At 69.5% G+C, this 56799-nt stretch carries 53 protein-coding genes (1 of these 53 only partly in view); 35 read left to right on the top strand and 18 right to left on the bottom strand.

Annotated elements, in window-relative coordinates; all coding sequences use genetic code 11:
• Together IT306_10925 and IT306_10920 are read right to left on the bottom strand one after the other, a co-directional pair.
• Positions 1–156: the start of a tRNA (adenine-N1)-methyltransferase gene (locus IT306_10925; protein ID MCC7368928.1), read on the bottom strand. The gene continues 855 nt to the left of window position 1, outside the view; the window shows 156 of its 1011 coding nt (coding positions 1–156); the start codon lies at positions 154–156; its stop codon lies off the left edge, out of view.
• A 75-nt stretch (positions 157–231) separates the two neighbouring features.
• Entirely contained in the window at positions 232–1038 is an 807-nt protein-coding gene (locus IT306_10920) for an SCO1664 family protein (protein ID MCC7368927.1), read from the bottom strand.
• Between the two features lie 234 nt (positions 1039–1272).
• On the opposite strand from IT306_10920, the gene IT306_10915 reads away from it, so the two are divergent.
• The 3 genes from IT306_10915 (at position 1273) to IT306_10905 (ending at position 4060) form a co-directional block, all read left to right on the top strand.
• Positions 1273–1644: a hypothetical protein gene (locus IT306_10915; protein ID MCC7368926.1), complete on the top strand. Its 372-nt coding sequence runs from the start codon at positions 1273–1275 to the stop codon at positions 1642–1644.
• A gap of 243 nt (positions 1645–1887) precedes the next feature.
• Complete coding sequence (locus IT306_10910) at positions 1888–2382, top strand: hypothetical protein (GenBank protein ID MCC7368925.1); 495 nt, start codon at positions 1888–1890, stop codon at positions 2380–2382.
• Between the two features lie 133 nt (positions 2383–2515).
• Entirely contained in the window at positions 2516–4060 is a 1545-nt protein-coding gene (locus IT306_10905; protein MCC7368924.1) for a hypothetical protein, read from the top strand.
• Here the strand turns inward: IT306_10905 and IT306_10900 are convergent.
• The gene (locus tag IT306_10900; protein ID MCC7368923.1) at positions 4057–4791 is read right to left on the bottom strand and encodes a prepilin peptidase; all 735 of its coding nucleotides are present in this window, start codon (positions 4789–4791) and stop codon (positions 4057–4059) included. The two genes, IT306_10905 and IT306_10900, sit on opposite strands and share 4 nt — an antisense overlap.
• Positions 4792–4812: 21 nt before the next feature.
• The gene (locus IT306_10895; GenBank protein MCC7368922.1) at positions 4813–5565 is read right to left on the bottom strand and encodes a DUF1295 domain-containing protein; all 753 of its coding nucleotides are present in this window, start codon (positions 5563–5565) and stop codon (positions 4813–4815) included.
• 243 nt (positions 5566–5808) lie between these two features.
• On the opposite strand from IT306_10895, the gene IT306_10890 reads away from it, so the two are divergent.
• Together IT306_10890 and IT306_10885 are read left to right on the top strand one after the other, a co-directional pair.
• Positions 5809–7011, top strand: a complete 1203-nt coding sequence (locus IT306_10890; protein MCC7368921.1) for a trypsin-like peptidase domain-containing protein — start codon at positions 5809–5811, stop codon at positions 7009–7011.
• Positions 7012–7072: 61 nt separating this feature from the next.
• Positions 7073–7300: a hypothetical protein gene (locus IT306_10885; GenBank protein ID MCC7368920.1), complete on the top strand. Its 228-nt coding sequence runs from the start codon at positions 7073–7075 to the stop codon at positions 7298–7300.
• A gap of 44 nt (positions 7301–7344) precedes the next feature.
• On the opposite strand, the gene IT306_10880 is transcribed toward IT306_10885, so the two are convergent.
• Positions 7345–8787: a nodulation protein NfeD gene (locus tag IT306_10880; GenBank protein ID MCC7368919.1), complete on the bottom strand. Its 1443-nt coding sequence runs from the start codon at positions 8785–8787 to the stop codon at positions 7345–7347.
• Positions 8788–9245: 458 nt separating this feature from the next.
• Here IT306_10880 and IT306_10875 point away from each other — a divergent pair, with 458 nt between their 5' ends.
• From IT306_10875 to IT306_10860, 4 genes are all read left to right on the top strand, one after another.
• On the top strand, positions 9246–9872 hold the full coding sequence (locus IT306_10875) for a flavin reductase family protein (protein MCC7368918.1): 627 nt from the start codon (positions 9246–9248) through the stop codon (positions 9870–9872).
• Positions 9873–10099: 227 nt separating this feature from the next.
• Positions 10100–11530 (top strand): 3-isopropylmalate dehydratase large subunit, encoded by a 1431-nt coding sequence (leuC, locus tag IT306_10870; protein ID MCC7368917.1) that lies wholly within the window; start codon positions 10100–10102, stop codon positions 11528–11530.
• Positions 11531–11537: 7 nt separating this feature from the next.
• Positions 11538–12167 carry a 3-isopropylmalate dehydratase small subunit gene (leuD, locus tag IT306_10865; protein MCC7368916.1) on the top strand — a complete coding sequence of 210 codons (630 nt, stop codon included), beginning with the start codon at positions 11538–11540 and terminating at the stop codon, positions 12165–12167.
• A gap of 341 nt (positions 12168–12508) precedes the next feature.
• On the top strand, positions 12509–13687 hold the full coding sequence (locus tag IT306_10860; GenBank protein MCC7368915.1) for a branched-chain amino acid ABC transporter substrate-binding protein: 1179 nt from the start codon (positions 12509–12511) through the stop codon (positions 13685–13687).
• Between the two features lie 39 nt (positions 13688–13726).
• Here the strand turns inward: IT306_10860 and IT306_10855 are convergent, their stop codons facing one another.
• Positions 13727–14095: a hypothetical protein gene (locus IT306_10855; GenBank protein MCC7368914.1), complete on the bottom strand. Its 369-nt coding sequence runs from the start codon at positions 14093–14095 to the stop codon at positions 13727–13729.
• 316 nt (positions 14096–14411) lie between these two features.
• Here IT306_10855 and IT306_10850 point away from each other — a divergent pair, with 316 nt between their 5' ends.
• From IT306_10850 to IT306_10830, 5 genes are all read left to right on the top strand, one after another.
• Positions 14412–15827, top strand: a complete 1416-nt coding sequence (locus IT306_10850) for a hypothetical protein (protein MCC7368913.1) — start codon at positions 14412–14414, stop codon at positions 15825–15827.
• Between the two features lie 81 nt (positions 15828–15908).
• Positions 15909–16835 (top strand): sugar ABC transporter permease, encoded by a 927-nt coding sequence (locus tag IT306_10845; GenBank protein MCC7368912.1) that lies wholly within the window; start codon positions 15909–15911, stop codon positions 16833–16835.
• Positions 16832–17734 carry a carbohydrate ABC transporter permease gene (locus IT306_10840; GenBank protein MCC7368911.1) on the top strand — a complete coding sequence of 301 codons (903 nt, stop codon included), beginning with the start codon at positions 16832–16834 and terminating at the stop codon, positions 17732–17734. The genes IT306_10845 and IT306_10840 overlap by 4 nt, the downstream gene beginning before the upstream one ends.
• Positions 17735–17847: 113 nt before the next feature.
• Positions 17848–18396 (top strand): Uma2 family endonuclease, encoded by a 549-nt coding sequence (locus IT306_10835; GenBank protein MCC7368910.1) that lies wholly within the window; start codon positions 17848–17850, stop codon positions 18394–18396.
• 70 nt (positions 18397–18466) lie between these two features.
• On the top strand, positions 18467–18943 hold the full coding sequence (locus tag IT306_10830; protein MCC7368909.1) for a DUF86 domain-containing protein: 477 nt from the start codon (positions 18467–18469) through the stop codon (positions 18941–18943).
• Here IT306_10830 and tsaD read toward each other — a convergent pair.
• Together tsaD and IT306_10820 are read right to left on the bottom strand one after the other, a co-directional pair.
• Positions 18940–19941 (bottom strand): tRNA (adenosine(37)-N6)-threonylcarbamoyltransferase complex transferase subunit TsaD, encoded by a 1002-nt coding sequence (gene tsaD / locus IT306_10825; GenBank protein ID MCC7368908.1) that lies wholly within the window; start codon positions 19939–19941, stop codon positions 18940–18942. The two genes, IT306_10830 and tsaD, sit on opposite strands and share 4 nt — an antisense overlap.
• Before the next feature lie 72 nt (positions 19942–20013).
• Positions 20014–20538, bottom strand: a complete 525-nt coding sequence (locus tag IT306_10820; protein ID MCC7368907.1) for a hypothetical protein — start codon at positions 20536–20538, stop codon at positions 20014–20016.
• Between IT306_10820 and IT306_10815 the strand changes: the two genes are divergently transcribed.
• The gene (locus IT306_10815; protein ID MCC7368906.1) at positions 20537–20821 is read left to right on the top strand and encodes a hypothetical protein; all 285 of its coding nucleotides are present in this window, start codon (positions 20537–20539) and stop codon (positions 20819–20821) included. The genes IT306_10820 and IT306_10815 overlap by 2 nt on opposite strands.
• A 136-nt stretch (positions 20822–20957) precedes the next feature.
• On the opposite strand, the gene IT306_10810 is transcribed toward IT306_10815, so the two are convergent.
• Positions 20958–22055, bottom strand: coding sequence for a hypothetical protein (locus IT306_10810; protein ID MCC7368905.1), 1098 nt, complete (start codon positions 22053–22055; stop codon positions 20958–20960).
• A 215-nt stretch (positions 22056–22270) separates the two neighbouring features.
• Here IT306_10810 and IT306_10805 point away from each other — a divergent pair, with 215 nt between their 5' ends.
• Both IT306_10805 and IT306_10800 read left to right on the top strand, forming a co-directional pair.
• A complete protein-coding gene (locus IT306_10805; protein MCC7368904.1) occupies positions 22271–23104 on the top strand; it encodes a hypothetical protein in 834 nt (277 codons plus the stop codon).
• 161 nt (positions 23105–23265) lie between these two features.
• On the top strand, positions 23266–24552 hold the full coding sequence (locus IT306_10800; protein MCC7368903.1) for an ammonium transporter: 1287 nt from the start codon (positions 23266–23268) through the stop codon (positions 24550–24552).
• Positions 24553–24898: 346 nt separating this feature from the next.
• Here IT306_10800 and IT306_10795 read toward each other — a convergent pair whose 3' ends face one another.
• Complete coding sequence (locus IT306_10795) at positions 24899–26143, bottom strand: homoserine O-acetyltransferase (protein ID MCC7368902.1); 1245 nt, start codon at positions 26141–26143, stop codon at positions 24899–24901.
• Positions 26144–26590: 447 nt separating this feature from the next.
• Between IT306_10795 and IT306_10790 the strand changes: the two genes are divergently transcribed.
• A complete protein-coding gene (locus tag IT306_10790) occupies positions 26591–27655 on the top strand; it encodes an EAL domain-containing protein (GenBank protein ID MCC7368901.1) in 1065 nt (354 codons plus the stop codon).
• A gap of 12 nt (positions 27656–27667) precedes the next feature.
• Here the strand turns inward: IT306_10790 and IT306_10785 are convergent, their stop codons facing one another.
• The 3 genes from IT306_10785 to IT306_10775 all read right to left on the bottom strand — a co-directional run bounded on the left by IT306_10785 (position 27668) and on the right by IT306_10775 (position 30384).
• Positions 27668–28342 (bottom strand): hypothetical protein, encoded by a 675-nt coding sequence (locus tag IT306_10785; GenBank protein MCC7368900.1) that lies wholly within the window; start codon positions 28340–28342, stop codon positions 27668–27670.
• Positions 28343–28356: 14 nt separating this feature from the next.
• A complete protein-coding gene (locus IT306_10780) occupies positions 28357–29289 on the bottom strand; it encodes an aldo/keto reductase (GenBank protein ID MCC7368899.1) in 933 nt (310 codons plus the stop codon).
• A 168-nt stretch (positions 29290–29457) separates the two neighbouring features.
• Positions 29458–30384, bottom strand: coding sequence for an aldo/keto reductase (locus IT306_10775; GenBank protein ID MCC7368898.1), 927 nt, complete (start codon positions 30382–30384; stop codon positions 29458–29460).
• A 141-nt stretch (positions 30385–30525) separates the two neighbouring features.
• Between IT306_10775 and IT306_10770 the strand changes: the two genes are divergently transcribed.
• Both IT306_10770 and IT306_10765 read left to right on the top strand, forming a co-directional pair.
• Positions 30526–30744 carry a Uma2 family endonuclease gene (locus IT306_10770; protein ID MCC7368897.1) on the top strand — a complete coding sequence of 73 codons (219 nt, stop codon included), beginning with the start codon at positions 30526–30528 and terminating at the stop codon, positions 30742–30744.
• Positions 30741–32216 carry an aldo/keto reductase gene (locus IT306_10765; GenBank protein ID MCC7368896.1) on the top strand — a complete coding sequence of 492 codons (1476 nt, stop codon included), beginning with the start codon at positions 30741–30743 and terminating at the stop codon, positions 32214–32216. Before IT306_10770 ends, IT306_10765 begins: the two co-directional genes overlap by 4 nt.
• Before the next feature lie 75 nt (positions 32217–32291).
• On the opposite strand, the gene IT306_10760 is transcribed toward IT306_10765, so the two are convergent.
• Positions 32292–32807 carry a hypothetical protein gene (locus tag IT306_10760; protein ID MCC7368895.1) on the bottom strand — a complete coding sequence of 172 codons (516 nt, stop codon included), beginning with the start codon at positions 32805–32807 and terminating at the stop codon, positions 32292–32294.
• A gap of 297 nt (positions 32808–33104) precedes the next feature.
• Between IT306_10760 and lexA the strand changes: the two genes are divergently transcribed.
• From lexA to IT306_10730, 6 genes are all read left to right on the top strand, one after another.
• On the top strand, positions 33105–33746 hold the full coding sequence (gene lexA, locus IT306_10755; protein MCC7368894.1) for a transcriptional repressor LexA: 642 nt from the start codon (positions 33105–33107) through the stop codon (positions 33744–33746).
• Between the two features lie 837 nt (positions 33747–34583).
• A complete protein-coding gene (locus tag IT306_10750) occupies positions 34584–35438 on the top strand; it encodes a class I SAM-dependent methyltransferase (protein ID MCC7368893.1) in 855 nt (284 codons plus the stop codon).
• 108 nt (positions 35439–35546) lie between these two features.
• Positions 35547–38318 (top strand): hypothetical protein, encoded by a 2772-nt coding sequence (locus IT306_10745; GenBank protein ID MCC7368892.1) that lies wholly within the window; start codon positions 35547–35549, stop codon positions 38316–38318.
• A gap of 97 nt (positions 38319–38415) precedes the next feature.
• A complete protein-coding gene (locus tag IT306_10740; protein ID MCC7368891.1) occupies positions 38416–39567 on the top strand; it encodes a DegT/DnrJ/EryC1/StrS family aminotransferase in 1152 nt (383 codons plus the stop codon).
• Between the two features lie 164 nt (positions 39568–39731).
• The gene (locus IT306_10735; GenBank protein MCC7368890.1) at positions 39732–40256 is read left to right on the top strand and encodes a hypothetical protein; all 525 of its coding nucleotides are present in this window, start codon (positions 39732–39734) and stop codon (positions 40254–40256) included.
• 5 nt (positions 40257–40261) lie between these two features.
• Positions 40262–40747 carry a hypothetical protein gene (locus tag IT306_10730; GenBank protein ID MCC7368889.1) on the top strand — a complete coding sequence of 162 codons (486 nt, stop codon included), beginning with the start codon at positions 40262–40264 and terminating at the stop codon, positions 40745–40747.
• 81 nt (positions 40748–40828) lie between these two features.
• Here IT306_10730 and IT306_10725 read toward each other — a convergent pair whose 3' ends face one another.
• Positions 40829–42856, bottom strand: a complete 2028-nt coding sequence (locus IT306_10725; protein ID MCC7368888.1) for a PDZ domain-containing protein — start codon at positions 42854–42856, stop codon at positions 40829–40831.
• A 205-nt stretch (positions 42857–43061) separates the two neighbouring features.
• On the opposite strand from IT306_10725, the gene IT306_10720 reads away from it, so the two are divergent.
• Genes IT306_10720 through IT306_10700 form a run of 5 tightly spaced genes read left to right on the top strand, consistent with a single transcriptional unit; the run spans position 43062 to position 50427 of the window.
• Complete coding sequence (locus tag IT306_10720) at positions 43062–44153, top strand: glycosyltransferase family 2 protein (protein ID MCC7368887.1); 1092 nt, start codon at positions 43062–43064, stop codon at positions 44151–44153.
• Positions 44154–44177: 24 nt separating this feature from the next.
• Positions 44178–45701 carry a glycosyltransferase family 39 protein gene (locus IT306_10715; protein ID MCC7368886.1) on the top strand — a complete coding sequence of 508 codons (1524 nt, stop codon included), beginning with the start codon at positions 44178–44180 and terminating at the stop codon, positions 45699–45701.
• Positions 45702–45704: 3 nt separating this feature from the next.
• Positions 45705–47249, top strand: coding sequence for a glycosyltransferase family 39 protein (locus IT306_10710; protein ID MCC7368885.1), 1545 nt, complete (start codon positions 45705–45707; stop codon positions 47247–47249).
• Positions 47246–48955 (top strand): glycosyltransferase family 39 protein, encoded by a 1710-nt coding sequence (locus tag IT306_10705; protein ID MCC7368884.1) that lies wholly within the window; start codon positions 47246–47248, stop codon positions 48953–48955. The genes IT306_10710 and IT306_10705 overlap by 4 nt, the downstream gene beginning before the upstream one ends.
• Positions 48952–50427 carry a glycosyltransferase family 39 protein gene (locus tag IT306_10700; protein MCC7368883.1) on the top strand — a complete coding sequence of 492 codons (1476 nt, stop codon included), beginning with the start codon at positions 48952–48954 and terminating at the stop codon, positions 50425–50427. Before IT306_10705 ends, IT306_10700 begins: the two co-directional genes overlap by 4 nt.
• A gap of 98 nt (positions 50428–50525) precedes the next feature.
• Here the strand turns inward: IT306_10700 and ureB are convergent, their stop codons facing one another.
• Together ureB and IT306_10690 are read right to left on the bottom strand one after the other, a co-directional pair.
• Complete coding sequence (gene ureB / locus IT306_10695; protein ID MCC7368882.1) at positions 50526–50912, bottom strand: urease subunit beta; 387 nt, start codon at positions 50910–50912, stop codon at positions 50526–50528.
• A 107-nt stretch (positions 50913–51019) separates the two neighbouring features.
• Positions 51020–51322, bottom strand: coding sequence for an urease subunit gamma (locus IT306_10690; protein MCC7368881.1), 303 nt, complete (start codon positions 51320–51322; stop codon positions 51020–51022).
• 186 nt (positions 51323–51508) lie between these two features.
• Between IT306_10690 and IT306_10685 the strand changes: the two genes are divergently transcribed.
• From IT306_10685 to dgoD (IT306_10675), 3 genes are read left to right on the top strand one after another with little or no spacing between them, the layout of a single operon-like run.
• Positions 51509–52654, top strand: a complete 1146-nt coding sequence (locus tag IT306_10685; GenBank protein MCC7368880.1) for a LacI family DNA-binding transcriptional regulator — start codon at positions 51509–51511, stop codon at positions 52652–52654.
• Positions 52655–52666: 12 nt separating this feature from the next.
• Positions 52667–53836: a galactonate dehydratase gene (gene dgoD, locus IT306_10680; GenBank protein MCC7368879.1), complete on the top strand. Its 1170-nt coding sequence runs from the start codon at positions 52667–52669 to the stop codon at positions 53834–53836.
• Positions 53837–53856: 20 nt separating this feature from the next.
• On the top strand, positions 53857–55008 hold the full coding sequence (gene dgoD, locus IT306_10675) for a galactonate dehydratase (protein MCC7368878.1): 1152 nt from the start codon (positions 53857–53859) through the stop codon (positions 55006–55008).
• 69 nt (positions 55009–55077) lie between these two features.
• On the opposite strand, the gene IT306_10670 is transcribed toward dgoD (IT306_10675), so the two are convergent.
• Positions 55078–55485 (bottom strand): GNAT family N-acetyltransferase, encoded by a 408-nt coding sequence (locus IT306_10670; GenBank protein ID MCC7368877.1) that lies wholly within the window; start codon positions 55483–55485, stop codon positions 55078–55080.
• A 240-nt stretch (positions 55486–55725) separates the two neighbouring features.
• Between IT306_10670 and IT306_10665 the strand changes: the two genes are divergently transcribed.
• Positions 55726–56613 (top strand): arylamine N-acetyltransferase, encoded by an 888-nt coding sequence (locus tag IT306_10665; protein ID MCC7368876.1) that lies wholly within the window; start codon positions 55726–55728, stop codon positions 56611–56613.
• The last annotated feature ends 186 nt before the right edge of the window (positions 56614–56799 follow it).

Here is a 56799-nt window from a genome sequence, read left to right as displayed (position 1 = left end):
CAGCACGCCCTCGCGCTGCCCGATGATCCGGTCATGCTCCAGGTAGCCCCGGTGTCCGTGGGCCTTTGCGCCGGCGCGCAGGCGCACCAGTCGGCGATTCTCGCTCTTGTCGAGCAGCAGGACGGTCTCGCCCTCGGTCAACAGATCGGCAGTCACGCGGTAACCCTAGCAGGCGCCAGCGCGCGGCAGCCACCAGCGGCAAGCCGCACAGTGCGCCTCCTGGTTCCCGGGTCAGTACCAGGGCCAGGGCACCGCCCGCCGCGAGTGCATCGGCGGATACTGCCCGCGCGTGGCTATCACCTCGATCCGCTTGAAGAACAGATCGACTTCGGCCGGCGTCAGCAGCTCCAGCAGCTGGGTTCGCAGCGTCGAGACGCGCTTCGGATCGCGGCGAAAGGCCTCAAGCTGGTGTTTGAGCGGCCCGGGGATCGACTCGCCCTGCCAGTCCCAGATGACCGTCCGCAGCTTGTGGTCCGTGTTGAAGGTCAGGCCATGGTCGATGCCCCAGAGCTTGCCGCGCCGGTCCTTCAGGATGTGGCCGGCCTTGCGGTCGGCGTTGTTCGCCACGACGTCGAACAGGCCGATGCACTGGACCTCGGAGACGTGCTGATCCTTGTACTTGAAGTAGTCGGCGCGCGGATCGACGTCCACCAGCAACTGATACGACCCGACCCCGTGCGGACCGTCGCGGATGACCGTCGGTGGGATGAAGTCCCAGCCCAGCGCGACGCAGGCGAGGTAGGCGGCGCGCTCGCGCTTGTAGAGCGTGCCGTCTGGAAAGTCGTAGAGGGGGATCTCGCCGCGCCGAGGCTTGTAGACGGCGTAGAACTGGGGATACTCCTCGATCCGCAGGTGGGCGACGAACGTGTAGTTCGAGCTCCAGGGGATCGACTCCAGCGTCTCGACCTCGGCACTCTCCAGGAGCGTGTGGACCTCGTCGCGGGTGACCCAGGCGCATGCGTCGCCGTTGCGCTCGCCGTCACGTCCGCCTGCCGCACCAATGCCGATCCCGCCGATCTCGAATCCACGCTCGGTCATCGTCCGTGGCGCCCCCGGTGTCCTGAGGCGACGCTGCCCCTTCGCCATTCTACCGTCCAGCCCCGGTGGCGTCACGCGTTCTCGAAGGGCGCCTGCTCCAGCACTCGTGCTCCAGCGCCCCCGCTGCTCGATGTAATGCCGGCGTGGCGAGGCCGTGTAGCGCCCGTAACGGGCCGGCGCGCGCAGCGGTGCTACGGTGTTGTGGGCGCGCCACTACTGACTTTTGGACGACGAATGGCGATTCTCGACGACACCCTGGCTGGCCTCGTGGCTGGCCTCAAGAGTGACCTGAGCGAGGCCGGATTGAAGCGACAGCGCGGCGGTCTGGCGCGGGGCGTCGCCTGGGCGGAAGCGTCCGGACGCGGCTCGGACGGGGCGTGGCTCGAACTTCGCCTGCACCATCGGCCAGCCGAGCGCCGGCTCCAGGCCGGTCTGCTGGCGTACCAGCCGCTCTCCCGTGGCGGGCGAACGCTGGTTGTCGGTGAACAGTCGCTGAGCTACACCTACGATCCAGACGAGGTCTCGCACTACATCGCGGACGATGTCGCGCGGTGGTTGCAGCAGATCATCTCGCAGAAGAACGCCGAGACGATCGGGGCAGCCTGACGCCTCCCACCCCACCGCCCGCCGGCTCCGGTTCGGGCGCTTCAGGAGGCCCGCTGGAATGGCTCTTGCATGCATGGCCGTCCGCCACGCAAAACGGGCGTGGTGGCCGGCTATGTGGCGTCCGGAGCACGGAGGGCGCTATCACCATGCAGCTTGACCGAACGCACCGCTCAGGACGTATCCTCGCGGGCAGATTCTGGTCTGACGATGTATGAGAGCGGCCGGGTGTCGGAGGGAGTGGGGATGCGGCGACCGAACTGGCGATGGTGGCAGCGCGGGCACGAGTCGTCGGTGGCCCAGATGGCCCAGGTAGCCGACGTGACGGCCACGCCGGTGGCCGCTGATGCGCCCGACCTGGCCCTGCCGCGGCCGGCCGTCGCCGACGGCGATGCTCACCCGACGCTCGAACAGCCCGTGCTCCTGACAGCCTCGGGGGCCGTGCGCCCGGTCCGCATCGGCGAGGTGCTGCCGGCCCGGCAGCATCGGTGGCCGCTCTCGGTGGTGCGGCTGCCGGTGGTGCCGAAACGGGCGATCCTGGCGGCCGGCGTGTGCGCCGGACTGGCCGCTCCGCAGATCGTGAAGCACCTGGCAACCCGCCTGCTGCTCGGCAACGCCGGCCCGGCCGCGCACGCCGGCGTGCAGGGCGCGCTCGAGATCACGCGGATCGTCTACAACGGCCCGCTGACGCCGGCCGTCACCGAGGCCATCGGGAAGGCCCTGGCGGCCGGCCGCCGCTGACGAGTCCGGACGGCGCGCGGTCCGTTTCGGTAGATGACCGCGTGTACCCTCGGCATTCAGGATCGGGGGCGCGGACTGGCGCGCGCCTCGCCGCGACTCCTGCGCCCCTGGGATCTCCTTGAGCCGATCTTCTGTGCTCGTCGCCGTTGGGCGGCCGCTGGCGTTCTCCCTGCTGCGGATGCCGACGGCGGTGCGCCAGCTCGCGGACACCCGCCTGCAGCTCACCGGCGCGGCCCTCGCGCTGACGCTCCTGGCCTTCCTGGGGATCGTGCGCGCGCCCGCCTTCGTGGACGAGGCCGACAACGTCCTGACCGCCTGCCAGATCGTGCGCGGCGACCTCCCGTACCGGGACATTTTCTCGCATCACTTCCCGGCGCCGTACTACGCGCTGGCGGCGTTCGGCGAGGGCGCGGCCTGCTCGATGCTGGCCGGACGCGTCCTGGGCGCGCTGCTGCTGACGGCGGCGGGCGCACTCTTCGCCTGGACGGCCCGCAGCGCGCTGGCGTCGGTCGGCCTGCTGGTGATGGCGCTGGCCGCCCCGCTCTACTACCTGCACCTCTACCTGGCTGAGACGTTCATCTGCGCCGGCCTGATCGTGACCCTGGCGCTCCTGACCGAGCGCGGGCGGCAGCTTCGGGGGCTTCCTGGTATCGCCGTGCGGGTGACGGCGTTGACGGTCCTCTCGTCGTCAAGTCCGCTCGGGCTGATGATGGCCGTGGTGCTGACGCCGCTGGTGGTGCTGGCCGCCGGCCGACCGTCTACGCCAGTCATCGGGGCGTGCGCGGCGGGCCTGCTCGGCTGGCCGCTGGCGCTGGCGCTCCAGGGCACGCTGCCGGCGTTCGTGGAACAGGCCGTGGTCTTCAATACCCAGGTGTACGGCCCGTATCTGCCCGTCCACCTGACAGACCCGCTGGCCCTGCTCTGGGCGACGTTCTCTTTCGCACGGCACCGTTTCAGCTTCGGCATGGACTGGCTGATCGGCGAGGAGATGGCGGCCAGCACGGCGACCTTCGGCGCGGCCTTCGAGCTGTTGTCGCTGCTGCTGCTGGGCGCGCTGGTCTGGCTGCGGTCCGGCGCGCGGCTGTTTCGGCTGGCGCTGGTGCTGATCCTGCCGCTGGCCGTCTCACGGGATGGCTTCCATCTCTCGGCGTACCTGGCGCTCGCAGCGATCGGCTGCGGGTACTTGCTCGGCGGGCTGACACGCTGGCGATTCGTCCTGGCTGGCCTCGCGCTGGCGACGCTGCTGCTGGCGCTGCGGGTCTACTTCTTCGCGCTGCCGGTCGACCTCATGGCGCGCGACGAGCTGGCGGCATCGCTCGAATCTGAGACGCTGGTGCAGCGCTACGCCGCGCCGGACGCGCCGGTCCTCTACTTGCCCATCGCGCCACAGGGCTACCTTGCCGAGGAGCGCCGGCCCGGCAGCTTCTACACCTACTTCCTGCCGTGGATCGCCGACGTGCCCGGGGCGCAGGAGCGCTTGATCGCCGACATCGAGCGGCAGCAGGTGGCGGTGATCGTACTGGACCAGGACTCGCGCATCTGGGACCGCTACCGCTTCCGCGAGTATGCGCCGGCCGTCTACGCCCATATCCAGGCGGCGTACCGCCCGGTGGACACGAATGACCGGCGCAAGGCCCGCGTCTTCGTGCGGAACGGCCCGGAGCTGGCGAGCCGCTAGCGGACGAGCATCACCCAGAGGCCGCCGACGCACAGCGCTGGCCCGTACGGCATGAACACCTTGCGGGAGCCGCCGAGCGTCAGGATGAGGACCGCGCCGACGCCGCCCGTGAGGATGCCGACCAGCAGCGCGGTCAGGATGCCGGGGAAACCGGCCATCGCGCCGAGCAGGGCGGCGATAGTGATGTCGCCCGTCCCGAGCGGCTCGCCGCCGCGGTAGATGACCCGGCCCAGCAGGTACAGGCCGCCGAAGGCCAGCCCGCCGACGATGCCCCCGACCGCCGCGCTGAGCAGGCCGCCGCTCATACTCATCGGGGCGACCAGCAGGGCCAGCAGGATGCCGCCGTACCCCATGATCAGGTAGACCTGCCGATGGCGCAGGTCGATGGCGAGGATCATCATCAGCAGGGTGGCGAAGACGGCGTTGATCGCCAGGGCAAAGCCCGTTGACGTCACCAGGGCCAGCGCGCCGAAGATGCCAGCCGTTGCCAGCTCCAGCAGGATGTCGCCGCGGGCCGGGCCGGCCCCGCAGGTCGGGCAGTCACGAGCCACGCCAGCGGCACGGAGGGCCTGACTGGCAGCGTGCCAATCCAGCGTGCAGCCCTGCTCCGCGCAGATTGGCCGACTGATGAACCGGTTGCGCTCGGGCAGGCTTCTGGCAATCATGGTTACCAGCGTGCCCGCCCCCAGCCCGGCCGCCAGCATCCCCAACAGCATCGCGATCTCGCCCACGGTCCCCCCTGACTCGAATGTCTAGTAAACGCCGGGCAGCAAGCGCGCGGTACGGGTGCAGTACTCAGCGTACACTGGGTACGCCTCGCTGAGCGTCCGCTCCTCGACCACCATCCTGTACACCTGGAGCGCCACGAACACGGCGTAGACGGTCACCGTGAGCGGGCTGACGGCCAGCACCAGCATGCCGCCGAAGGCCAGGAACTCGCCGAGGTAGATCGGGTGGCGAATCCAGCGGTACAGCCCGTGCTGGACGAGGCCGCGCGCTCGCGGCATGATCCCAAACGAGCGGCCGAGGCTGGCCAGCCCGATCACCATCACGACGAGGCCGACCGAGAGCAGCGCCTCGGCCGTCGCCAGCGCGTAGAGGTTGTCGACGGTGCGCGGGGCCATCCCGATGCCCATCGCCACGACGGTCCCGGCCACTGCCGCGATGTCCGAGATCCGCCCGCCGACGCCGCGTCCGGCCGTCGAGGGCCGGCGGATCAGGAAGAGCCAGCAGACCAGCAGCGCGAACGCTGTGCTCAGCAGCTGGTGCCCGAAGTGCAGCCAGCCGGCGGCCGGGCCGCGCGGGTCTTCCCCAGGGCCGGCCTGGGCCATGGCGATCAGGCCGAGCACGTTGAGGAGCCCCATCAAGCCGAAGAGGTAGGCCGGCATCAGGCTGGCAGCGCAGATCAGCAGCCCCTCGCGACTGGGCAGCGCCAGGACGCGTTTGACCGGCCGCGTTTGGGCGGCGGCTCCGTTGACGACCTCGTGCGGCATGTCGCTGGGCATCGAGCGTGGCTCCCGGTCGGCGGACATCTCTGCCTGATGCATTGTCGCGCCGATAAGCTTGGTATCGCAGCGGTTATGCGACCTCACTTGTCCCAACGATCTCTGCATTCTCGGAGTGATGGCCCGTCCGTCGTCCCTCTGAAAACGTCGGTTGTCGCCGGGGGCGGCCCCGTGAAACTGTGGCTCGGCGTCCGGCCGCGCCCCTATAGTCAGCGCATCCAACGTTGCGGACGGTGGTCTGGCGTGACCCTGCTCGGACGCTATCTGCTCGCCGTCAGCTTCGGGCTGGCGCTCGGCGTGGGACTGACGGTCGGAGCCGGCCTGCTGCTGGGGGTGCGCCCCGCCGCGCTGCAGCAGACGGCAGGGACACCGACACCCGCCGCCCCAGGCGCGCCAACGGCGACAGCGCCGACGCCCCGCGCCTCGGCCCAGGTTGCGCCGCCGGTCTCGACCAACCGCACCCTCGGGCCGCTCGGGCTGGATGAGGACGCTGTCGCCGACCTGTTCGAGCGGGTCGCGCCGTCGGTGGTGAACGTCTCGGTCCAGGTGCCCCGTGCGAGCGCATCGGCGCAGAACACCGGAGCGCGGCAGGGATCCGGCTCGGGCTTTCTGGTGGACGCCCAGGGCCACATCCTCACGAATGAGCACGTCATTCGGGACGCCTCGCGCATCGAGGTGACGCTGGCCGACGGGCTGAAGATGCCGGCCGAGGTGCGCGGGCGCGACACCCTGAACGACATCGCCCTGTTGAAGATCGAGGCGCCCTCCGAGCGGCTGCGGCCCGTGATGCTGGGCGACAGCACGGCGGTCCGCGTCGGACAGTTGGCGGTGGTGATCGGTAACCCGTACGGGTTCGCGCGGACGCTGACCGTCGGCGTGGTGAGCGGCGTGGGCCGGCCCATCGAGGACGCCGGCCGCCGCCCGCTGCTGGACATGATCCAGACGGACGCAGCCATCAACCCCGGCAACTCGGGTGGGCCGCTGCTCAACTCGCGCGGCGAGGTGGTCGGCATCACCACGCTGGTGGACCGTTCGCAACTGAGCGTCGGGTTCGCGGTGCCGATCAACACGGCCCTGCAGATCATGCCGAACCTGATCTCCGGGCAGAAGGTCGCGCGGCCCTGGCTGGGCATCGCGGGCGTGGCGCTCACGCCGGTCCTGGCCGAACAGCTGGCCGTGAAGATCGACCAGGGCATCCTGGTCCGCGAGGCGACGCCCGGCGGCCCGGCCGAGCGGGCCGGCATCCGGGGCGGCACGAACGAGAACCCGGCCAGCGGCGACGTGATCCTGGAGATCGAGCGGCGCGCCGTGACGCGGGTGGCAGACCTAGTGGCCAGCATCGACAGTCTGAACGTGGGCGACACGGTGTCGGTCACCCTGGTCCGCGACGGCTCGCAGCAGACCGTGCAGGTGACCCTGGGCGAGTACCCGGCCGAGTCACGGTAGCGCCCGGCGGCCCGTGAGAGGCGCTCGCCTGTCGTGACAGAATGCGTGGAGAGAGACGACGATGGCAACGCACGACGATCTATCGAAGGCTGACGCGGCAGCGACGACTGACGAGGGCTGTACGGTTGACTGGAGCTGGCTCGTGGGGCGGCAGATCGAGTCGGTGACCTCGGACCTCCAGCATTTCCGGGTCCGATTTGCCGACGGGCAGACGCTCTCGATCCGGGCGGCGACGTACCAGGGCAAGGCGTTCCTGGCGTTCGACCCGTGGAAGCCGCCGACGCCATAGCAAACTTTCTGGGATGTCCGCGCTCCCAGAGGGTGACGATGCGTTCAGGGGCGAGTCTTGACCCCGACCGATGCGGCGTTTGGCGACGGCGGCGAGACCGGCGCTTCCGTCGCTGTTTCGCGGACTGGCCGCACGCGCAGGAGCAAACCGTCGAGCGCCAGCACCTCGACGCGCGCGCCAGCGGGGATCGGGTCGCCTCCGCCCTCGGCGGTCGCCTCCCAGAGTGCGCCGTCCACGAACACCATGCCGGCCGGCGTCAGCGGCGAGCGCACCCTGCCGACCTGCCCGATGAGCGCCTCGGCGCCGGCGGCCGGCTTCAGGTGCTGCGAGCGTGACACCAGCCGCGCCACAACCAGGAAGAAGCCGGCCATCGTCGCGGTGACGCCGACTACGGTCCATGCCGACAGGGTGATCCACGGGGCGGCCTCTGGCACGTTGAACAGCATCAGCGAGCCGAACACGAACGCCACCAGTCCGCCCGCCGTCAGGACGCCGTGGCTCGGCGCGAACAGGTCGATGACGAAGAGGAGGAACGCGAACCCCATCAGCAGCAGCCCGGCGTAGTTTACGGGCAGGGTGCCCAGGGCGTAGAAGCCGAGCAGCAGGCAGATCCCGCCGACCACGCCCGGCAGGATGCTGCCGGGGTTCGACAGCTCGAAGAAGAGGCCCATGGTTCCGAGGCTGATCAGCAAGTAGGCGATGGTCGGATCGCTCAGCGCGTGCAGCAGCGCGTCCACCAGGTTCATGCTCACCGCCTGGGTGGACGCCTGTGCCGTCTGAAGCGCGACCGTGCCAGCGGCGGTCTCCACGGCGCGCCCATCGAGCTTGCGGAGCAGGTCGGGCACGTCGTTCGCCATCAGGTCGACGACGCCCAGGCTGAGCGCCTGCTGCGCTGAGACGTTCGCGCCCTCGCGGACGGCCTGCTCGGCCCAGGCGGCGTTGCGGTCGCGCTGCTCGGCCAGCGAGCGGATGTAGGCGATGGCGTCGTTGGTGACTTTCGCGCGCATCTCCGGCGACATCTGCTGCTCGCCGCTCTCGCCCATCGCCACGGGCGTGGCCGACCCGATGTTGGTGTTCGGGGCCATCGCCGCGACGTGCGCCGCGTAGGTGATGTAGACGCCGGCCGAGCCGGCCCGCGCGCCCGGCGGCCCGACGTAGACGATCACCGGGATGCGCGCGGCCAGGATGCGCTGGATGATCTGGCGCATCGACGAGTCGAGGCCGCCGGGCGTGTCGAGCTGGAGGACGACGGCCTGCGCGCCACTCTGTTCGGCGGCGTCGATGGAGCGGTTGACAAAGTGCGCGAGCGTCGGGTTGATGACGCCTCGGACGGTCACGACGGAGACCGGCGCGACCGTGTCCTGGGCCTGCGCGACGGGGGCATCGCTCGCGCCCTGGAGGCCGGGGCCGGCCAGCGAGAGCAGTCCGGCGGCCAGCAGCAGGGCGAAGGCGGTCAGGCGGAGTGCGCGCACGAGCGTCGGACGCATAACTGGCCCTCCCGGCGGGCGGCAGCACAACGTGCCACCTTTCAGAGATTGTACCGCCCAGTCAATCTGTGTCCGAAGAATGCAGCGCAATCTGTGCTGTGTTACCCCTCACCCTCTGCCCGAGCAGCACGCGTCACGAATGCGCTACGTCAAGCCACCTCTGCCCACTATCGACGGAACAATCGTTGCGACGGCCAGTGGTCGGTGGTACCGTGTCTCTACCGCGTTCGGATCGGTCACGACGGGTCCGGCTCCAGCGACAGCCGGCCGAGCCATTGGCGACGGGGCCAATAGGTGGGGTAGTGCGGTCCGCGTGATCGGAACGTCGGTGCGACAAGCCTCGGGGGTGGGACGGCGATTGCCCGGTCCCGCCCCCGACGAGCGGCCTGCTGGGTGACCGCCGTAGACGGTACCATGCCCTCCACACCATGCCTTGTTCGGCCGGCCTCGGAGGGTCTGTGTACCTCGACACCCGCGAGATCTCCCCGCGCGACGCGTACAAGCTGCTGATCGGGTCAGTCGTGCCACGGCCCATCGGTTGGGTCTCCACCGTCTCGGCCAACGACGTCGGCAACCTCGCGCCGTACAGCTTCTTCATGGCCGCGACCGGGAACCCGCCGACGGTCGTCGTCTCGACCGGGCTGCGTGACGGCAAGCCGAAGGACACCCTCCAGAACGTGCTGGAGGTGCCCGAGTTCGTGCTGAATCTTGTCAGCGAGGACGTGGGCGAGGCGATGAATGCCACCTCTGAGGAGTTCCCCTCGGATGTTGACGAGCTGGTGACGGCCGGCCTGACGCCGCTCCCGAGCAGCCGCGTCCGCCCGATGCGGGTGGCCGAAGCGCCGATCAACATGGAATGCAAAGTGGTCCAGACGGTGCCGGTCGGCGATCCCGTGACCGGCGCGGTGCTGATCATTGGGGAGATCGTGGCGTGGCACGTCCGCGACGACCTGTTTGACGCCGAGCGGTTCCGGATCCGGATGGATCAGCTGCGGGCAGTCGGGCGGATGGCCGGCGACGGCTACACCCGCACGAACGAGCAGTTCGAGATGATCCGGCCGAACCCGAACTACCAGGGCCGCTGACCACCGCCGTCGATATCATAGGTCGTGATGGCATGGGCAGGAAATCGGTCTTGCCCTTTTAGCTGATCTGCCGGTAGCATCGCTGCTAGAAGGATGCCTGCCACCAGATGCTGGCTGCCGCGCTCGCCGTCGAGCGCGGCAGGCAACATCCGCCAGGCCGCCTGCGCTTGTGCGAGCAGGGGCGATCCAGGCCGGGGGCGGGCATCGAGTCCACGAGGGGTGAAGGCATGGGCGCCAACGGTTCCAGTGCCCCGCGCACGCTGTTCGAGAAAGTCTGGCAAGACCACGTCGTCCGCGAAGAGCCCGGCGAGCCGGCGCTCATCTACATCGACCTGCATCTCGTACACGAGGTCACGTCGCCGCAGCCGTTCGAGAGCCTCCGCCTCAGCGGCCGGCAGGTTCGGCGGACCGACCTGACCATCGCCACGGCCGACCACAACGTCGCTACCACCGACCGCACGTTGCCCATCGAAGACCCGATCTCCAAGCAGCAGCTTGACGCGCTCGACCGCAACTGCGCGGAGTTCGGGCTGCGGCTGGAGGGCGCGCTCAGCCCGATGCAGGGCATCGTGCACGTCATCGGTCCCGAGCTGGGCCTGACCCTGCCGGGCATGACGGTGGTCTGCGGCGACAGCCACACCGCCACCCACGGTGCATTTGGCGCGGTGGCATTCGGCATCGGCACCTCCGAGGTCGAGCACGTCCTGGCGACGCAGACGCTGATCCAGGCCCGCCCGAAGCTGATGGAGATCCGGGTTGACGGCGAGCTGCCGGCCGGCGTGACGGCCAAGGACATCATCCTCGGGATCATCGGGCGCATCGGCATCGGCGGCGCGACCGGTCACGCCATCGAGTACACGGGCTCGGCGATCCGCAGCCTCTCGATGGAAGGACGGATGACCGTCTCGAACATGTCCATCGAGGGCGGCGGCCGGGTCGGCATCGTCGCCCCGGACGAGACGACGTTCCGGTACATCGAGGGCCGTCCGCACGCGCCGAAGGGGAAGCTCTGGGAACAGGCCCTCGACTACTGGCGCTCGCTCAAGACCGACGAGGGGGCGACCTACGACCGCGTCGAGATCTTCGATGCTGCCGAGCTTGCGCCGTTCGTGTCGTGGGGCACCAACCCGAGCATGGTGGTCCCGGTGACGGGCCGCGTGCCCGACCCGAACGCGATGGAGTCGGAGACGGCCCGCGAGGCCGCCGAGCGCGCCCTGGCCTACATGGACCTGAAGGCCGGCACGGCGATGGAGGACATCTCGCTGGACCGGGTATTCATCGGCTCGTGCACCAACTCGCGCATCGAGGATCTGACCATCGCGGCGCAGGTCGTGCGTGGGCACACCGTCAACCCGAAGGTGCGGGCGCTGGTCGTGCCCGGCTCGCAGCAGGTCAAGGTCCAGGCCGAGAAGATGGGGCTGGACAAGGTCTTCCTGGATGCCGGTTTCGAGTGGCGCGAGGCCGGCTGCTCGATGTGCCTGGGTATGAACCCCGACATCCTGGCGCCCGGCGAGCGCTGCGCCTCGACCTCGAACCGCAACTTCGAGGGGCGGCAGGGACGCGGCGGCCGGACCCACCTCGTCAGCCCGGCCATGGCGGCGGCGGCGGCCATCGCCGGCCATTTCGTGGACATCCGCGACTGGAAGATGGAAGGATAGAGTCGTCATGGAGAAGTTCACGACCCACGCGGGCAAGGTCGTCCCGCTGTACCGCACCAATGTTGACACCGACCAGATCATCCCGGCCGTGCACCTGAAGCGCATCGAGCGGACCGGCTGGGGCCAGTTCCTCTTCGAGCGCTGGCGCAGCGATCCGGACTTCGTCCTGAACCGGACAGAGTATGCAGACGGCTCGGTGCTGGTGGCCGGCGACAACTTCGGCTGCGGCTCCTCGCGTGAGCACGCGCCCTGGGCGCTCCAGCAGTACGGCTTCCGGGCCGTCATCGCGCCGTCGTTCGCGGACATCTTCTTCAACAACGCGGCCAAGAACGGCATCCTGCTGATCCGGCTGCCCGAGGAGCAGTGCAAGACGATCGCCGACTGGGCGAACGGCGAGCCGGGTTTCGGGCTGACCATCGACCTTGAGAACCAGACGATCTCGGACGGGCACGGCCTGGACTACACGTTTGAGATCGAGCCGTTCCGCAAGCACTGCCTGCTCAACGGCCTGGACGACATCGGGCTGACGCTGGCGCACGAGGACGCCATCTCGGAGTTCGAGACGCGGCGGCCGGCCTGGCTCCCGACGACCCCGCGCACGACCGTCGAGCTGCAGATGTTGTCCGGGACAGCTTGATCCGGAGCGGGCTCCGAACCCCCCACCCCCCAACCCCCTCCCCCGCACGCGGGAGAGGGGGAGTTGTTCGTCTGACGCGCCTCGTTCTGACAGCTCTGGCGCTGACGCTGCTGACGGCGTGCAGCAGCGGCGGCATCACGATCCCGCCGACGCGCGCGCCGTTGCCGCCCTCACCGGCCGCCGCGGAATCGCCCACCGTTGGTGCAGCCGCCTCACCTGCGAGCGTCGCCGCGAAGCCAACGGCCCCGCCGGCCGCTGCCGTGTCGCCGGCGACCGCGTCCGCGCCGCAGCCGTCCCCCAGGCCGGCCGGCGCGGCGAACGTGGTGGTGCCCGTCGCGCCGGTGGCCGCTGCCGCCTCACCCGGTGCACCGGGCCAGCTTGCCGGCCCGATCAAGATCGTGTCCTCGCTGCCCAGGATCGGGCCGGCGAAGACCCAGACCGACTCCATCGTCTTCGCCATCAAGCTGGCGCTTGACGAGGTATCCAGCCGGGTGGACGGCGCGCAGATCGTGTACGAAGACTGGGACGACGCCACGGCTGAGCGCAACGCCTGGGATGCGGGCAAGGAGGCCGAGAACGCGCAGAAGGCGGCGGCCGATCCGGATGCGATGGTCTACCTCGGGCCATACAACTCGGGCGCGGCGCGGGTGGCGATCCCGATCCTCAATGGGGCCGACCTGGTGGCGATCAGCCCCTCGGCCACGTACAGCGGGCTGACTCGGCCCGGCCGAGGTGACGGCGGCGAGCCGGAGAGCCTCTATCCCAACGGCAAGCGGAACTTCGCGCGGACGATCCCGGCCGACGAGGTCCAGGGCGCCGCGGCGGCGTTCTGGGCGAAGTCACTCGGCGCGAACAAGGTCTACGTGCTCCACGATACCGAGCTGTACGGTCGGACGCTGGCGGCGGCGTTCGCGGAGCAGGCGGGCAAGCTCGGCATGCAGGTGATCGGCCCGCCCGAGGCCGTCGATCCGCGCGCGCCGGACTTCTTCGGCATCGCCGGCAAGGTCAAGAGCGCCAGCCCCGATCTGGTCTACTACGGCGGCCTGACCGAGAACAGCGCGTCGCGTGTCTTCAAGGAGCTGCGCGCTTCGCTCGGGCCGAACGTCAGGCTGATGGGGCCGGACGGCCTCTACCAGCCGACCTTTGTCGAGGCGTTGGGCGACGCCTCCGAGGGCGTCCTGGTGACGTTCAGCGGCATCGCGCCGAGCAAGCTGACGGGGCGTGGTGGCGAGTGGTATCGCTCATTCAAGGTGCGGACCGGGGCCGAGCCGGAGGTGTACGCCGCCTACGCCTACGAGGCGACGAAGGTGGCGCTCGACGCCATCAAGCGGGCTGGCCGCAAGGACCGCGCGGCCATCCGCGACGCCGTGCTGGCGACCCGCGACTACGACGGCATCCTGGGGCGCTGGTCGTTCGATGCGAATGGCGACACCACCCTGAACCTCGTCTCTGGCCGCGAGGTCAAGGGCGCAAAGTTCGACGACACCGGCGCCGTGACGCTCTCAGCGACCGGCCAGTAGGCCCGCGTCGTCCCGCAGGCCTGCCTCATCAAGGTATCGTCACTCGTCGGCCAGCGAGACGACCAGGTGAACCCACGGCTCCGGCCCGATGGCCTCGGTTTCGTGGCCCTGGCCGGAGCGGTCCTCGCCGAGGTACATGCCGCCAGCCGTGAACCGGCGGGTGCTGCCATCGCCCACGCGAATCTCAACCTCCCCCGACAGCGTAATGCACAGGTGCCGGCGCGGCGAGGGGTGCCACGGCATCAGCATCCCGACCGGGGTGATCGCGACGTGCGCCTCGGTGGCGGCGCGCGGCGTGGTGCGCTCTGTGGGCATGCCGGGGACGTACTCGGCGAATGAGGATGGCTCGGCCATCTGCTCGAAGTGGGCGACGCCGTCCGCTGTAGACCAGATCCGTGTGATCTCCATGGTGCCTCCACGCCGTCGTGTGCGCGATTGATGGCAGGTTAGCCGCAGGATGATTGCATGATCGTTGGTGTTCCCAAAGCCCCGTCGGGGCTGCACGACGAGGCCATCATGGGATCGCCCTGGGCGCTCGTCTCGGTCACTCTTGCCCTTCGAGTGGCAGCGGAGTACCATGACGAGACTTCCGGGATGATGCACGACGCACCATCCCGGCGATCGCCAAACTGCATACGCGACCGCGCAACCGTCCGTGGATCGAGGTTCTGGCGCACCGGCGCGCCACATGCGTACCCACTGAGAGGTGTCGAGGATGACCAGCGTGCGGATTCAGCGACGTAGTTTCCTGCTTGGCCTGGGCCTGACCGCGAGCGCGGCGCTCTTGAGCGCCTGTACGGGCACAGTCCAGGCTCCTGGCGCGAAGCCGGCTGAGAGCAAGCCGGCCGAGACGAAGCCTGCAGCGGCGGCACCGGCCGGCCAGCCGGCCCAGCCGGCAGCAGCGGCTCAGCAAGCGCCAGCCAAGACCTCCGGCGCTGGCAAGGTCGTGACCTTCTGGGGTCGGCAGCAGTTCTTGCCCGAGTCGAACGCCTGGCTCTCGGACTCCGTCAAGATGGCGGCCCAGGAGAGCGGCTTCGAGGTCAAGATCGAGATGTTCAGCAACGACGACCACGTGCAGAAGGAAGTCGTGGCGATGGAGGCGAAGCAGCTTCCAGACGTGACGATGACCACCAGCGGGGCGCTCTGGTACCAGAACGGCTTTGGCCTGGAAGTGCCGGACCTGTACGACGAGGTCGGGAAGACCGGCGGCGGCTGGTTCGACGCGCCCGAGAAGTTCTCGCTGATGAACGGCAAGCGCATCGGCATCCCGATCAACGTCGAGCCGTGGCTGCTCCACCTGCGGAAGGATGTCTTCTCCGCCGCCGGCGTGACCGTCCCGTTCAAGACGTGGGAGGAGATGATCGAGGGGTTCAAGAAGGTCACCAAGGGGGCCATGTACGGCTTCGGTGGCCAGATGGCGAACGCGGACTTTGCCGGCAACCTGCTCTGCGCGATGATGGCGCACGGCGGCAGGATGTTCGACAAGGAGGCGAAAGCCACCCTCGACACGCCGAAGAACATCGCTGGTTTCAAGGCGTATACGGACATGTACACCACCCACAAGGTGATGCCGCAGGGCGTCCTTCAGTGGGACGCCGCTGGCAACAACAAGGCCTGGCTCAGCGGGCAGGTCGCCGCGATCTCGAACACCGGCAGCACCGTCCTTTCGATGCGGAAGGACGACATGAACATGCTCAAGAACTCGATCTTCACACCCTGGCCGGGCAGCGGCGGCAACCCGCCGGTCACCACGGCTGACGGGTTCATGTTCGTGATCAACAAGAACTCCCCGTACATCGAGGAGTCCAAGCGGATCATCATGAAGGCGCTCTCGAAGGAGCGGTACCCTGGCAACCTCGAGGCGGCCGGCTCCTACTGGTTCTCGGCGCTGAAGAACTACGCCAACATCGACTTCTTCACCAAGGACGAGTGGAACAAGCAGATCCAGCAGGAGATCATCCCGTACGCGCTGGCGCCGTTCGCCGACGGCGGGCGCAACCCCGTCTTCGACGACCTCGGCGTCTCGGCTATGGGCGAGGCGATGCAGATGGTCGGCGCGAACGGCAAGAGCCCCGAGGAGGCGATCAAGTTCCTGGACCAGAAGGCGAAGGAAGCCGAGGCGAAGTTCAAGAAGCCGTAGCCTGATCCCCTGGGAGCGAGCGGCCCGCTGATCCGTGGATCGTGGGCCGCTCGTGCCCGTTCCTGAGACACGGGAGTCACCATGGCGCTGAGAACTGCCGCCGTGCCCGTCTCGTCCGCGAGACGCTTCCGCCTGCCGCGCGACGCCACGCTCGGCTACCTGTTGCTCGCGCCAGCGGCGTTCCTGCTGCTCATGCTGGTCGGCTACCCGTTCCTGACCGCTGTGATCATGAGCCTCCAGAAGAAGCTGATCGGGCAGGCCGCCGCGCCGTTCATCGGGCTGGACAACTACATCACGCTGGTCACGGACTGGACGTTCTGGATCGTGGTCCGCAACGTCCTGGTCTTCGCCGGCAGCTCGGTGGCGCTGAAGCTGGTCATCGGCACGGCGGTCGCGCTGGCCCTGAACGAGTCGATGCCAGGGCGCGGCATCGTCCGCTCGATCATGATCCTGCCGTGGGCGCTGCCATCCCTGGTGGCGGTCCTGATCTGGATGTGGATGTACAGCGACGTGGCCGGCGTCTTCAACCATGTCCTCATGGGCACGGGGCTGGTCGAACGGCCGGTGCTGTTCCTGAGCGACCCGGTCCTGGCGATGATCTCGGTCATTGCCGTCAACGTCTGGAAGGGGTTCCCCTTCTTCAGCATGACCCTGCTGGCCGGCCTCCAGACGGTCGGCAGCGACCAGTACGACGCCGCCAAGGTCGATGGCGCGGGGATGGTCGCTCGGTTCCGCCACGTCACGCTGCCGGGGCTGGCGCCGGTGATGGCGGTGGTGACGCTGCTCTCGACCATTTTCACCCTGAACGACTTCGCGATCATCTGGCTGCTGACGAAGGGCGGACCCGGCAACGCGACGGACGTGCTGGCGACGCTGACCTACAAGGTGGCGATTCGCGGCCTGGAGCTTGGCAAGGGCGTGGCGATCTCGGTGCTGATGCTGCCGCTGCTGATCGTGTTGATCGTGCTGCTGACGCGCTTCTTGAACAAGCGGGAGGAAGCAGGATGAGCAACGCCGTTCAGACCATCAATGTGCAGGAGGCGCGCGGCTCGGGCGCGAGCCGGTCCGGGACGCTTCAGCAGGAGCGCATCGTCAAGCTGGTGCTCCAGTGGTCCGTGCTGGGGACTGCCCTGGTGATCGTGATCTTCCCGCTGTACTGGATGCTGCTGACGGCGTTCGATCCGCCGACGCTCTCGTACAGCGCGAAGATCAGCCTGCTGCCCAAGCGGATCACGCTGGACGCCTTCGCGCAGCTCATCCGCGAGTACCCGTTCATGCTCTGGATGTGGAACAGCGCGGCGGTCTCGATGATCACCACGCTGCTGGCGGTGGTCGTCGGGACGATGGCGGCCTACAGCCTGGCACGGCTGCGCTACCCAGGGCGGGGCTTCCTGGCGGGGACGTTCTTCCTGGCGTACATCTTCCCGGCCACGCTGCTCGTGGTGCCGGTCTTCGTGATCCTCAGCGTGCTCGGCCTGACCGACGACTATTTCGGGCTGGTGCTGAGCTACCTGATCTTCACGGTGCCGTTCTGCACCTGGATGCTGCGGGCGTACCTGACCAGCATCCCGCGCGAGCTTGAGGAAGCGGCGCTGGTGGACGGCGCGACGCGGGTGCAGGCGATGGTGCTGATCATCCTGCCGCTGGCCGCGCCGGGCGTGGCCGCCGCGACGATCTTCGCCTTCACGCTCTCCTGGAACGAGTACCTCTACGCCTTCATCTTGATGAACGACAGCACCAAGATGACGCTCTCGCCGGGCATGACGAAGCTGGTCTTCGGGGACATCTTCCTGTGGGGAATGATCATGGCCGGAGCCACGCTGATGAGCATGCCGGTGGTGCTGCTGTACTTCGTGGCGCAGCGGTTCGTGGTGAGCGGGCTGACGGCAGGGTCGGTCAAGGGGTAGGCGCTCGCTGGCTCCCGCCACTCCCACCCCCCCTTTCCCGCACACCGGGAGAGGGGGCCTTTCTTGTCCGTAGTCGGGCGTGGCGCGTGTACACTGGCTGTAGGAGGCTGGAGATGGCGGCACACGGCGTTCGCTTCCTGGCGTCGGACATCTGGGACGCACCGGACAACGGCAAAATCTACGAGGTAATCGATGGGGAGCTCTACGTGAGTCCAAGTCCGGCATGGAGGCACCAGCTACAACTCAATCGACTGAACAAGCGCGTCATCAACTGGGTTGATGACCATCATCTTGGCTATGTCGTGCCGGCCCCCACTGGCGTGGTACTGGATGATGAGAACGGCCTGGAGCCGGATATCATCTTCATCTCGCACGAGCGGGCGCACTACATCTCCGAGCGGGGCGTCGAGGGGCCGCCTGATCTGGTGGTCGAGGTGCTGTCGCCGAGTACCGAGGCCCGGGATCGGGGCATCAAGCTGCGCCGCTACGGTGCGGCCGGCGTGACGCACTACTGGATCCTCGATCCCGAAGGCCCACGCATCGAGGAACGGGTGCTCGGCGAGCGGGGCTACCAATTGGTCTGCACGGTTGACCCCGGCGAGGTCTTCCGCCCGACACTGTTCCCAGGGCTTGAGATCCCGCTGGACGAGCTGGCAGACTGACGCAAGCGCGAGCTGCAGGTGGCGTCGACGATACGGAGCGTCGTTGGAGCGTGAGCCAGGAGGGCGCTTGGTGAAGGATCCGCGCGGCACGCTCTACTGGATTCAGCGCCTGGACCGGCATGTCGCGCGCGTGCGTGAGACGCGCGGGTCACGCCACGATTTCCTGCTCCAGCGTGAGATCGACGATCTGGTCGAGCACAATATGCTGCGCGCCCTTGAATCGGCCATCGCCCTCGCCGAGACGATCATCCTCGATGCCGGCTGGGAGCACTGGGATCACCACATGGCGCTATTCCGGATGCTGGCCCGGCATGACGTGATCGACCCGGACCTGAGCGAGCGACTGGCTACGTCCACGCGGCTCGTGACGCTGGCGCATGAGGAGTTCGACCACCTGGACGACGACTACATCGAGCGCCACGCCGAGGTCTGGACCAACGATTTGACCCAGTTTGCCGATGGCGTGCTGGTGGCGTTCGGTCTGCGCCGCCCCGAGCCGGAGTGTCCCGACGATGGCGATCAGCCGGACCGTGAGGCGGTGAGCTAACTGGCGGCGCGCTCGGCGATCGGCAGGACCGGGATCACGTCGAGGTCGAGGGCCGAGCGCTCGCCGGCCGCGTAGCGGAAGTAGCCGACTGACGCGATCATCGCGCCGTTGTCGGTGCACAGCGAGACCGGCGGGATCAGCACCGGGCCGCCGCTCAACTGCTGGACTCGCTGACGCAGCGCCAGATTCGACGCGACGCCGCCCGCCAGCGCGATGGTGTTCGCGCCGTGCTCGCGGGCGGCCTCAACGGCCTTGGTGGCGAGGACGTCCACGACCGCTTCCTGAAACGAGGCCGCCAGATCAGGGACGTTCAGGCTGTCGCCAGCCTCGTGGACGGTTCGGTGGACGGCCGTCTTCAGGCCGCTGAAGCTGAAGTTCCAGGTCGGGCGCAGCCAGGCGCGCGGCAACGGGTAGCGGGTCGGGTCGCCGGTGGCGGCGGCTTTCTGGATCGACGGGCCGCCAGGATAGCGCAGGCCCATCATCCGCGCCGCCTTGTCGAACGCCTCGCCGGGCGCATCGTCAAGGGTCCAGCCGAGCCGCTCGTACTGACCGTGGCCGCGCATCAGCACGATGTCGGAGTGGCCGCCCGAGACGATCAGGCAGATGACGGGGAAGACCGGCTCGACGCCCTCCACCAGCCAGTTCGCGTAGACGTGCCCCTCCAGGTGGTTGACCCCCACCAGCGGCAGCCCGCGCGCGAACGCCAGCGCCTTGGCCGCGTTCACGCCCACCAGCAATGACCCGGCCAGACCCGGACCGCGCGTCACCGCGATCACGTCGATGTCGTCCCAGGTGCGGCCGGCCTCGGCGAAGGCCCGCTGGATGACCGGCCCGATGGCCCGCAAGTGCAGCCGCGACGCCGTCTCGGGGACCACGCCGCCGGTCTCGCGGTGGACATCCTCCTGCGAGGCGACCACGTTCGATTCGAGCAGACGCCCGTCCACCACGATGGCGGAGGCCGTCTCGTCGCAGGAGCTCTCGATACCCAGAACGCGCATGATCACAGAATTGTAGCGGCCCGGGAACAGACGGCCGCGGACCGACCGGTGTACAATAGAACACCAGTTCTATCACGATCCGGATCGTCTCCCGCCTGCGCCGAGGAGGGCGTCATGAAGCTCGGGCTCCTCTGGTACGATGCCAACCGCCGCCTGTCCCCGCAGGCCCGGCTCGCCGAGGCTGCCGAGCGCTTTGCCGCCCGGTTCGGCCGTCCGGCCAACTGCTGCCACGTCCACCCCGACGAGCTGTTTGCCGATACGACGCTGCTGGTCCGGCCAGACCCGTCGGTACTGAAGCATCATTTCTGGGTCGGGCGGGACGAGTCGCTGGAGCCAGCCCGCGCCCGCCGACGCAAGGCCGGGGCCGTGATGGAGTCGGCATCTGTCGCGGCTGTCGTGGTGGCCGACGAGCGTGCCGTGCTCGCCGAGAGCGGTCCGGCGCGGCCGGTCCGTGCCACCACCCGGCGTCGGCGCGAGCGCAAGCGGCAGGAGGGCGGCTGGCGTGCGGCCGAGGCGCAGATCGACGCGCCGCTCGGGCTGCCACCGGCGGTGCCGGGCGAGTCGGAGGCCGTAGCGCGGGAGGCCGCACTCGACCATGCTCCGGGCGCTGATCGCGCTGATCGCGCTGATCGCGCTGACGCTGTCGTGGCTGTCTCGCCTGCTGGACTGGATACCGACACTGCTGACGCGGACGCCCGGCCTGCCGCCGCTGGCCGCCCGGATCGGGATGCTGCGATGCTGCTCGAACCAGCCGCTCCGCCGGCTCGCGCGACGCGTGGCGCTCGGCGGAAGCGGGTTGGCTCGCCGTCGGGCGAGTCAGCCGCCGAGAGCGCAGCATTGGCTGATGGAGTCGCCGCCGAGGTCGAGCCGTCGGGCGTGAAGCGGCCGGCTCGCCGGCGTGACCGCCAGGCGGTCGAGGCGGCTGGAGTGCCGGCCGCATCCAGGTCGTTGGCCACGGCTCCCAAACCGGCGGCAACCGTGCCGTCAGGCTCGGCGCGATCCGCCCGGAAGGCCAGTCAGCCGGCCGAGCCGAACCCGGTCGTGGGGCCTTCTCCGAGCAAGCGCGCGACCGCCTCAACCTGCCGTTCCAGCTCCGACAAGACGGCCTCGCGGTCCACGCCGACCGGCGGGATGAGCGGTACCAGCGGCGCGTCGGACTCGGCGTCTCGCAGCAAGCGTGGGGGAATCTCGGACGCCAGCGCCCCCAGGCGCGCCTCGACGCCCCGTGCCGGGCGGCCATCGGCGTCGTAGACCAGCAGCCAGAAGGGCGTCTCGCGGAGCGCCGCCCACCGTGAGACGCTGAAGCAGACCACCAGCGAGACGCCCGAGAACCGCAGCCGATACCCGAGGTGGCCCGGCTCGGCATGACCGTCAGGCTCGGCGCTCAGGCACAGGCCGCTGCCCTGACAGTTCTGGGCCAATTGCTCGACCAGCCCGGCCAGCTGCGAGAGCCGCCGCGCCACCGTGCTCGACAGCTCGTCGATCCCGAGCGGCATGAACGCCTCCCCGTCGAGCTGCGCGCACAGGCCAGCCAGCTGCTCGATCTCGGCCAGAGTGTCAGCGTCGCCTGCCGCCTGGAGCCGTGTGCGCGCCCCGGCCAGCACGGCGCTCCAGCTCGTCAGGATGACAGTCTGTCGCTCGCCCACCCGCGTCCAACGGATCGGATCGCCGATAGCATGGTCGCCGTGGACCGGCAGGCCCGCCAGCCGGCAGCGGCGGCGAACCTCGGCCCAGAGCGCCGTAAACCGCTCCGGCGGCGCGAGGATCAGCAGGGCGCTCTCGACGTGTGGCGCGAGCTGCCGAAGCGCACTGACTGGCTGATCGGCTGGCAGGGCGGACCAGAAGCGGCCGTCCACGATGACGCGCGCCGCGCCGTGCCGGTCCAGGCCGACCGGCCCTGCCTGACGTCGCTCGTCAGCGTCCGGCCTGCTCCCGAACCGCAGCCCCTGGCTGACTGATGCAAGCTGTGGCGCAGCGATCGTGCAGAGGTCGCCGACGGCGGCGCGCACCGCGCCCGAGCCAGACAGCAGGAAGGCGAGGCTCTCGACGGCGAGCCGTTCGGGCTGCGCGCCGAAGCGCGCGGCAAGCTGGGCGAAGAGGGGCGGTCCGCTCATGGCGGCAGTGTACACTCGTGAAAGTCGGGCAGCATCCACCAGCCGCACGCGGCGCCGGGGTCCCGTACATGAACCGCGGCCCGACCGTCAGACTTGACCTGCGCTTGCTCCGGCGTTAGCAGGTCGTTAGCAATTCAACACTACGATTCAAGTGTCAGGAGCGCGCGGATGAAACGCCCCGAACGGCGACGCCGCCTGGCACTGGAGACTCCCACATGAACGCACGAACGACCAAGACCAGGATCGCGGCGGCGGGCGCCTCGCTGGCCCTGATCGCAGCGATCGCCGGCACCAGCATGGTGCTCCCGTCTGGCTCGGCCTGGGCCGCCACCGACGTGGCCGGGCTGACGCAGCTGCAGCAGGCAGCCACGCCGACGCCAGCCACGAAGCCAGGGCCGCGCGGTGGCCGGGGCATGCAGCAGGGCGACCAGCAGCAGCGCGAACAGATGCATCAGGCGTACCAGGACGCCCTGGCCGGGCGGCTGGGCGTCAGCTCGACACAGCTGCAGGAGGCGCAGAAGCAGGCCCGCATCGACCTGATCAACAAGGCCGTGGCGGATGGCAAGCTCGATCAGGACCGCGCCAACCAGCTGATCCAGGCGATCCAGAACGGCCAGGGTCCACGGCAGGGTATGGGCCCGCAGGGGATGGGTCCGCGCCAGGGCGGCCCCCAGCAGGGCATGGGTCCGCGCCAGGGACCGGGCCCGCGCCAGGGTCAGGGTCAGCAGGGCGGTCCGGGCATGCGGCAGGGCGGCCCGCAGGATATCGCCAACATCCTGGGGATGACTCCGCAGGAGCTTCGCACGGAGATGATGGCTGGCAAGAGCCTCGCGCAGGTGGCCGAGGCGAAGGGCATCAGCCGTGACACGCTCAAGGCGAAGCTGCTCGAAGCGCACCAGGCTCGGATCGACGAGGCGGTGGCCGCGGGCCGCCTGACGGCCGACCAGGCCAAGCAGATGACGGAGCGCATGACGGCGAACATTGACGCCATGTTGGACAGGACGCCCGGTCAGGGCGCCGGCCAGCGTGGCCCGCGAGGCCGTAACTAGCTGCTCCCTTCGAGAACGCCGACGAGTTTCGTCGGAGGCGACAACGGGCCTTGTGCGAAATGCACAAGGCCCGTTTTTCTTTTCTGTACGGGACGCCCGTTGGCGTGGGTTTGAAACAGGCCTACTCTTCACGTATCACCAGCGGGAGGGACTACGGCCCTATGAGCCCAGAAGAACTGGAAGCGGCAGTAAAGGCCGCCCAGTCGGCAGGAGACACTGCGTGGGTGCTGGCATCCGCCGCGCTCGTCATGCTGATGACTCCGGGCCTGGCGCTCTTCTACGGCGGACTGGTCCGCCCGAAGAACGTCCTGTCGACGCTCATGCACTCGTTCTTTATCCTCGGCCTTATCAGTGTCGAATGGGTTCTTTGGGGATACAGCCTGGCTTTCGGCCCGTCCATCGGCGGGTTCATCGGTGGGCTGCAGTGGGTTGGCCTGAATGGTGTCGGCGTTGAGCCCAACGCAGACTACGCGGCCACCATTCCGCACTACGCCTTCATGGCGTTCCAGATGATGTTCGCCATCATCACACCAGCGCTCATCACGGGCGCCTTCGCCGAGCGCAAGCGCTTCAAGGCGTTCGTGCTGTTCAGCCTCCTGTGGGCAACGTTCGTCTACGCGCCGCTCTGCCACTGGGTCTGGGCGGGCACCGATGTCGGCGGCCCGAACGAGAAGCTCGGCTGGATCCGGGCGCTCGGCGCGCTCGATTTTGCTGGCGGTCTCGTCGTCCACATCTCCTCGGGCGTCTCGGCCATCGTCGCCGCGACAGTCCTCGGCCACCGCGTTGGCCTGGGCAAGGAGAAGATGGAGCCGCACGATCTCACCATGACAGTGCTTGGCGCTGGCCTGCTCTGGTTCGGCTGGTTCGGGTTCAACGCTGGCAGCGCGCTCGGGGCGAACGGCCTCGCGGCGACGGCCTTCGTGACCACGAACACGGCGGCGGCGATGGGTGCGCTGGCCTGGGTGACGGTCGCCTGGGCGCACAAGGGCCACCCGAGCGTGCTCGGTGCAGCGGCGGGCGCTGTCGCGGGCCTGGTGGCGATCACCCCCGCGGCCGGATTCGTGACCCCGACCTCGGCCATCCTGATCGGCCTCGGTGGCGGCGTGGTCTGCTACTTCGCGATCCAGCTCCGCGAGCGGCTGCGGGTCGACGACGCGCTGGATGTCTGGGCGGTGCACGGCATCGGCGGCACCTGGGGCGCCATCGCGACGGGTATCTTCGCCTCGGCCGCCGTCAACCCGGCGGGCAAGGACGGCCTCCTGTACGGCAATCCCAGCCTGTTCGTCACGCAGTTGATCACGGTCGTGGTGGCCTGGGTCTTCTGCGGGGTGATGACCTTCATCATCCTCAAGCTTGTCGACGCGATCATCGGCCTCCGTGTCCCCGAGCAGGAAGAGGTCCTGGGCCTCGATCTCTCGCAGCACGGCGAGCCTGCCTACCAGCTCTAGTCTGAACCACAGACGTACAGAAAGCGCTCCGCTCGACGCCTTGCGCTCCGCGCGCACACCTTGATTGGGAGAGACCTTCAGATGGACAGCATCATCCTCGCCGCGTCGCTGATCTCCTTCTTCGCCCTGATCGCCAGCTGGGTTGCGCTGCCGGCGACGAACGAGGCTGGCGCGGTCGTGCCGCACGGAGCGCCGGTCCGGGTGTAGTCTGGCAGGGGCGGCGCTGGCACGCCGCTCCCCGTCGACGGCGGACCGTTTGTGAAGCGCGGGCCGTGAGGCCCGCGCTTCGGTATGTCTGGCGCCTGGGTCGGCCGTGGAGCGTATCGCTACGGAACCGGACGGGCGGTCAGCGGCGGGTCTGCTCCCGCAGGCGGGCCAGGAACGGCCGGATCAGGCTCGTCTGGCGGCCCTCTTCCAGCAGGAAGGCGTCGTGGCCGTACCCCGATTTGAGGTTGCGGTAGGTCACCTCGCGGCCGGCCTCTCGGAGCGCCTCGGCGATCCGCTGCGACTCATGCGGCGGATAGAGCCAGTCCGAGCTGAACGAGAGCGCCAGGAACGTCGCGCGCGCCCGCTCGAACGCCTTCGCCAGCGAGCCGTGCCCCCAGGCCGCCGCCAGATCGAACTCGTCGATGGCGCGGCTGATGGCGAGGTACGCGTTGGCGTCGAACCGGTCCACGAACCGCTGACCCTGGTAGTGCAGGTAGCTCTCCACCTCGAACGGGCCGAGCGTAGGATCCCCGTGGGCGGCCGTCGCGACGTGCTCCCGTGCGAGGTGCGACGGGTCTGGCAGGCGTCGCTCGCGCCCGAACTTCGCCATCATCGACTGCTCGCTCAGGTAGGTGACGTGCCCGATCATCCGCGCCACCGCCAGCCCGAGCGCCGGCTGCGGGCCGTCGTAGTAGTCGCCGCCCTTCCAGGCTGGATCGGCCACGATCGCCTGCCGCCCGATCTCGTTCCAGGCGATGCCCTGCGGGCTCAGGCTGGCGCAGGTGGCGATGGCGACGCACCCGCCGACCAGCTCCGGGAAGGCGATGGTCCACTCCAGCGCCTGGTTGCCGCCCAGCGAGCCGCCGGCGACCGCCAGCAGCCGTTCGACGCCGAGCTGCCGGAGCAGCTCGCGTTGGGCGCGGACCATATCGCCGACCGTGACCAGCGGAAAGCGTGAGCCGTAGGGCCGTCCGCTGGCCGGGTCGGTCGAGGCGGGGCCGGTTGAGCCACGGCAGCTTCCGATGACGTTCGAGCAGATCACGAAGTACTCGGTCGTGTCGAACGCCTTGCCGGGGCCGATCATGCCGTCCCACCAGCCCAGCCCGCCGCGTGCAACGATGCCCTTGTCGTCCGCCCCCATGCCGTCTACGGCGCTCGGGGCGTTTGTTTCGGTGCTCCAGCCGGCCGCGTGCGCGTCGCCCGAGAGTGCGTGGCAGGCCAGGATCGCGTTGCCGCCGTCCGGGGCCAGCGTGCCGTACGTCTCGTAGGCGAGCGTGACCGGCCCCAGCTGCCCGCCGCGTTCCAGGAGCAGCGGACGCTCCACGGAACCGAACGTCACGTAGCGCGTGCTGACGACGCCCGCCGAGCCGGCGTCATCCGCCAGCGGCCGACGACGAGGGCGTGGCGGGCGGGTGGCAGGAGCCAGCGGCTGGGTCGTGCTGATGGGGGTGCTCCTCAGGCTGCGCTCCTCCGGCTGCTCGGGCCTCCTGCCCGGCAGCTGGTGCGCTCGTGTTGACGGTGAGTCTAGGGGCTGGGCGAACAGGCCGACAATCCCCCACGGCACAGTTTCCTGCACCGCGACGCGGTACGCTGGTCACATGATGAAGCGCCGCCGCGAGCAGGTACGACCGCTTCGCCCTGACCGAGTTGACACAGAGATGCAACAGGGAGAAACGACCGAATCTGCTCTGACATCCCCACGTAACACGTGATGAACGGCGACACAGGCCACGCGCCAACGCGCGATAGGATCCCGGCCGGCGCGCACCAACAGGCCGCCGCCCTGGCATGCGCCGGGTCGTCGTCGCCGTGGCCGGGGGCGGCGCCCAGCGTGGGACAGGCCGCCTGTGTCCATGCGGCGATGGACTCGGCAGCCCGTGCGCCATGGCACTGGCGGCTGCTGGCTGCCTGCGCGATCTCGGGGCTGCTGCCGGTCGCCGTGATGCTGATCGTGCTGACGGACGCGCCGGCAGGTCTCGCGCAGGAGACCATTCTGGGCGGCCTGCTGCTGGGCGTCACGCTGGGGGCCGGGGGCGGCGTGCTGGTGGGGCGAGCGCTGAGCGTCGTCGCCCCGCACTCGCCCGCGCTTGCCGGGCGCGCGGCCCTGGAGGCCGAGCTGCGGTCGGCTATCGCGCAGGACGAGCTGCTGCTGCACTTTCAGCCGATCGTCGGGCTGGCCGGGCCGGGCACGTTTGGCGTCGAGGTGCTGGTGCGGTGGGAGCACGTCGAGCACGGGCTGATCCCGCCCGACCGGTTCATCCCGCTGGCCGAAGAGAGCGGCCTGATCGTGCCACTGGGCGCGTGGGTGCTGCGCCGAGCCGTCGAGCAGATGGCCCTGTGGCAGCGTGACGGTGTGGCCCCGGACCGCATCTGCGTGAACATCTCGGCGCGGCAGATCCAGTATGGCGATCTGCCGTCGCTGGTGGCCGCGCTGCTGGCCGAGTCCGGCATCGACCCGGCCTCGCTCGAACTGGAGCTGACCGAGAGCGTTGTCGCGGAGCACGCTGAGTCGACGCTGGAGGCGCTCGGCCAGTTGCGGGCGCTCGGCGTCCACCTGGCTGTAGACGACTTTGGGACCGGCTACTCGTCGCTGGCGTACCTCTCGCGCTTCCCGGTCTCGACGCTCAAGATCGACCGCGCATTTCTCGTAGACATCGAGCGTGACACGGTGCACCAGGCGATTGTGAGCGCTGTGACCACGCTGGCGCACCGGGTTGGGGTGCGGGTGGTGGCCGAAGGGATCGAGACGGCCGGGCAGCTCGCCGTCGCGCGGTCGCTGGACTGCGACGAGATCCAGGGCTACTTGATCGGTCGGCCGTGCCTGGGCGACGTGATGACCGCGTGGCTGGCGGGGCGTCGTCGTCAGCGGCCTGCGGTGGTCGGCGGCGTCACCTGAGCGACGGCGGCATCACGGGACAGCGGGCGGCATCGGCGCGTAGCCGGCTTCGAGCGCTGCGACGATGGACGGTGGCGTCAGCAGGGCGGCCGGGCCGTCGAGCGGGCGATCCGTCGCCCGGTAGCCGCCAGGGGTCCACTGCCAGAGCCGCCGCTGCCAGACGAGACAGGCGTCAGGATCGGCAGGGCCGGCGCCCCGTGTGTCCGGGAGCATGGCGCTCGCGGAGTGAGCAGCGTCGAACGTCACCACCGCGCCGTCGGGGAGCGTGGCGAGGTCGGCAGGATGGGTGCGCTTACGGCCGCCCGGTCCCACCCGCTCGGCGTGCAGCACGCGGTCGATCTCGGCGGCGCGCGGTCGCGATCCGAGGCCCAGGTGGACGTTGCCAGCCGCCCAGGCCTCGCGGAAGCGCACGAAGTCGGCGTGGCGGCACTCGGCGCAGGGCCGGTGGCCGGCCGCCAGCGTCGTCGGCTCGTCGAGAAAGAAGAGGCGCGTGTAGTGGCCTGGGGCCATCACCGGCCCGCGCCGGCCCCGGAACTGGAGCAGGCAGGCGATCCAGGCCCGGCCGGCCCAGCGGCGGCGCAGGCGGCCCCCGGCGTCGTGCAGGATGCCGCGATTGCCCATCAGCGTGCCGCGCTCGGGCACGGCGACGAGCAGGCCGAACGGCGTGACGCGGTTCTGGAGCGGCATCGCGCGACCTCAGCCTACCAGCGGCCCTCAGCGCGCCACTGACGCTGCAGCTCGGCCACCCTGGCGACTTCCTCGGCGGTGATGTCGCCATCGATGGCCTGGATGTTGTCCTCAAGCTGCTCGACGGTGCGGGCGCCGGGGATGACGCAGTGGACGCCGGGCTGGGCCAGCAGCCAGCGCAGCGCCGCCTGGGCGAGGGTCTGCCCGTCGCGCACCAGGAACCGCAACTGGTCCACACGGCCCAACCGCAGCGAGAGCCGGTCGCCGGTCGGACGACGCCACTGCTGCTCGGCCGGGATCGCCTGGCCGGACGGGAACTTGCCGCTCAGCAGGCCGCGCGCCAGGGGCGTGCGGATCATGATGCCGATGTCGTGCTTGCGGGCCAGCGGCAGCAGCTCATCCTCGGCGGAGGGGTCGAGGATGTCGTACTCGATTTGGAGGAAGTCCGCCCCGTGGTTGATGGCCCAGACGCCCGAGGCATGGTCATCGGTCGAAATGCCGAAGTAGCGGACCTTCCCGTCGGCCTTGAGCCGGTCGATGGCCTTCGCCCAGGTGTGCGTCTCCAGTTGCCGGACGCTCGGGCTGTGCAGCATGTACAGGTCGATGGCGTCACGCCGCAGCCGCTTGAGGCTGTCCTCGGCGACTTGCTGGATCGTCTCGGCCGAGAACTCGCGGTTGGGGTAGTCGTTGGTCATGACCGGGACGCCGCCCTTGGTCGCGACGACCGTCGGGGTGGGCCAGGCGCTGGTGACCTCGCCCAGAACCTCCTCGCTGCGCCCCTGGTTGTAGCTGTTCGAGGTGTCGAAGAAGGTGACGCCCATCTCCAGGGCCCGCCGGACGAGCGGCGGCCACTGGGCCGGGTCGGCGCCATCGTCGCCGAGGCGGTTGCAGCCCATCGAGAGCCGCGAGACGTCGAGGCCGGTCCGTCCGAAGGTGGTGTAGCGCATAGCGGGTGACTCCAAAGCGCGACGCCAGACCCCAGTGGGGTCCGGCGTCAGCGGATCGCGTCAGTTCGTGCTGGGAGCCGGAGACGACGGCCTCTGGCTGCCACGGTCTTGTACCACGTCGCGTCGGTCGGTCAGCGGGGGTGGCGGGGGCTCGCCGCGCCCGGTGTGCTACCAGCGACCGTCCTTCCACCAGCCGGCCTGGATCTCCTTGACGCGGGCCAGCTCGTGCTCGGTGATGTCCCCGTCGATGGCGCTGATGTTGTCCTCAAGCTGCTCGACGGTGCGCGCGCCGGGGATCACACAGTGGACGCCGGGCTGGGCCAGCAGCCAGCGCAGCGCCGCCTGCGCCAGCGTCTGACCCGGCCGGATCAGGAAGCGGAGCTGCTCGATACGGTCGAGGCGTAGCTGGAGTTGATCGCCGGTCGGGCGACGCCACTGCTGCTCGGCCGGGATCGGCTGGCCCGCCGCGAACTTGCCGCTCAGCAGGCCACGAGCCAGCGGTGTCCGGATCATGATGCCGATGTTGCGCTCGATCGCGAGCGGCAGCAGCTCAGCCTCGGCGGTCGGGTTGAGCATGTCGTACTCGATCTGGAGGAAGTCCGCGCCGTGCTCGATGGCCCAGATGCCCGAGGCGTGGTTCGAGGTCGAGATGCCGAAGTAGTCGATCGTGCCTTCGGCCTTGAGCTGCTCGATGGCGTCAGGGTAGGTGGACTGCTCCAACTGCTCGACGGTCGGGCTGTGGAGCATGTACAGCTCGATGCTCTTGCGGCGCAGCCGCTCGTGACTGCCGCGCGCGCCGCGCAGGATCGCTTCGGCCGAGAAGTCGCGGATGATGCCTGCGCCGGTTCCGAAGCCGCCCTTGGTGGCGATGACGGTCGGACCATCGTAGCCGCTGATGGCCTCCCCGAGGACAGACTCGCTGCGGCTCTCGTTGTAGTTCTCGGAGGTGTCGAAGAACGTGACGCCCAGGTCGAGCGCCTTGCGGACCAGAGGCGGCCACTGAGCCGGGTCGGCGCCAGGATCGCCGAGCCGATTGCAGCCCATCGAGAGCCGCGAGACGGTGAGGCCGGTCCGTCCGAAGGTGGTGTACCGCATGTGGGGGCGTCTCCTCTGAGGCGTGGTCAGACCAAACGGTGTCGACGAAATCGATTTTGTACCATGGCCGGCGCTGTCGGCGCGGATTGTGCCCCGCGCCGGAGCGGTACGATAGAGTGAGCGCGCCTGGGGGTGCCCACCATGTCGATAGCCTCAGAGCAGATGACCCTGGACGAGTTCCTGGCCAGGTACGAGCACGACCCGATCCTGGAGTACGCGCAGGGGGTGGTGACGGAGAAGATGTCTCCGGGTTGGGATCACGCCGCCGTGCAAATGACGGTTGGCGCGGCGATCAATGCCTACGCACGGCCGCGTCGGCTGGCCTTCGCCTTCAGCGAGCTTCGCGTGACCGGCCGATGATCGCGGGGCGGGCGACGCCACAGGGGACGGCCCGGCGGGCTGCCGGACGCGAGGGCTACCGCCGCCTGGGCCGTACCGGCCTGACCGTGTCGTCGGTCGGGTTCGGAGGCTACCGCACGGGCCGTCGTGACCCGTTGCACGGCGAGGCGTTGCGGGCGGCGCTCGAGGCCGGCGTGAACCTGCTCGACACCTCGTCCAACTACATGCTCGGGGATTCCGAGCGCCTCATCGGCGAGGTGCTGGCCGAGTCCGCCCTGCCGCGCGACGAGATCGTCGTGGTCAGCAAGATCGGGTACGTCCAGGGGCCGAACCTGGAGCTTGCCCAGCAGCGCGAGGCGGCGGGCCAGCCGTTCCCCGAGATGGTCAAGTACATGGACGGCTGCTGGTACTGCATCTCGCCGGCGTTTCTGGACGATCAGCTGTCCCGCGCGCTCGACCGGCTGGGCCTCGAAACCATCGACGTGCTGCTGCTCCACAACCCGGAGTACTTCCTGCTGGACGCCGCCCACCACCAGGATGGACGGTTGCTGGACCAGATCCGCGCCGAGTTCTACGACCGTCTCGCCCGGGCGTTCGCGTATCTCGACGGCGCCGCGGCGAACGGGCGCATCGGCGCGTACGGCGTCTCGTCTAACAGCTGCGTGCTGCCCGAGGACGATCCCGAGGCGACGAGCGTGACGCGGATGGTCGAGGCGTCAGGCGGGCAGATGGCGGTCCTCCAGCTACCGTACAACCTGTTCGAGGCCGGCGCGCTGCTGGAACGGAACACGCCCGAGGGCACGGCCCTGGGCGCGGCCCTGCGCCACGACCTCGGCGTGCTGGTCAATCGGCCGCTCAACGCGATGGCGCGGATCGGCGGACGGCCAGGGCGGCTGATCCGGCTGGCCGATCCGCCCCGACCGGGCGCGCCCGGCAGCGACGAGATCCTGCGGGCACAGGTGGAGCGGCTCGGGGAGCGCGAGGCCCAGTTGGCGCACGCTGCGCCCGGCATCGTGCCGCCGCGCGTCGCCGAGCTGTTGCTGAGCATCTGGGAGGAGATCGCCTATCCGCAGGCGTTTCAGCAGATCTTCCGCTCGGAGATCGTGCCGGAGGCTCAGCGTGGGCTGCGGGAGCTGGTCGCGGCCCTGGGCACGCTGCCGGATCCGGCGAAGCTGGCGGAGATCCAGGCGTACCAGGACCAGTTGAACGCCCTGATCGAGCCGCTCCAGGCCAGGGCCACCCGCCAGGATTCCCGCGTGGCCGAGCAGATTCGAGCGGCGATTCAGCCGTCGCTGCCGTTGCCGCTCTGGAACGAGCGTCTCTCACGCATCGCCCTGGGGTTCGTGGCATCGACGCCCGGGGTGAGCTGCGTGCTGAACGGGATGCGGCACCCGGCCTACGTTGAGGACGGAGTCGCCGTGATGACGCAGCCGCCGATCCCCGATGTCGAGTCGGTGGCGCGGGCGCTGGCCGGAGCCGTCAGCCAGACGTAGGCTGGTCAGCGGTCAGCGGTCAGCGGTCAGCGGTCAGCGGTCAGCGGTCAGCGGTCAGCGGTCAGCGGTCAGCGGTCAGCGGCCTCGGTTGGGGAGGGGCGCGGCGTCCGTCGAGCGGCCGGCCGGTGCTCGGACGAATCGAACGTCGGGGCTGCCGGCCACCACGTCGAGCGCTGACGGCAGCAGCATGGCCTGGATCGTGTCGGCGTACTCGCCCTCCACGACGCCGCCAGCGGCCAGGATCGCCGCGTGCGCGTTCGCCAGATCGAGCGAGACGCACTCCACCAGCACCCGGATCTGCCCACCGCTGATGGCCAGCCCGGCGGCCTGGGCCGCCGCCAGCGCCGCATCGTCGCCGGCCGTGAGGGCGGTTTCGGCGATGGCCGCCAGCGCGCCGTCCAGCTTCTCACGGCGGGGCGCCGGCGCGCCCGTGGCCGGCGACCGCTCGTCGGCGCTCCCGGGCGTTGCTTCGGGCTGCTCGGCGGGTGGCGGCGCTGGGAGATCACCGTCCGCCACGGCGACTCCTCCCAGCACCAGGACAACGATCAGCAGCGTACCGCCCGCGATGCCGGGCAGCGCGCGTCTCGCCATCCGCCACCCGTCCCGCCATCCCTGCATGCGCCATCGTCGTCGCCACATCCTGAGAGCATCGTACGCCCGCTGCCGCATGCGCGCAACACAGGCTGCTTTGCACGCTGCCGGCTTCAGCCCGCCCAGCGGCTGCCGGCAGGCCAGACCGGGTTCTCGTTCTCGAACGACCGTGTTACGAACTGTTCCCGAGCGTGACATTCGTGTGCACAAGTAGTTGACCGGCACCTTCGAGAGTGGTACGATCCCTGAGAACGCCTGTTCTATAGGCTGCGGATGTCGGCAGCCTGAGGAGATGAGATGCGGAAGCTGTCCGACCGCCAGCAGCGGATCCTCGACTTTCTGGCTGAGTACACCAGTGACCACGGCTACCCGCCGAGTATCCGGGAGATCGGCCAGGCCGTCGGGATTTCCTCGACCTCCGTGGTCGACTACAACCTGCGCGCGCTCGAACGGAGCGGGATGATCCGCCGGGATCGGGAAGTGTCGCGCGGGCTGGGGCTGGTGGGGCAGCCCGGCCAGACCGCCACGCTTGCGCGGCCATCGCTGGTGCGGGTGCCGATTGTCGGCCGGATCGCCGCTGGTGAGCCGATTGAGGCGCTCGAACAGCACGATGACTACCTGGAGCTTGGCGCGGGCACCGTGCCGGACGGCTGCTACGCCCTCCAGGTCAAGGGCAAGTCGATGATCGAGGATCTGATCGACGACGGCGATCTGGTGGTGATCCGCCCGCAGGAGACGGCTGAGAACGGCGACATCGTGGTGGCGCTGCTGATGAGCCAGGGGCCGTCCACGGAGGGCGTCGCCACCCTCAAGCGGCTGTACCGCGAGCGTGGTCAGGTACGGCTGCAGCCTGCGAACGCGGCCATGCAGCCGATCTACGTCGATCCGTCCCAACTGCGCGTACAGGGGAAGGTCGTCCAGGTCGTCCGCTACCTGTAGTCGCGTACCTCGAGTCTCTGGAGCGCACGCTCCAGCGCGCTCGGCGTCACGCAGCGGGACTCATCGGACTTCCTCGCCGGCCCCGTGGTGACAGGCGTTCTCACATCCCCACGGGTCAGGGCGATGGCATGTTCATTGGTGTCCCCGAAGCATCATGGAACGGGCGGTCGGGGACTGAAGTCCCCGCCTACGGTCACGCCGTCGCTGCGCGACGGCCGTCGGGAACGGCCGGCACTGGTGCGACTGGAGCGTCGCGCAGCGACTGCAGGAGTGTAGGCGGGGCTTTCAAGCCCCGACGCGGCGGCACGACGACATCAACATACGATTGCACTGGCGCTGCCCTCAAGGCGATTGCATGACGAGCACGTCCTGCGACCTCGTCGGGGACTGAAGTCCCCGCCTACAGTCACGCCGTCGCTGCGCGACGGACGCCGGGAACGGCTGGGGCTGGTGCGACTGGAGCGTCGCGCAGCGACTGCAGGATCGTAGGCGGGGCTTTCAAGCCCCGACGCGGCGGCACGACGACATCAACATGCAATCGCCCTGCCCCACGGGTCTGGCGCGTTGACGTGTGCGCGGATGGTTCCGTACCATCACGTTCCCGGTGGCGCACACGGTTTCCTGGTCGCTCGGCAATCCCCCGCTGACGTCGGCTGCAAGGTGCGCGCCTCGGTCTTGGAATCTGCGAGGCAGGGCAACAAGGAGACGTGAGCGCCGCATGGCGCGCGCGGCTCGTGTCGCGGACATCGCCGCGCCGGGCGCACGCCGACGCCGTGCACACGTCTGTCAGAGGATTGCGCCTGGGGTGGGGCTACCGTTTTGAGTCTGATCGCGCCGATGGCTGCTTCGTCGCTTGGGGATGATGCTGAGCGATTGCTCGCCTGTCCGCGGTGCCGCTCCCGGTTTGCCGCCCAGGGCGGGGAGCTTCGCTGCCAGAACGCGGCGTGTGGGTACGTCGGTCTGCTGACCCATGATGTCGTCGTGCTCGGCGACACCTCGGCGCTCTCGTTCTTCGACGACCGCCACGAGGTGATGACCGAAGGCAACGCCAGTGAAGGCGTGCGCTGCCTCTGCTACGAGCGGCAGGCCGGCGTGGTCGAGGCGATGCTGAAGCCCGGAATGATCGTGCTGGACATCGGGTGCGGGCCGACGCTGCCGTACACCAAGCCGGCCGACACCTACGTTATCGGCCTTGAAGCGTCCTATGAGTCGATCCGCGTGAACCGCGAGGTTGACATGCGGGTCTACGGCTCGGCGCTCGAAGCCCCGCTCGCCGATCGGTCGGTCGACCTGGTGCTCGCCTATTACGCGGTCCACCACATCACCGGAACGACCGTCGCACAGAACCGGCAGAACCTGATGCGGACGCTGCGGGAGCTTGGGCGGGTCGTGAAGCCCGGCGGCGAGCTGGCGATCTTCGAGGTCAGCCCGTGGCTGCCGGTCTGGCACGCCGAGCGGCTGCTCTGGAACACGGCGCGCAAGGTGCTCGGCCCGAAGCTCGACATGTTCTTCTACGCCGAGCACGTCTACGAGGCGGCCGGGCGGGCAGCCCTCCCACCGACAGCGTTCTCCGTGCAGCGATTCGATACCTCGATGCTCAGCACCTTCCCGCCAGCCTTCAGCCTGCCGTGGCTCCAGGTGCCGCGCTTCCTGTACCCGTTCAATGTCAACTTGTACCGGTGGCGGTTCTAGGGGCGTTGGCGGGCCGAGCGCATCCGCCGACCACTGATGCGCGGCCCCGTGTCGAATCCCACGCCTGAGGCTGAGCGCTCGCAGATTGTGCCAGGCGCGGTATCGTCCGTGACGGCCGGGCGCCCCCCAGCCGACCGGCGCTGGCATACGGTGTCGCTCGGGCTGCTGCTCGCGATCTACCTTGGTCTGTACGGCTGGTTTGTCTTCAGCACGGACCGGCTGCCCTACGTCTACGACAACACCGAGACGTTCTCGGCGCTCTGGCACGCCCACAACCTGTACACGTTCGACTTCTTCACCAGTTGGGGCCTCACCGACGAGGCGTACGGGCCGGAGCCGGCCGCCCATCCGTTCGTCCACAGCCACCAGGGAAACTTCCCACGCCTCTTCGCCTACCTGATCTACGCACTCGGGGCGCGGACCGCCGAATCGCAGATCGTCGTGACGACGTTCACCATCGGCATCGCGGCCGTCGTCTTCGCCTTCGAGTTTCTGGCCCGCCGGGCCGGGCCACGCTTCGCCCTGCTCGCCTGCCTGCTGTTGCTGACCGACTACCTGTTCTTCGCGCAGTGGCAGGTGGTGACCTACCGCGTCTGGCACGTCTTCTTCGTGTTCTCGTCGCTGCTGTGCGTGGATGGCCTGGGTGGGAACCGCTCCCGGCGCTGGGCGGTGCTGACGTTCCTCAACTTCCTGGCGCTGTTCTATTTTGAGCTGATCTTCGTGGCGTACGTTGCGCTGTTCACGGCGTTCTCTGCTGGCTGGTGGTACCGCTGGGCCTGGCGGACGGCGCTGCGATTCTGGGCGCTCCAGGCGGCCGGTGGTGGGCTGGCCCTGGCGATCTTGATGCTCCAGGGCGCGCTCTTCCTGGGGCCGCGCGTCTTCGCCGAGGACCTGTACCTGACCTACTTCGCTCGGAACCTCGCCGCTGACAGCCCGGCCATGCTGGAGCGGCTGGATACGTTCTTTCGCCAGCATCCCATCGTGTTCTGGTTCAACATCATCGACGTGCGCGGCCTGCGCGGCCCGGGCGCCTTCTTCGGACAGCTCGCGACGTGGCACTTCGAGGCGCTCACGCCGTTCCTCACGCTCCTGCTGGGGACCGTCTGGCTTGGCTGGCTGCTCGGCTCGGTCCGCTGGCCGTCGCCGCTCGTGCGGGGTGGGCGGCAGGCGGCCGGCTCGGCGTGGCTGCTGCGAGACCGCTGGCGGACGCCGCTCGGGCTGGTGCGCCTGTCGCTGCGCTTCGAGATGCCGCTGACCTGGCCGGCCTGGGCCGAATGTCGGCGGACGGCTGCGCCGCGGGCAACCCTTGTGCTGGTCCTGCTTGGCGTGCCGACGCTGCTGCTGGCCGTCACCCTGCTGCGAGATCAAGCCGTCCTGGGTCTGCCGCAGAGTCAGGCGTCGTTCCTGCGCCAGACGCGCGGCCTCGGGTACGCCGGCCTGCTCGTGGCGGGCGTGGTCGCGCTGGGGCTGCTCTGGGGCACGCTCCCACGCTGGCAACTGCTGGCGCGCATCGCGCTCGGGCGGGCGGTCCTGGCCGCCGGGCTGCTGCTGGCCGTCAACGCCTTCGTGCGCGGGCAGTCGGCGCTCTACAACCAGCAGGCCGCGCCGCTCTGGCAGGGGTATCTCGGGCTGGGGCTGCCGCACGGGGCGGTCGTGGCGCTGCTGCTGGCGGCCGCCGGGCTGGCCGCCGCGCTGGTGCTGTTCGGCAGTCGCCCTCTCCTCGGAGGAGACCGCGCAAGCCACCTCGGCGGCCTGCTCTCGTTCGTCGTGCTCGGCGATGTTGCCCTCTACGCCACCTACGTGCTCTCGCCCGGCTACGTGATCAGCGGCTACCTCTCGCGCGGCGCGCCACTGTTCGTGTTCGCGGTAGATGTGGCCCTGGCCATCGGTTTGTCTGTCGCCGTTCAGGCTGGCTGCCGAGCGCTCGCCGGGGCAGCGGGCCTGCTGCGCCATCACCTCGGCCCGCCCGATCTCGGTCGAAGACGTCTCCCGGCCAGTGTGACATTGGGCCTCCTCGGGGTGGCGCTGATAGGGCTGGGCGGCGTGAGCGTCGTGGCCTGGGGCAAGGTGCAGCTTGGCTATCTGACGCTGCTGCCGCCGACCCATTTTGCCTTCCTGAAAACCCTGGCCGAGCCGCCCTACCTCGGCCAGTCATTCGTCGGGAATCGGTACATGGCCCCGCCCGCTGCCTACACCGGCCAGTGGGCGTACATCGACGCGACCATCGGGCAGGCGCGCATCGAGCTGACCGACGACGGCTACCGGGTGGCCCAGGAGCTGCAAACGTACGTCTGGCTGCGGGACCGGGCCACCAACTCGGCCTACCGCGAGCCGCGCTACTACCTGTGCACGCGGTACCAGTCGCTGGCCGATGCGCTGATCCGGGCGCAGGACCTCCGGGGGTATGGCGGCTCCTGCAACGACCTGCCGCTGGTGCGTCGCGCCGACAGTGCCGAGCAGCCGTACCTTCAGTACCGCGTGACCGCGCGCGATCCATCGCCGGCCGGAAGCTGGGCCATCGTCGAGCTGGACTGGGTCTACCCGCCGTACCTGAAGCCGGCGCCCGGTGCAGCGGGCGCATCGCGCGTGCTGGTGACGCCGCGCCAGACGGCGGGGGGACTCTCGCTCGACGTAACCTATCGGTACGCGCATCAGAAGGAGACGCCCGAGGCCGGGACGATGCTGCGGCTGTACCTGCGCGAGCCATCTGGCGTCAGCTGCCTGCTGCGCGAGCAGGCAGCGCCCGGTCCGCTCGTCGTGCCAGACGGCGTCGCCGGGACACTCTTCGTGACCGTGCAGCCATCGACGACAGAGAAGCGCGGACCGGCCTACCAGAGCGACCTGCTCCAGGTTGATGGCGGCGGGCGGGGCTGCTCGTAACTCAGGCGCCCGGCCTGTTTCGTCATGTAGAGACGTGGATATACTCCATCCCGCCGAGCGACGTACGTTTGCCCGCGCCGGCCAGAGGTAGACCGTGGTGAACAGCGTGAAGACCATGCAAGTGCCGTTCGTCAACCTGGCCGCACAGCACGCCGCCATCAAGGGCGAGCTGCTGGAGGCGATGGGCCGCGTCATCGACAGCGGGATGTTCGTCCTCGGGGCCGAGGTCGACGAGCTGGAGCGCCAGTTCGCCGAGGCCATCGGCGTGCAGTACGCCGTCGGGGTGAACTCGGGCACCGATGCACTGATCCTGGCCCTGCGGGCGCTCGGCGTCGGCCCGGGCGACGAGGTCATCACTGCCGCGAACTCGTTCATCGCCAGCGCCGGCTGCGCGGCGATGATCGGCGCGCGCCCGGTCCTGGTGGACGTGGGCGACGACTACAACATGGACCCTGCCTGCCTGCTGCGCGCGATCACCCCACGGACGAAGGCGATTGTGCCCGTCCACCTCACGGGGCGCGCGGCCCGCATGGATGAGATCATGCGGATCGCCGACGAGCATGGGATTCCCGTCGTCGAGGATGCTGCCCAGGCGGTCCTGGCCGAGTACCGTGGCACGCGCGTGGGCGCGTTCGGGGCGGCCGGGGCGTTCAGTTTGCACCCGCTTAAGACGCTGAGCGCCATTGGCGACGGCGGCATCCTCACGACCGACAACCGCGCGCTGTATGAAGAGGTCAGGATCATGCGAAACCTCGGGCTGAAGACCCGAGACGACGCCGTGGTCTGGAGCGGGAACTCGCGCCTCGACACGATCCAGGCGGCGGCGCTGCTGGTCAAGCTCAAGTACCTGGAGGCGTGGACCGAGCAGCGGCGCGCCAACGCCCGCCGGTACCGTGCGCTCCTGGCCGATATCCCGCAGGTGCGGACGCCCGCCGAGGAGCCGTATGAGCGGGCCGTCTATCAGGTCTTCAAGATCCTGGCTGAAGACCGCGACGCTCTCCAGGCCTACTTGAAGGAGCGTGGCATCGGCACGGCGGTCCACTATGCGATCCCGATGCACCTGCAGACGGTCGCCGCCGAGCTGGACTACGCGCCCGGCGCGTTCCCCGTCACCGAGCGGCAGGCCGAGCAGATCCTGGCCATCCCGATCTACCACACCCTGACGGACGAGGAGTTGACGTACGTCGCGGAGGCGATCCGGGCGTTCTACACAGGTGCGCGCCCCGCTGATGGCCGATCGGTCCGCTAGCCTGTCAGCCCGGCGCGCCTCGCCTGTCAGCCCGGCGCGCCTCGGCAGGCGACGCGGCTGCCGCGCTTGCCGCCGGCCTGCTGCTGGCCGGGCGCGCCGTGTGATGGTGGGCTGGCCTCGCCCGGATGCCTGATACAATCGTCGCCGATGTGGGACAGACAGCCGTGACTCAGTTGCCTCTCTGGTTGGCGGGCGTCGGCTACCTGCTGCTGCACCTGCTGGCCTATCTCGTAGTGTTGCGGCGCTTCCGTGCTTTCGTGACAGAACGGGGCGCGTTTCGGTACCACCTCGCGTCGGCGATGGTCTTCACCCTGGTGGTGGCGGGCCTCTGGCTGCTCGTCCCAGCCTCCGGCGTCTCGTTCGCGGTGCTCGTGGGCCTCGTGATGCTCCACGGCATCTACAGCCTCTCGTTCCTCGAAGTGTGGTCGTTGACGGAAGGCAGCTACTCGCTCCAGATCGTGCGGGCGGTCGTCGAGTCCAATGCGACCCGCTCGCCGCTCGACATGCAGCACCTTGAGGGGATCGGCTCGCGCAAGAAGCTCGGGCGCACCGACACACTGGTGCGGCTCGGCCTCGTCTCCGTGGTGGATGGGCAGGTTTCGCTGACGCCGCGCGGGCGGACAGCGGCGCGGGCGCTCGGCGCGTTGCGGTCGCTGGTCGACACGCGGACCCAGGTCAAGGCCGGGTAGCCGAGATGTGGCTCGTGCTGTCGCTGGGGGCGTTCCTGCTGGCAATCGGGTGTCATCTCGTGGTGGTACGGCTGCCACTGCCGATCAGCAACGTGATCCGGTACGTGGTCGGGGGAGGGGCGGTCGGCGTGCTGCTGGCCCTGGCCTTGCTGGTGCTCTACGGCATCTCGTCGGAGGTCGTGGCCGGGCTGGCGCTGTTCGCCTTCCTCAGCGAGCTGTACATCTTCCTCTTCACGCTGGTCATCAGCAGCGTCACCGTCTCGATGCTCCTGCGCCTGCGCCAGGGGCCGCTGCCTGAAGCCGTCCTGACGGAGGAGGCGCAGTCGTCGGCGATGGTCGCCATGCGGCTGGAACAACTCGAACGGAACGGGTTCATCCGAACCGAGGGCGGGCGGTATGTTCCGCTGTCCTCGGCGCAGCGGCTGACGGCAGCGTTCGTCGCCCTGCGGACGATCCTCGGCCACGAGCTGCACCGCCAGGACCGCCGGTAGGTCGCGGCGGGGCCCGCCTGCCACACCGGCCGCGAGCTACGCGGCGGCCGGCGTGGCGCTGCTCAGCTTAGCTCGTTCGTGTCAGGGGTTGGCGGCTGCTCGCGAGTCCACGATCTGGGCCAGCCGGGCCAGCTCGTCGAAGCTGGCGGTGTCGCCGGGCGGGACGTTCTGCGACACCGTGTAGACGGTCCCGCCGCGCCGCCACGAGATCCAGATCCGGCCCTCGTTCTGGCCGGTCCCGACCTGCGCCAGCGTCTCATCGCCGAGCGTCACCGGCGAATCGACGTCCTTGTACTGGGGCGGATTGCGTGGCTCATCCGCCTCGTAGATCTCGCGCATGTCCTTGTGTGCGCCGTCGCCGTCGCGATAGAAGCTGACGGTGATGGCGTATGGGGGTGGGAAGCCGGCCCCGATCCACCGCGCATAGACGCCCTGCCAGCCGAGGCGGATCGCGCGGGCGCGGGCGGCGGCGATGCTCGGATAGTCGCTGGCGTAGTAGTGCAGCGTGTCGAACGCCATCTCGCCACGGACCTGCTGGTCCTCCGGGCGGCTGGCATCCCCGGCCTGGAGCAGGACGGGAGCGGCCCGCTGCTTCATCTGCTCGGCGGTCAAGAGCCCATCGGTGGTGGACGGCCCGGCCGGCAGCGGCCCGACGTCGGCCGGCGGGCTAAGCGCTGCTTGAATCGCCTCTGGGGGTGCGACAGACGGATCGCGCCCCATGTTGAGCGACACGTCCGGCGTCACGCCAACCTCGTCAACGGCGATCTCCTGCTTGCCGGTGAAGACCTGCCGGATCGCCACCATCATGCCCGCGCCCAGCGGCAGCGGCACGATGTTGCCGGTGTTGAGCGCGCCGGCCGACTGACGGCCCATGACCACGCCGCGCTTGTACTCCTGCACCGCCGAGGCAAAGCCCTCGGAGGCCGAGGCCGAGTTGCCGTCGATCAGAACGACCAGTGGGCGCTGCACCCGGAAGAGATGACCGTCGGTGGCCTGTTCGTACCGCCCGCCGATCTTGTCGCGCTCCACGAGGATCGGCCCGGCGTCGATGAACCGCCCGAGCACCTGTACGAGGCTGGCGCCGCCGCCGTTGCCGCGGAGATCCATGATCCAGCCCTTGCCGCCGGCCTGCTCGCACTGCTCCAGGTAGTAGTCGAGATCCTCGCCGATGGTCCGGCCCGTCGGCCCGACGATGAACGCTACCGGGAAGGTCGAGAGGCGGAAATGGCAGACGCCCTCAGGGAGCACCTTCATGGTCAGCGGCGGCTCGCTGAAGCGCGCCCGGGTGACCACGATGTCCATCGTCTGGCCGCCGTCGCCGCGCTGCAGGGTCAGGGTGACGCTCTGGCCCTCTTCGCCGCGCAGGGCATCCGAGACGTCGCGCAGCTCCATGCGGCTGGTGCTGCGGCCATCGACCGCCAGGATGATGTCGTTGTCCATCACGCCGGCCTTCTCGGCGGGCGCGCCCGGGACCACCGAGCCGATCCGGAACGGCGCGCTCTGCCCCTGGATCAGGATGCCGAGGCCCACCCGGCCCGAATCGCTGGTCAGGCTCTGGCGGAAGCGCGCGAACGCCTCCGGCGGGAGGAAGACCGTGTGCTGCTCGCCGACGCTCTGGGTCATCAGGTCGGAGGTCGCCATCGCGACACGGTTGGCGTCCACGCCGGACCCGGCCGCCGAGAGCAGCGCCCGGTACTGGGCTACAAACGCCTGCAGGTCGCCGTTGCGGTCGCCGGTGAACTGCGGATCGGCGACGCCCGAGGGCAGCTTGCGCTGCTCGGCCAGCGCCCGCCGCGCGCCTTCCCAGGCGGCGTCCAGCAGATCGCGCGAGTCGAGCGGTTTGAAGAAGCGATCCTGGATCGAGTTGTAGACCGCCGTGATCAGCGTGATGCCCGGCTCAGCGTCGCCCTGGTTGACGACGGCCCGAGGCGCATCGACATCCGGCGACATCATCGGCTGGGCAGAGCGGTCGACGTCCGGCGCGTCGACAGACGACGTGCCCGGCTCCGCGCCCACGCGCAGCGGCGCGAACATCGAGGCCGGCGCGAACGCCGAAGAGATGAGCAGCCCCACGAGCAACAGGCCCGTGAGCGCCGCGCGACCACGCAACGCGAGGCGCGACCGTGCTGCGTCGGAGGAGTGGTTCATTCGGCAGAGTCCTCCGGGCGTCGAGGGGTTGACACTCTGGCGCTCGCCGCCCCAGGTTCATGATACGCCGTTCAGAGACGCGTCCGGGCACATTACGTGCGCGGGTCTCGTCTGCCACTCGCTCGTCTGCTGTATACTGCCCCACATCCCGTGGGCCGGGGTTGTTCTGGTGCTCTCTATCGTCGTCCCCATCTACAACGAGGTCGAGAATATCCCGGAGCTGCATGAAGAGCTCCAGGGCGTGCTGGTCAAGCTCGGCCGGCCCTACGAGATCCTGTACGTCGACGACGGCAGCAAGGATGGCAGCTTCGGCCTGCTGAAGCAGATCGCCGAGCAGCATCCGGAAGTCGTCGTCATCCAGTTCCGCCGCAACTTCGGGCAGACGCCGGCGCTGGCCGCCGGCCTCGAAGCGTCGCGCGGGGACGTCGTCATCTTCATGGATGGCGATCTCCAGAACGATCCTGCCGAGATCCCGCGCCTGCTCCAGACGATGGACGAGGGCGACTTCGACGTCGTCAGCGGGTGGCGCAAGAACCGCCAGGACGCCGAGATCAGCCGCAAGCTCCCCTCGCGGATGGCCAACTGGCTGATCTCGAAGGTGAGCGGCGTCGAGCTGCACGACTATGGGTGCACGCTCAAGGCGTATCGCCGCGAGGTGCTCAAGAACGTCCGCCTGTACGGCGAGATGCACCGGTTCATCCCGGCCTACGCGCACTGGTCTGGCGCGACGGTCACCGAGCTGGCGGTCAACCACCGGGCGCGCAAGTACGGCAAGTCCAAGTACGGCATCAACCGCACCATCAAGGTGCTGTTGGATCTGCTGACCCTCAAGTTCCTGAGCAGCTACTCGACCAAGCCGATCCAGCTCTTCGGCGGCCTCGGCGCGGTCTGCTTCCTGTTCGGTGCGCTGGCGGTCCTGTTCACGCTCTACTCGCGCGTCTTCGAGGACGTGCGGGTCCACCGCAACCCGGTCATGCTGATCGCCGTGTTCGCCTTCCTGGCCGGCCTGCTGTTCATCACCCAAGGCTTGCTGGCGGAGCTGGTCACGCGGACGTGGTTCGAGTCGCAAGGCAAACGCACCTACGTCATCCGGACGATGCTCGGTCGGGGGCTGGCCGGCCGGCAGCCGATCCGCCAGTCGGATGCCGGCGCGGGCCGTGGGGTGCGCTACGTGAAGTTCGGCGGCCGGTCCGCCGCTGCTCGACGGAACGGCGCCCGGCCGCTGGCCGGCGTTGGCGGCAGCGCGCGCGGCAGCTAACTCACCGTTGGAGAGGCCCAGGCGATGACCGATCGCGCGGAGGGTGTACCCACGATCGGCGGGCGTGTCCGCGCGGTGCTCAGGGCACACCCGGACGCGGTGGCGGTCGGCCTGATTCTGCTGGTCGCCGTGGCCATACGTGTGGCGTTCACGTTCCGCGTGCCGGTCTTTCTGCTGCGCGACAGCGTCAGCTACTTCCTGCCGGCCTGGGATCTCCTGAACGGCTACGGCTTCGACATCTCGGTGCGGCGCACCCCGACCTACCCGCTGTTCCTGGTCGGGTCGATGGCGCTGTTTGGCGAGGAGCTACAGGCCATTGCGTTCGCGCAGCATCTGCTTGGGGTGGCCTGCGCCGTCCTGGTCTACATCCTCGGGCGGCAGACGGTGGGTCGGGTGGCCGGGCTGATCGCCGCGCTGATCACGGCGGCGAACGGCGCGCTGCTGATCTCCGAGCACTACCTGATGCCCGAGACGGTCCTGATCTTCCTGCTGCTGCTGACGTTCGTCGTCTTCCTCTGGGCCATGCGATCCGGCCGTCGTCCAGCCTTCTTCGGGGCCGGTCTGCTGTTGGGGCTGAGCCTGCTCTGCAAGCCGGTCGCCCAGGTGCTGATCCCGGTCCTGCCGTTCGTGCTGCTCGTCAACGAGCGCTCGCTGCGCCGGATCGTCCTGCCGACCATCCTGATCGGCGTCGGGCTGGCCTCGGTGATGCTCCCGTGGATGATCCGCAATCAGCTCGAGCATGGCAGTCTGACGGCGGCCGGTGCGCTCGGGCAGACGCTCCTGGCGCGGACGGCCAAGCACGACACCGGTTTCAAATGGTACGACGAGAAGCAGGCCGACATCTACGAGCGGCGCGAGGGGATCGCCCGGCAGCTTGTGCAGAACGGCGTGCGGCAGCGGCTCTCCGATGGGGTGATCTACCGCCGCGTCCAGGATCGCTTCGGGATGACCGACGCCGAGATCAACGGCTTCATGCGGGTGCTGGCGACTGACGTCATTCTGGAGAACCCGTGGTACTACCTTCGCGGCACGGCCAGGATGACCTGGAGCCTGCTGGCCGGCGAGCCGGAGAAGCTCTCCACGGACTGGAAGACCCAGAACGCCCGCCTGAGCCGGGACGAATGGGATGACCGCATCGAGCACCTGTTGAGCCGGGCCAGCACGCCGCAACGCAACGAGCTTGAGCGGGCCAGTGGCGTCGTGGACCTGGTGCAGCCGCCCGCCTGGGGCGGCCTGATGCCGGCCCTGTTCGTCCTCGGGACCGTCCTCGTGGCCGCCTCGGCGCGGCTGCGGCCGGCCCTGCTGCTGAGCCTGTCGGCCCTGGCGCTGATCGTGACCTGCGCCGCGCTGGACGGCCCGGTCGTCCGCTACCGCTACCCGGCCGACCCGCTGATCGCGCTGGTAGCGGCCGGCGCGCTGACCTGGGCTGTCGGCCGGCTGATCGAGGCGACGCGGGGCCGCAGTGTCTCCGTGGCCGGCCCCGCGCCGACCGTCGTGCCGCCGTCCGTGGTGCCGCCGGCCGCCGGGCAGGCCCCGCGAGGGGTGTAGCGGATGAGGCTCGGACGTTCCGCGCTGGCGCTGGTTCGGCGGCATCCTGACCTGAGCGCCGTCTCGGTGATCGGCGTGACGGCGCTGCTGCTGCGGCTGGCCTTCCTGTACCGCGTGCCGGTCATCCTGACCGGGGACAGTCAGTCGCACTACCTGCCCGGCTACGACCTGCTCTTCGGCAACGAGTTCGAGCCGGAGCTGCGCCGGCCGCCCGGATACGCCTTCTTCGTGGCCGGCGTCATCGCGACGCTCGGCGAAGATCTGCGGGCGCTGGCGTTCGCGCAGCACCTGCTCGGCGTCGGGCTGGCGCTGCTGACCTACCTGCTCGGCCGGCTGACGTTCGGGCCGGTGGCCGGACGCTGGGCCGGCCTGCTGGCAGGGCTGCTGGTGGCCGCCAACGGCGCGCTGATCCTCTCCGGCCAGAGCGTCATGACCGAGACGCTGTTCACCTTCCTGCTGCTGGCGACGCTGGTGCTGCTGGTGCTGGCGGCGCGGGGTGGCGCGTGGGGCTGGGCGCTGGCGGCCGGCCTGCTGCTCGGCGTCACGGCGCTGACGCGGCCGGTGGCGCAGGCGCTGGTGGCCCTGGTTCCGGTGGCGTTCCTGATCTGTCACCCGGCGTCATGGCGGCGTCCGTGGCCCATCGTGCGCGGCACGGCCCTGGTCGGCGTCGGGTTCGCCCTGGTCCTGGTTCCCTGGATGCTCCGCAACCTGGCCGAGCACGGCACGCTCGCGGCGGCCGGTGGCCTGGGGCGCAGCCTGGTGGCGCGGACCATCAAGTACGACGAGGGCTTCTTCGACCAGGCGCGCCCGGTCGTCGAGGGCGACTTCAAGAGCGAAGCCCGCCAGTTCATTCGCGGCAAGCGCAACACGATCCGGAACAGCCGGTCGGTGCGCTCCACGCAGGCCGGCCTGATGAAAGAGTACGGGCTGACGCAGGCCCAGTCCGACCGGATCATGCGCGAGGTCGCGACGGACGTCATCCTGGAGAACAAGACCTACTACCTCGTCGGCAGTCTCAAGATGGCGTGGCAGATCGTCCTGGGCAAGGAGAAGGAAGACACCTACTCCGACCGCTGGGTGATGCGGAGCAGCAAGGACTGGGCCGAGCAGTGGGAGGCGCGCGTCGATCACCTGCTCGGGCCGGCCACGGCGGCCGAGCAGCGCGGCGTTGACACGGCCCAGTGGCTGACCGACCTGTTCCAGCCGTCGAGCGTCGGGCCGATCCTCCCGCTGCTGGCGGCGCTGGGCCTGCTGCTGGCCGGCCTGGCGGCGCGGCCGGCCCTGATCCCGGGGCTGGCCGGCCTCGGCATCCTGCTGCTCTCGGCGGCGTTGGACGGGCCGGTCCCCCGCTACCGCTACCCGCTGGACCCGATCCTCGCGCTGCTGGCGGCGGGCGCCGTCAGCATCCTGGCGTCCTGGCTGCTGGTGGCCGTCAGGAGAGGGCGGAAGCGTGCGGCAGGAAGGGCAGGCGGGGCCGGCGAGCGCGGCGGCGCACGGCCCGGGCCGGTCCCGTCCCCGGGCGGCCCGATCCCCGAGGCGACCCGGTGAGTGGAGCGCTCGCCACCCTCCGTCGCCACTCTGACGCGGTCTGCCTGACCCTGGTGGTGCTGGCCGCGCTGGCGTTCAAGCTCGGCTTTGCGATGCGGATCGTGCCGTTCATCGCCAAGGACAGTCAGGCCTACTTCCTGCCGGCCTGGGATCTCGTCCACACGGGCCAGTTCGAGCTGGGGCTGCGACGCACCCCTGGCTATCCGCTCTTCCTGGTCCTTGCACTGATCCTGACCGGCGACGATCTCCGAGGCATCACGCTGCTCCAGCATCTGCTGGGCGTGGTGACGGCGGCGCTGGCCTTCCTGCTCGGCCGGCTGGCCGCCGGGCCGCGGGCCGGCGCCGGGCGCATTGTGGGCGTCGTGGCCGGCCTGCTGACGGCGGTCTCCGCGCCGCTGGTCGTCTACGAGCACTACCTGCTGACCGAGACGCTGTTTGCGTTCTGCGTCACGCTGATGCTGACGGTGCTGCTGTGGGCCTGTCGCCGCGACGCCCCGCGGCTCTGGCTGCTGAGCGGCCTGCTGGTCGGCCTGGCGGCCATGGTCAAGCCGATTGCCCAGGGGTTTCTGCCGCTGGCCGTGCTGGCAGCCTACCTGACGGCCGCCTCCTGGCGAGCGCTCGGTATCCTGTCCTGGCCGAGGCCGTCGCGGCGCGCGTTGCTGGCAGCGGTGGCCGTGGGGCTGGGGTACGGCGTCGCCATCGCGCCGTGGTCGATCCGCAACCAGCTGGAGCACAACCTCGCCTCGCCGAGCACCTTCGGGCGCACGCTGGTGGCCCGTACGGCCTCCTATGACCGGGGCTTCGTCTTCGCCGATCCGGCCCGCCCGGAGGCTGACCCGCTCAAGGCCCGCGCCGCGAAGCTGATTCAGGAGGGGGCCAATCGTGGCGACTCCGACGGCACCATCGCGCAGCGGCTGCGGCAAGAGCTTGACCTGGACCCTATCGAGGTCAACACTGTCATGCGCGACCTGGCGTTGCAGGCGATAGTCCGTCAGCCGCTCTACTTCGTGCAGGGCTCGCTGTGGTTCGGGCTGCGGATCTTCAACGGCGTCGAGATGCGCCTCCGCGAGCACGAGTCCGAACGCAAGGATGTGGAGTGGGCCGACCGAACGCGCACACTGCTGGTCAACCAGCGCTCGGAGGACGACGCCCGTTTCGCGAACAGTTCGCTGAGGGTCTGGCAGGCATCGCAGTGGACGCCGCTGCCGCTGGTGTTGTTCGTGCTCGGCGCGACGGTCTCGCTGCTGCGCGGGTGGCGGCCGGGCCTGCTGCTCGGCGCGAGCGTCCTGTTCCTGGTGGTCGCCAGCGCGGCCCTGAACGGCCCGCAGGAGCGCTACCGGTATCCCGTGGACCCGGCCATCGCCGTGCTGATGGCGAGCGGGGTCGTCGGGCTGGTGGTGGCCGCCTGGCACTCGTGGGGACGTAAGGCCGCAACTGCCGAGAACGCCCTCACCCCCCCGCCCCCGTTCCCGCGTACAGGGAGCGGGGGCGCCATCTCCCCCTCCCCCGACACGGGGATCCGCGAAGCGAGGGGCCCCGTCGTTCGTGAGCAGAGGGACGTCGGCGTAGCCGATGCTCGCGCCGCGCAGCGGAGGGGGGCGGGGGGTGAGGGCCTCTCTGGACGTGAGGGCCTCTCTGGACGTGAGGGCCTCTCTGGACGTGAGGGCCTCCCTGGAAACGATGGCCTCCCGGTGTCCCACGCATGACCACCTGGATTCGCAAGCATCCTGACCTCGCGGCGCTGTTGCTGGTGCTGCTGGTGGCCGCCCTGGTGCGCGGCGCGTTCCTCTACCGGGCGCCCGTCTTCGCCACCGGCGACAGCGAGGGGTATCTGGCTCCGGGCTACGCCCTGGCGCGTGGCATCGACTACGACCTCAACTCGAAGCGCACGCCCGGCTACCCGTGGCTGGTGGCATTCGCCATCGCGGCCGGCGGCGAGGACCTACGGTCGCTGGTCTTCGTGCAGCATGCGCTCGGCGTCCTGACGGCCGGGCTGACCTTCGCGTTGGGCCGGCTGAGCTTCACGCCGGCCCGGACCGGGCGAGCCGTCGGGACGGTGGCCGCGCTGACCATCGCCCTGAACGGCGGCCTGATCCTCTCCGAGCATTCGGTCATGACCGAGGCGCTGTTCGTGCCGCTGATCGTCGGCACGCTGACGGCACTGGTCGCCGCCCTGCGGACGGGCCATCTGCTGCTCTTCCTGCTGGCCGGGCTGCTACTCGGAATGGCGACGCTGACGCGGCCAGTGGCGCAGATCCTCGTCCTGGTGATCCCGGTGGCTGTGCTGGTCGTCGCCCGGTCCTGGCGCGCGTGGCGGCCGATCCTCCTGCAGGTGAGTGTGGCCGTGGCCGGCTTCGCGCTGATGATGGCGCCCTGGGTGATCCGCTCGTTCGTCGAGCAGGACTCGGCGGGCGTTGGCAGCCTCGGACAGAGCCTGATCGGGCGGACCGCCCGTCATGACCGTGGCGCGTTCACCTACTACGATCCAGCCCTGCACGCCAACGAGCCGGCTGACCGGGTCCGGGCGCGCCGCATCCTGCAGCAGGCCGCCGACAACGGCTCGTCCGGCAAGGCGATCCACACCCGGCTTCGCAAGGAGCTGAACCTGTCAGCCGCCGAGGCCGACCGGTTGATGCGGACCCTGGCTGTCGAGGCGATCCTCCGCCAGCCGGGCTACTACGCCGCCGGCACCGTCCAACGCTTCGTGCGGATGGCCGATGGCTCGGTCGAGCAACTGCGCGACTTCCGCAACACGGCGGACACGGCCCGCCAGCGCTGGGAGGAGCCGGACAGCGCGCACCTGCTGCAGCCGGCGACGGCCGCCGAGGACCGTGCTGCGCCGTTCGCCTCGCTGCTGGTCTCGATCTGGCAGCCGGGCTACGTCGGCCCGCTCCTGCCGGTCCTGGCGCTGCTCGGGCTGCTCGGGGCGCTGTTGTGGCCAGCGTGGCGGCCAGCCGTGGCGCTCGGACTGGCTGCGTTCGCGCTGCTGTTCATCAGCGCGGCGCTGGTCGGCAACGTCTCGCGGTATCGCTACCCGACGGACCCCTTCCTGGCGGTGCTGGCCGTCGGCGGCGTGGCCTGGCTTGTGGATCTGGTCCGCGCCCGCCTCAGGACATCGTCGGCCGCCGGGTCGGCCGCCTCTCCCCCGCTCCGCGCCGGCGAGGGTGAACCGGCCTGAGGCGTCGGGGAGCGCTGCAGGTGGTCGACCGGCGTCGGTACGAGCGGGGCTGGTAGGAGCCGGGTGGTCCGGGCGCGCGGTGCAGGCGCGCACGCAGGCTACGCGCCCAGGAAGCCGCGCTTCCGGGCGCGCGCCAGCGCCGCTTCCTTCGCTTCCGGGGTCAGCGGGCCGTCCACCAGCCCGTTGAAGCCGTGGATCTCGCGCGCCCCGGCGAACTCGACCAGCCGCACGGTATGGGTCTCGCCGGGCGCCCAGCGGACCGTCGCGCCGGCCAGGATGTCGAGCCGCATGCCGAAGGCCGCCGCGCGGTCGAAGCGCAGGCGGCGGTTCGCCTCGAAGAAGTGGTAGTGCGACCCGATGTGCACGGGCCAGACGGAGGTGTTGGTCACGTCGATGGTCGCCGTGCGCCGCCCGACGTTGGCGCGGACTGGCTCATCGCCCACCAGCGTCTGGCCGGGGATGAACGGCACTGGCTGCTCACTCATGGCGCTGTCGTCCTCACCGCGGCGAAGCTCCCGGTCCTGACTGAAGGCTACATGATCGGAGGCTACATGATCGGAGGCTACGTGATCGGAGGCTACATGATCGGAGGCTACTCGATCGGGCGGTGGATCGTCAGCAGCTTCGAGCCATCCGGGAACATCGCCTCGATCTGGATGGACGGGATCATCTCCGGCACGCCGTCCATCACTTCGTGGCGCTCCAGGAGCTGCCCGCCGAGCGTCAACACCTCGGCGTAGGGCCGGCCCGCGCGAGCCTCCTCCAGCACCTCGTCGCAGATCAGGGCCACGGCCTCCGGATGATTGAGTCGCAGGCCGCGCGCCCGCCGACGCCGTGCCAGTTCGGCCATCGTGAAGATGGTCAGGCGATCCTGCTCGCGTGGTGTCAGCTTCATCGAGTGCGTGCCTCTCCCTGCAAGACGCCGACGCCAGCCACGTGGCGGGCGCACTGGGAGCGTACCAGGGAGCCGGGCCAGCCGTCGAGCCGAGCAGTCCTGACGTGGCCGCCGGCCCGCGCGAGTGCTATCCTCTCCCTGCTAAAGCGTTTAACGACGAATGCTGAGGGCGTGCCGAGGGTAACGATGCCTCCCGAGAAGTCGAAGACGGTCACCATCGCGGATGTCGCGCGCGAGGCCCAGGTCTCGACAGCGACCGTCTCGCTGGTCGTCAACGGGCAGGCCAGCTCCCTCCGGATCAGCGAGGCGACCCGCCAGTCGGTCCTCGAAGCCGTGCGTCGGCTCGGCTACACCCCGAACCATGCCGCCCGCAGCCTGCGGCGCGGGAAGGCGTTCGCGCTGGCGCTGCTGATCACCCAGGTCGACATCCCCTACCACGGCGAGCTTGCCACGGCGGCCGTGGCGGCGGCCGAGACGCAGGGCTACGACGTCCTGATCATGGAAGCGCGCTCGCCCGACCACGAGGTGCGGCTGCTGGAGCGGCTGCGCGGCGGCCGGGTGGACGGCGCGCTCGTCGCCACGATGCGCTCGCCGTTCGACTCCGAAGGCCGGCCGGTCCTGGACGCCCTGGCGCGCCGCAATGAGGCGCGCGTCGCGCTGGCTCAGAGCGGCACGCCGGTGGTGGCGCTGCTCGACCGCTCGCCCGACCCGTCCGTGCCGGCCGTGCGCGTGGACAACGAAGAGGGCGCCTACCAGTCCACGCGGCATCTCGTCGACCTGGGCCATCAGCGCATCGCCCACATGACGATTCGGTCGTCGCCGCCCGCCGAGGACGAGCAGACGGCCTCGGCGGACCGGTATCGGGGCTACCGCCGGGCGCTGGCCGAGGCCGGACTGGCCTACACCGACGATCTGCTCCTGACGGCGGATCACGGGCGGCGGCTGCCTTCCGGCTACGAGGCTGGCTTGAAGTGGCAGCGGCTGGCCAGCGGCGGCGTCACGGCCGGCTTCATCTCGAACGATCTGCTGGCCGTCGGCGTGCTGCGCGGCCTGCACGACGCGGCGGTGCGCGTGCCGGAGGACCTGGCGCTCTCGGCGTTCGACGGCATCGAGCTGTCGCGCTACACCCGACCGTCGCTCACGACCGTCGAGCACCCCCGCACCGACCTCGGCCGGATCGGCGCGGAGACGCTGATCGGGCTGGTCGAGGGGCGTCAGCCGGACGAGCGGGAGCGGGTCCTGCCGACGCATCTCGTGGTGCGGGAGTCGTCGGGCGGGCCAGTATCTGGCTGGCGGGCCACACCAGTGGCAGCCACGATCCACGCTGACTGAAGGGGACTGCGCGTGAAGATCACGAATATCGAGACATTCATCGTCTGGGGCGGCGCGAACGAGGGGTCGGAGCGCAAGAGCTTCCAGAACAAGAACTTCTGCTTCGTCGTGGTGGACACCGATGAGGGGATCTACGGCGTTGGCGAGGCCGGGCTGAGCAGCCGCGAGCTTGGCGTGGCCGGCGTCGTCGAGCATTTCAAGCAGTTCTTGGTCGGCCGGGATCCGATGCAGATCGAGCGGCTCTGGCAGGAGATGCTGCGCGGGGCGTTCTTCACCTCGAACAACATCAGCACGTCGGCAATGGCTGCCATCGACATCGCCCTGTGGGACATCAAGGGCAAGGCGCTCGGCGTGCCCGTCTACCAGCTGCTGGGCGGCCTCGCGCGGGACAAGGTGATGTGCTATGGACACATCCGCGGGGAGTCTCCCGAGGCGCTGGTCGAGGCGGCTCGTCCGAAGGTCGAAGAGGGCTGGAAGGCGCTGCGCTGGAGCATGAGCGTCTTCCCGAGCAGCGTCTACGAGCCGCGCGAGGCCGTGCCGAAGGTGCTGGCCCATTTCGAGGCGCTCCGCAAGGAGTTTGGCGACAGGGTCGAGCTGATCCACGACATGCACCAGCGGCTCGACCCGCCGGAGGCCATCGAGCTGTGCCGGGCCGCCGAGCAGTATCGGCCCTTCTTCATGGAGGATCCGGTCCGGGCCGAGGGGCTGCACACCCTGCGACAGGTGCGTCAGCACACCAACGTGCCGATCGCCGTGGGCGAGCAGTTGGCGCACAAGTGGGAGTTCCGCGAGGTCATCGCCGAGCAACTGACCGACTACGCCCGGGTGGATGTCTGCATCGCGGGCGGCATCTCGGAGACGCGCAAGATCGCCGGCTGGGCCGAGGCGTACTACATCAAGCTGGCGACCCACAATCCGCTCGGGCCGGTCTCGTCGGCGGCTTGCCTTCAGGTAAACCTCGCCACGGGCCTGCTCGGCATCCAGGAGCAGCCGGTCGCGCCGGCCACCCTGCTGACGGATGTCGTGACCACGCACATCACCTGGGAGAACGGCTATCTGCTGCCGCCGACCGTCCCGGGCATCGGCGTCGAGTTCGACCGCGACGCGGCCCGGAAGAGCCCGTACCGGCCGCACGAGACGCAGCACATCTTCCGCCGCGACGGCAGCGTCACGAACTGGTAAACGACTCGCACGGAGCACGCATGAAGATCACCAATGTCGAACCGTTCATCGTCTCGGCGGGGCCGGGCAAGAAGAACTTCTGCTTCGTCGTGGTGGACACGGACGAGGGTATCTCCGGGGTTGGCGAGTCCGGCCTGAGCAGCCGCGAGCTGGCCGTGGCCGGCGCCGTCGAGCACCTCAAGAGCTTCCTCGTCGGCAAGAACCCGATGCAGATCGAGCGGCTCTGGCAGGAGATGTTCCGGGGCGGCTTCTTTCCGGCTGGCAACATCACCACCTCGGCCATCGCCGCCATCGACATCGCCCTGTGGGACATCAAGGGCAAGGCGCTCAACGTCCCGATCTACGAGCTGTTCGGCGGCCTCGCACGGGACAAGGTCGTTTGCTACCCGCACGTCACCGGCAAGACGACCGAGGCGCTGATCGAGAACGCACAGCGGCACATCGACGAGGGCTGGAAGTTCATCCGCTGGGGCCTGGGCGCCGGCGAGCTGAAGGACGGCAGCATCTTCGAGCCGCAGCAGGCGATCCGCTACGGCCTGGGCCAGTGGGAGGCGATGCGCAAGGCCGTCGGCGACGAGATCGAGCTGTGCTACGACCTGCACACGCGCGTCGATCCGCCGGAGGCGATCCAGTTCTGCCGCGCTGTCGAGCAGTACCGCCCGTTCTTCATCGAAGACCCGATCCGCGCCGAGAGCATGTACAGCCTCCGGCAAGTCCGCCAGCACGTCAGCGTGCCGCTGGCCATCGGCGAGCAGTTCCACAACAAGTGGGAGTTCCGCTCGATCATCGAGGAGGAGCTGACGGACTACGCCCGCATCGACATCTGCATCGCCGGCGGCCTGACCGAGGCCCGCAAGATCGCGGGCTGGGCCGAGACGCACTACATCAAGCTGGCGACCCACAACCCGCTCGGGCCGGTCTCCTCGGCGGCCTGCGCTCAGTTGAACTTTGCCACGTCGAACGTCGGCGTGCAGGAGCAGCCGACCAGGCCGTACGTCCTGCTGCCAGACGTGGTGCCGGTCCAGATGGAGTGGAAAGACGGCTACATCCTGCCGCCGACCCGCCCCGGCCTGGGCGTCGAGTTCGACCGCGAGGCGGCCCGCAAGAGCCCGTTCTCGATGTACGAGGTGCCCCACCTGCGCCGCATCGACGGCAGCTACACCAACTGGTGAGGAGCGAGGGTCGAGGATCGTGGGGCGTGGGTCGAGGATCGTGGCGGGCGTTTCCCCACCACCCTCGACCTACGACCCAAGACCCAGTTTCATCCCTTCGTGCGTGGCGACGAAGCCGAGGCGCTCGTAGAAGCGGCGCGCCTCGGTGCGGCGCTTGTCGGTGGTGAGCTGCACCATCGTGCAGCCCCGCCGGCGCGCCTCGGCGATAGCCCACTCGACCATCACGCGGCCCAGCCCGCCGCCACGCTGGCCGCTGTCGATGCGGACGCCCTCGATGAGCGCCCGACTGCTCCCCTGGTGGGTCAGGTATGGGATGAACGTCAGTTGCAGCACGCCAACGACCGTGCCCGCCACCTCGGCCACCAGAAGCAACTGGCGCGGGTCGGCGTCGATCTCGGCGAACGCCCGCCAGTAGGCGTCGGGGAGCGGATCGGCGTAGGCCTCGCGCGTCGCACCGATGGCATCGTCGGCCAGCATCTGGACGATGCGCGGCACGTCGCCACGGACGGCCCGGCGGAAGATCGGTTGAGGTGCCGCCTCACGGTCGTCGCCGCTCGACGGCCGTTCGACTCGGGCATCACCGCTCCGTGGTCGCGCCTCCTGCGTCGCTTCGTTCCTACCGTCCTCGGTACGCTGCACGCGTCCCACCCCCTCAGAGTACGATCATCCCACCGGCTCGCCCGATGATACTCTGCTACTCCGCGTTTCCCAGGGGTGATGATGTTCGACTCGCGCCCGGCCTTCGCTGCCGGCCGTCCTCAGCCACTCTCCGACGCCCACACCGACCGCTACCTCGCGCTGCTGGGCCTTGATGGCGGCCCGCCGAGCCGTCACCAGTTGGCGGCGCTGGTGCGGGCACACGTCCTGCGCGTGCCGTTCGAGAATGTCACGGCGCTGCTGCGGCGGCGCGATCATCCAACCGGACCGGCGCCGCAGCCCGACTCCGACGCCCTGCTCACCGCCTGGGAAGGCCGGGCCGGTGGGGGCGTCTGCTTCGAGATCGCGATGATGGTCTCGCGGCTGCTGGCGACGCTCGGGTACGGCGCTCACCTGGTGCTCGGGCAGATCAGCCTGCCGTTCGGGCACCAGGCGGTCGTGGTGGAGGTCGGCGGACGGCGGTATCTGGTCGATCTGGGCAACGGTGCGCCGATCTTCGAGCCGCTCCCGCTCGACGGCCAGCCGGTCGAGGTTCACCGGCACGGTCTGTCCTTCCGTTTCCGCCACGGCGACGAGCCTGATGCGCTGTTCCAGGATCGGATGATCGACGGCGCGTGGAAGCAGCACTGTCGATACAGCCTCGCGCCGGCCGCCGACGCCGACCGCGACGCTGGCTACCAGCACCACCACACGCCCAACGCCAGCTGGGTGACCGGCAGCCTGACGATGGTCCGCTCGACGGACACCGAGGTCTATTCGCTGAAGGACGCCGTGCTGACGCGCCACACGGAGCACGGCAAGTCGGCGGACACGCTCCCGGACGAGGCTGCGTATCAGCGGATGGCTGCCGAGGTTTACGGGCTGCCGGCGCTGCGCATCGGCGATGCGCTGGCCGTACGAGCGGCGTTCTCGCAGCTTGGGGCCGGCAGCACGACGACGAGACGATAGGCGCCGGGCGCCACCCACGTCAAAAGACCCCGCGCATCGAATAATCCTGCAACTCCCCATGTCATCCTGAGCGCAGCGAAGGACCTCACCCGCTGACCGTCAACGCTCACCCATCTGCTGACGCTCGACGTTTGCGTCAGCGGTCAGCAATGAGTCTGTCATCCTGAACGAGCGAGCTTGCGAGCG

It is taken from the genome of Chloroflexota bacterium (genome assembly GCA_020850535.1).
GTDB lineage: Bacteria > Chloroflexota > UBA6077 > UBA6077 > JACCZL01 > JADZEM01.
Note: the sequence above shows the minus strand (reverse complement) of the source record. Positions and strands in the feature narration are given on the sequence as shown.

What these genes read in the sequence shown, in the direction of transcription:
- IT306_10920 (MCC7368927.1), bottom strand. Translation starts at nt 1,038, where the DNA reads ATGACCGAGCGTGGATTCGAGATCGGCGGGATCGGCATTGGTGCGGCA.
- IT306_10915 (MCC7368926.1), top strand. Translation starts at nt 1,273, where the DNA reads ATGGCGATTCTCGACGACACCCTGGCTGGCCTCGTGGCTGGCCTCAAG.
- IT306_10910 (MCC7368925.1), top strand. Translation starts at nt 1,888, where the DNA reads ATGCGGCGACCGAACTGGCGATGGTGGCAGCGCGGGCACGAGTCGTCG.
- IT306_10895 (MCC7368922.1), bottom strand. Translation starts at nt 5,565, where the DNA reads ATGCCCAGCGACATGCCGCACGAGGTCGTCAACGGAGCCGCCGCCCAA.
- IT306_10885 (MCC7368920.1), top strand. Translation starts at nt 7,073, where the DNA reads ATGGCAACGCACGACGATCTATCGAAGGCTGACGCGGCAGCGACGACT.
- IT306_10880 (MCC7368919.1), bottom strand. Translation starts at nt 8,787, where the DNA reads ATGCGTCCGACGCTCGTGCGCGCACTCCGCCTGACCGCCTTCGCCCTG.
- leuC (MCC7368917.1), top strand. Translation starts at nt 10,100, where the DNA reads ATGGGCGCCAACGGTTCCAGTGCCCCGCGCACGCTGTTCGAGAAAGTC.
- leuD (MCC7368916.1), top strand. Translation starts at nt 11,538, where the DNA reads ATGGAGAAGTTCACGACCCACGCGGGCAAGGTCGTCCCGCTGTACCGC.
- IT306_10855 (MCC7368914.1), bottom strand. Translation starts at nt 14,095, where the DNA reads ATGGAGATCACACGGATCTGGTCTACAGCGGACGGCGTCGCCCACTTC.
- IT306_10845 (MCC7368912.1), top strand. Translation starts at nt 15,909, where the DNA reads ATGGCGCTGAGAACTGCCGCCGTGCCCGTCTCGTCCGCGAGACGCTTC.
- IT306_10840 (MCC7368911.1), top strand. Translation starts at nt 16,832, where the DNA reads ATGAGCAACGCCGTTCAGACCATCAATGTGCAGGAGGCGCGCGGCTCG.
- IT306_10835 (MCC7368910.1), top strand. Translation starts at nt 17,848, where the DNA reads ATGGCGGCACACGGCGTTCGCTTCCTGGCGTCGGACATCTGGGACGCA.
- tsaD (MCC7368908.1), bottom strand. Translation starts at nt 19,941, where the DNA reads ATGCGCGTTCTGGGTATCGAGAGCTCCTGCGACGAGACGGCCTCCGCC.
- IT306_10815 (MCC7368906.1), top strand. Translation starts at nt 20,537, where the DNA reads ATGCTCCGGGCGCTGATCGCGCTGATCGCGCTGATCGCGCTGACGCTG.
- IT306_10820 (MCC7368907.1), bottom strand. Translation starts at nt 20,538, where the DNA reads ATGGTCGAGTGCGGCCTCCCGCGCTACGGCCTCCGACTCGCCCGGCAC.
- IT306_10810 (MCC7368905.1), bottom strand. Translation starts at nt 22,055, where the DNA reads ATGAGCGGACCGCCCCTCTTCGCCCAGCTTGCCGCGCGCTTCGGCGCG.
- IT306_10805 (MCC7368904.1), top strand. Translation starts at nt 22,271, where the DNA reads ATGAACGCACGAACGACCAAGACCAGGATCGCGGCGGCGGGCGCCTCG.
- IT306_10800 (MCC7368903.1), top strand. Translation starts at nt 23,266, where the DNA reads ATGAGCCCAGAAGAACTGGAAGCGGCAGTAAAGGCCGCCCAGTCGGCA.
- IT306_10785 (MCC7368900.1), bottom strand. Translation starts at nt 28,342, where the DNA reads ATGCCGCTCCAGAACCGCGTCACGCCGTTCGGCCTGCTCGTCGCCGTG.
- IT306_10780 (MCC7368899.1), bottom strand. Translation starts at nt 29,289, where the DNA reads ATGCGCTACACCACCTTCGGACGGACCGGCCTCGACGTCTCGCGGCTC.
- IT306_10775 (MCC7368898.1), bottom strand. Translation starts at nt 30,384, where the DNA reads ATGCGGTACACCACCTTCGGACGGACCGGCCTCACCGTCTCGCGGCTC.
- IT306_10770 (MCC7368897.1), top strand. Translation starts at nt 30,526, where the DNA reads ATGTCGATAGCCTCAGAGCAGATGACCCTGGACGAGTTCCTGGCCAGG.
- IT306_10765 (MCC7368896.1), top strand. Translation starts at nt 30,741, where the DNA reads ATGATCGCGGGGCGGGCGACGCCACAGGGGACGGCCCGGCGGGCTGCC.
- IT306_10760 (MCC7368895.1), bottom strand. Translation starts at nt 32,807, where the DNA reads ATGGCGAGACGCGCGCTGCCCGGCATCGCGGGCGGTACGCTGCTGATC.
- lexA (MCC7368894.1), top strand. Translation starts at nt 33,105, where the DNA reads ATGCGGAAGCTGTCCGACCGCCAGCAGCGGATCCTCGACTTTCTGGCT.
- IT306_10750 (MCC7368893.1), top strand. Translation starts at nt 34,584, where the DNA reads ATGGCTGCTTCGTCGCTTGGGGATGATGCTGAGCGATTGCTCGCCTGT.
- IT306_10730 (MCC7368889.1), top strand. Translation starts at nt 40,262, where the DNA reads ATGTGGCTCGTGCTGTCGCTGGGGGCGTTCCTGCTGGCAATCGGGTGT.
- IT306_10715 (MCC7368886.1), top strand. Translation starts at nt 44,178, where the DNA reads ATGACCGATCGCGCGGAGGGTGTACCCACGATCGGCGGGCGTGTCCGC.
- IT306_10710 (MCC7368885.1), top strand. Translation starts at nt 45,705, where the DNA reads ATGAGGCTCGGACGTTCCGCGCTGGCGCTGGTTCGGCGGCATCCTGAC.
- IT306_10700 (MCC7368883.1), top strand. Translation starts at nt 48,952, where the DNA reads ATGACCACCTGGATTCGCAAGCATCCTGACCTCGCGGCGCTGTTGCTG.
- ureB (MCC7368882.1), bottom strand. Translation starts at nt 50,912, where the DNA reads ATGAGTGAGCAGCCAGTGCCGTTCATCCCCGGCCAGACGCTGGTGGGC.
- IT306_10690 (MCC7368881.1), bottom strand. Translation starts at nt 51,322, where the DNA reads ATGAAGCTGACACCACGCGAGCAGGATCGCCTGACCATCTTCACGATG.
- IT306_10685 (MCC7368880.1), top strand. Translation starts at nt 51,509, where the DNA reads ATGCCTCCCGAGAAGTCGAAGACGGTCACCATCGCGGATGTCGCGCGC.
- dgoD (MCC7368878.1), top strand. Translation starts at nt 53,857, where the DNA reads ATGAAGATCACCAATGTCGAACCGTTCATCGTCTCGGCGGGGCCGGGC.
- IT306_10670 (MCC7368877.1), bottom strand. Translation starts at nt 55,485, where the DNA reads ATGCTGGCCGACGATGCCATCGGTGCGACGCGCGAGGCCTACGCCGAT.
- IT306_10665 (MCC7368876.1), top strand. Translation starts at nt 55,726, where the DNA reads ATGATGTTCGACTCGCGCCCGGCCTTCGCTGCCGGCCGTCCTCAGCCA.